General features: G+C 33.1%; 63 protein-coding genes, 1 riboswitch and 2 other annotated features (1 of these 66 running past the window's edge). Of the genes, 21 read left to right on the top strand and 42 right to left on the bottom strand.

The features are described 5' to 3' along the window. The 15 genes from H8707_RS01590 to H8707_RS01520 form a co-directional block, all read right to left on the bottom strand. A protein-coding gene (locus H8707_RS01590) for a tyrosine phenol-lyase (protein ID WP_262428398.1) crosses the window boundary here: on the bottom strand, window positions 1-1156 show its 5' portion. Its footprint begins 239 nt before the window's first position; 1156 of the gene's 1395 nt are visible here — the first part of the coding sequence; it begins with the start codon at window positions 1154-1156; its stop codon lies off the left edge, out of view. 206 nt (window positions 1157-1362) lie between these two features. Continuing rightward, entirely contained in the window at window positions 1363-1800 is a 438-nt protein-coding gene (locus tag H8707_RS01585; RefSeq protein ID WP_262428397.1) for a protease complex subunit PrcB family protein, read from the bottom strand. Window positions 1801-1909: 109 nt separating this feature from the next. Then, on the bottom strand, window positions 1910-3886 hold the full coding sequence (gene tkt, locus H8707_RS01580; RefSeq protein ID WP_262428396.1) for a transketolase: 1977 nt from the start codon (window positions 3884-3886) through the stop codon (window positions 1910-1912). A gap of 29 nt (window positions 3887-3915) precedes the next feature. After that, window positions 3916-4671 carry a WecB/TagA/CpsF family glycosyltransferase gene (locus H8707_RS01575; RefSeq protein WP_262428395.1) on the bottom strand — a complete coding sequence of 252 codons (756 nt, stop codon included), beginning with the start codon at window positions 4669-4671 and terminating at the stop codon, window positions 3916-3918. Window positions 4672-4675: 4 nt separating this feature from the next. Then, window positions 4676-6883: a polysaccharide pyruvyl transferase CsaB gene (csaB, locus tag H8707_RS01570; protein WP_262428394.1), complete on the bottom strand. Its 2208-nt coding sequence runs from the start codon at window positions 6881-6883 to the stop codon at window positions 4676-4678. A 23-nt stretch (window positions 6884-6906) separates the two neighbouring features. Continuing rightward, a complete protein-coding gene (locus tag H8707_RS01565; protein ID WP_262428428.1) occupies window positions 6907-7971 on the bottom strand; it encodes a GNAT family N-acetyltransferase in 1065 nt (354 codons plus the stop codon). 15 nt (window positions 7972-7986) lie between these two features. Continuing rightward, window positions 7987-8442, bottom strand: coding sequence for a hypothetical protein (locus tag H8707_RS01560; RefSeq protein ID WP_262428393.1), 456 nt, complete (start codon window positions 8440-8442; stop codon window positions 7987-7989). A 173-nt stretch (window positions 8443-8615) separates the two neighbouring features. After that, the gene (locus H8707_RS01555; protein ID WP_262428392.1) at window positions 8616-8966 is read right to left on the bottom strand and encodes a type II toxin-antitoxin system PemK/MazF family toxin; all 351 of its coding nucleotides are present in this window, start codon (window positions 8964-8966) and stop codon (window positions 8616-8618) included. Further along, window positions 8956-9195 (bottom strand): CopG family transcriptional regulator, encoded by a 240-nt coding sequence (locus tag H8707_RS01550; RefSeq protein WP_262428391.1) that lies wholly within the window; start codon window positions 9193-9195, stop codon window positions 8956-8958. The genes H8707_RS01555 and H8707_RS01550 overlap by 11 nt, the downstream gene beginning before the upstream one ends. Window positions 9196-9308: 113 nt before the next feature. Next, a complete protein-coding gene (locus H8707_RS01545) occupies window positions 9309-9896 on the bottom strand; it encodes a LolA family protein (protein WP_262428390.1) in 588 nt (195 codons plus the stop codon). A gap of 10 nt (window positions 9897-9906) precedes the next feature. Further along, complete coding sequence (locus tag H8707_RS01540; RefSeq protein WP_262428389.1) at window positions 9907-11115, bottom strand: NAD(P)H-hydrate dehydratase; 1209 nt, start codon at window positions 11113-11115, stop codon at window positions 9907-9909. A 320-nt stretch (window positions 11116-11435) separates the two neighbouring features. Then, entirely contained in the window at window positions 11436-11777 is a 342-nt protein-coding gene (locus H8707_RS01535; RefSeq protein WP_262428388.1) for a spore coat protein, read from the bottom strand. Between the two features lie 10 nt (window positions 11778-11787). Further along, window positions 11788-11994 carry a hypothetical protein gene (locus H8707_RS01530; RefSeq protein ID WP_262428387.1) on the bottom strand — a complete coding sequence of 69 codons (207 nt, stop codon included), beginning with the start codon at window positions 11992-11994 and terminating at the stop codon, window positions 11788-11790. A gap of 142 nt (window positions 11995-12136) precedes the next feature. Next, window positions 12137-13639 carry a 4Fe-4S dicluster domain-containing protein gene (locus H8707_RS01525; RefSeq protein ID WP_262428386.1) on the bottom strand — a complete coding sequence of 501 codons (1503 nt, stop codon included), beginning with the start codon at window positions 13637-13639 and terminating at the stop codon, window positions 12137-12139. A gap of 28 nt (window positions 13640-13667) precedes the next feature. Then, complete coding sequence (locus H8707_RS01520; RefSeq protein WP_262428385.1) at window positions 13668-13940, bottom strand: NAD(P)H-dependent oxidoreductase subunit E; 273 nt, start codon at window positions 13938-13940, stop codon at window positions 13668-13670. A 622-nt stretch (window positions 13941-14562) separates the two neighbouring features. Further along, a riboswitch (SAM riboswitch) is annotated at window positions 14563-14660 on the top strand. A gap of 62 nt (window positions 14661-14722) precedes the next feature. Here H8707_RS01520 and H8707_RS01515 point away from each other — a divergent pair. The 4 genes from H8707_RS01515 (at window position 14723) to H8707_RS01500 (ending at window position 17480) form a co-directional block, all read left to right on the top strand. Further along, on the top strand, window positions 14723-15727 hold the full coding sequence (locus tag H8707_RS01515; RefSeq protein ID WP_262428384.1) for a methionine ABC transporter ATP-binding protein: 1005 nt from the start codon (window positions 14723-14725) through the stop codon (window positions 15725-15727). Beyond that, on the top strand, window positions 15727-16368 hold the full coding sequence (locus tag H8707_RS01510; RefSeq protein WP_262428383.1) for a methionine ABC transporter permease: 642 nt from the start codon (window positions 15727-15729) through the stop codon (window positions 16366-16368). The genes H8707_RS01515 and H8707_RS01510 overlap by 1 nt, the downstream gene beginning before the upstream one ends. Window positions 16369-16386: 18 nt before the next feature. Next, window positions 16387-17187 carry a MetQ/NlpA family ABC transporter substrate-binding protein gene (locus H8707_RS01505; RefSeq protein ID WP_262428382.1) on the top strand — a complete coding sequence of 267 codons (801 nt, stop codon included), beginning with the start codon at window positions 16387-16389 and terminating at the stop codon, window positions 17185-17187. A gap of 65 nt (window positions 17188-17252) precedes the next feature. Continuing rightward, window positions 17253-17480: a hypothetical protein gene (locus tag H8707_RS01500; RefSeq protein WP_262428381.1), complete on the top strand. Its 228-nt coding sequence runs from the start codon at window positions 17253-17255 to the stop codon at window positions 17478-17480. Between the two features lie 41 nt (window positions 17481-17521). Here the strand turns inward: H8707_RS01500 and H8707_RS15195 are convergent, their stop codons facing one another. The 4 genes from H8707_RS15195 to H8707_RS01485 all read right to left on the bottom strand — a co-directional run bounded on the left by H8707_RS15195 (window position 17522) and on the right by H8707_RS01485 (window position 19874). Beyond that, a complete protein-coding gene (locus H8707_RS15195; RefSeq protein WP_394354620.1) occupies window positions 17522-17728 on the bottom strand; it encodes a DUF362 domain-containing protein in 207 nt (68 codons plus the stop codon). Window positions 17729-17796: 68 nt separating this feature from the next. Beyond that, a complete protein-coding gene (locus tag H8707_RS01495) occupies window positions 17797-18663 on the bottom strand; it encodes a DUF362 domain-containing protein (protein ID WP_262428380.1) in 867 nt (288 codons plus the stop codon). A 486-nt stretch (window positions 18664-19149) separates the two neighbouring features. After that, window positions 19150-19731: an accessory gene regulator ArgB-like protein gene (locus H8707_RS01490; protein ID WP_262428379.1), complete on the bottom strand. Its 582-nt coding sequence runs from the start codon at window positions 19729-19731 to the stop codon at window positions 19150-19152. Further along, a complete protein-coding gene (locus tag H8707_RS01485; RefSeq protein WP_262428378.1) occupies window positions 19731-19874 on the bottom strand; it encodes a cyclic lactone autoinducer peptide in 144 nt (47 codons plus the stop codon). The genes H8707_RS01490 and H8707_RS01485 overlap by 1 nt, the downstream gene beginning before the upstream one ends. Window positions 19875-20018: 144 nt before the next feature. On the opposite strand from H8707_RS01485, the gene H8707_RS01480 reads away from it, so the two are divergent. Next, the gene (locus tag H8707_RS01480) at window positions 20019-20738 is read left to right on the top strand and encodes a LytR/AlgR family response regulator transcription factor (RefSeq protein WP_262428377.1); all 720 of its coding nucleotides are present in this window, start codon (window positions 20019-20021) and stop codon (window positions 20736-20738) included. 1 nt (window position 20739) lies between these two features. Then, complete coding sequence (locus tag H8707_RS01475) at window positions 20740-22014, top strand: sensor histidine kinase (RefSeq protein ID WP_262428376.1); 1275 nt, start codon at window positions 20740-20742, stop codon at window positions 22012-22014. A gap of 66 nt (window positions 22015-22080) precedes the next feature. On the opposite strand, the gene H8707_RS01470 is transcribed toward H8707_RS01475, so the two are convergent. Next, window positions 22081-23037 carry a ribonuclease Z gene (locus tag H8707_RS01470; RefSeq protein WP_262428375.1) on the bottom strand — a complete coding sequence of 319 codons (957 nt, stop codon included), beginning with the start codon at window positions 23035-23037 and terminating at the stop codon, window positions 22081-22083. Between the two features lie 359 nt (window positions 23038-23396). On the opposite strand from H8707_RS01470, the gene H8707_RS01465 reads away from it, so the two are divergent. Together H8707_RS01465 and sfsA are read left to right on the top strand one after the other, a co-directional pair. Beyond that, window positions 23397-23822 carry an SHOCT domain-containing protein gene (locus H8707_RS01465; protein WP_262428374.1) on the top strand — a complete coding sequence of 142 codons (426 nt, stop codon included), beginning with the start codon at window positions 23397-23399 and terminating at the stop codon, window positions 23820-23822. 208 nt (window positions 23823-24030) lie between these two features. Next, complete coding sequence (gene sfsA, locus H8707_RS01460; protein WP_262428373.1) at window positions 24031-24726, top strand: DNA/RNA nuclease SfsA; 696 nt, start codon at window positions 24031-24033, stop codon at window positions 24724-24726. A 2-nt stretch (window positions 24727-24728) separates the two neighbouring features. On the opposite strand, the gene H8707_RS01455 is transcribed toward sfsA, so the two are convergent. The 3 genes from H8707_RS01455 to H8707_RS01445 form a co-directional block, all read right to left on the bottom strand. Beyond that, window positions 24729-25091: a nuclear transport factor 2 family protein gene (locus tag H8707_RS01455; protein WP_262428372.1), complete on the bottom strand. Its 363-nt coding sequence runs from the start codon at window positions 25089-25091 to the stop codon at window positions 24729-24731. 23 nt (window positions 25092-25114) lie between these two features. Further along, window positions 25115-25912, bottom strand: a complete 798-nt coding sequence (locus tag H8707_RS01450) for a class I SAM-dependent methyltransferase (protein ID WP_262428371.1) — start codon at window positions 25910-25912, stop codon at window positions 25115-25117. A 109-nt stretch (window positions 25913-26021) separates the two neighbouring features. Continuing rightward, window positions 26022-26531: a GNAT family N-acetyltransferase gene (locus tag H8707_RS01445; RefSeq protein ID WP_262428370.1), complete on the bottom strand. Its 510-nt coding sequence runs from the start codon at window positions 26529-26531 to the stop codon at window positions 26022-26024. A 164-nt stretch (window positions 26532-26695) separates the two neighbouring features. On the opposite strand from H8707_RS01445, the gene H8707_RS01440 reads away from it, so the two are divergent. After that, window positions 26696-28090, top strand: a complete 1395-nt coding sequence (locus H8707_RS01440) for a DUF3298 domain-containing protein (RefSeq protein ID WP_262428369.1) — start codon at window positions 26696-26698, stop codon at window positions 28088-28090. A gap of 45 nt (window positions 28091-28135) precedes the next feature. Here the strand turns inward: H8707_RS01440 and H8707_RS01435 are convergent, their stop codons facing one another. From H8707_RS01435 to H8707_RS01415, 5 genes are all read right to left on the bottom strand, one after another. Next, on the bottom strand, window positions 28136-28399 hold the full coding sequence (locus tag H8707_RS01435) for a DUF2007 domain-containing protein (protein ID WP_262428368.1): 264 nt from the start codon (window positions 28397-28399) through the stop codon (window positions 28136-28138). A gap of 29 nt (window positions 28400-28428) precedes the next feature. Beyond that, window positions 28429-28878: a peroxiredoxin gene (locus H8707_RS01430; protein WP_262428367.1), complete on the bottom strand. Its 450-nt coding sequence runs from the start codon at window positions 28876-28878 to the stop codon at window positions 28429-28431. A 128-nt stretch (window positions 28879-29006) separates the two neighbouring features. Further along, a complete protein-coding gene (locus tag H8707_RS01425) occupies window positions 29007-29573 on the bottom strand; it encodes a hypothetical protein (RefSeq protein WP_262428366.1) in 567 nt (188 codons plus the stop codon). A 140-nt stretch (window positions 29574-29713) separates the two neighbouring features. Further along, window positions 29714-30175: a GNAT family N-acetyltransferase gene (locus H8707_RS01420; protein WP_262428365.1), complete on the bottom strand. Its 462-nt coding sequence runs from the start codon at window positions 30173-30175 to the stop codon at window positions 29714-29716. A 25-nt stretch (window positions 30176-30200) separates the two neighbouring features. Next, window positions 30201-31088, bottom strand: a complete 888-nt coding sequence (locus H8707_RS01415; RefSeq protein WP_262428364.1) for a DUF4846 domain-containing protein — start codon at window positions 31086-31088, stop codon at window positions 30201-30203. A 374-nt stretch (window positions 31089-31462) separates the two neighbouring features. On the opposite strand from H8707_RS01415, the gene H8707_RS01410 reads away from it, so the two are divergent. The 9 genes from H8707_RS01410 (at window position 31463) to H8707_RS01370 (ending at window position 39459) form a co-directional block, all read left to right on the top strand. Further along, window positions 31463-31762 carry a hypothetical protein gene (locus H8707_RS01410; RefSeq protein WP_262428363.1) on the top strand — a complete coding sequence of 100 codons (300 nt, stop codon included), beginning with the start codon at window positions 31463-31465 and terminating at the stop codon, window positions 31760-31762. A 103-nt stretch (window positions 31763-31865) separates the two neighbouring features. Further along, window positions 31866-32852 carry a metal ABC transporter substrate-binding protein gene (locus H8707_RS01405; RefSeq protein ID WP_262428362.1) on the top strand — a complete coding sequence of 329 codons (987 nt, stop codon included), beginning with the start codon at window positions 31866-31868 and terminating at the stop codon, window positions 32850-32852. 92 nt (window positions 32853-32944) lie between these two features. Then, complete coding sequence (locus H8707_RS01400) at window positions 32945-33655, top strand: metal ABC transporter ATP-binding protein (protein WP_262428361.1); 711 nt, start codon at window positions 32945-32947, stop codon at window positions 33653-33655. Then, window positions 33648-34481, top strand: coding sequence for a metal ABC transporter permease (locus tag H8707_RS01395; RefSeq protein ID WP_262428360.1), 834 nt, complete (start codon window positions 33648-33650; stop codon window positions 34479-34481). The genes H8707_RS01400 and H8707_RS01395 overlap by 8 nt, the downstream gene beginning before the upstream one ends. Continuing rightward, entirely contained in the window at window positions 34471-35004 is a 534-nt protein-coding gene (locus H8707_RS01390; RefSeq protein ID WP_262428359.1) for a TIGR03943 family putative permease subunit, read from the top strand. The genes H8707_RS01395 and H8707_RS01390 overlap by 11 nt, the downstream gene beginning before the upstream one ends. A gap of 97 nt (window positions 35005-35101) precedes the next feature. Further along, window positions 35102-35343: a binding site (T-box leader), on the top strand. Between the two features lie 101 nt (window positions 35344-35444). Beyond that, entirely contained in the window at window positions 35445-36428 is a 984-nt protein-coding gene (locus H8707_RS01385; protein ID WP_262428358.1) for an ABC transporter substrate-binding protein, read from the top strand. A 53-nt stretch (window positions 36429-36481) separates the two neighbouring features. Beyond that, window positions 36482-36721, top strand: a binding site (T-box leader). Between the two features lie 101 nt (window positions 36722-36822). Further along, window positions 36823-37809 carry an ABC transporter substrate-binding protein gene (locus H8707_RS01380; RefSeq protein ID WP_262428357.1) on the top strand — a complete coding sequence of 329 codons (987 nt, stop codon included), beginning with the start codon at window positions 36823-36825 and terminating at the stop codon, window positions 37807-37809. A 23-nt stretch (window positions 37810-37832) separates the two neighbouring features. Further along, the gene (locus H8707_RS01375; protein WP_262428356.1) at window positions 37833-38729 is read left to right on the top strand and encodes an ABC transporter permease; all 897 of its coding nucleotides are present in this window, start codon (window positions 37833-37835) and stop codon (window positions 38727-38729) included. Then, window positions 38695-39459, top strand: coding sequence for an ABC transporter ATP-binding protein (locus H8707_RS01370; RefSeq protein ID WP_262428355.1), 765 nt, complete (start codon window positions 38695-38697; stop codon window positions 39457-39459). Before H8707_RS01375 ends, H8707_RS01370 begins: the two co-directional genes overlap by 35 nt. Window positions 39460-39461: 2 nt before the next feature. Here H8707_RS01370 and H8707_RS01365 read toward each other — a convergent pair whose 3' ends face one another. From H8707_RS01365 to H8707_RS01300, 14 genes are all read right to left on the bottom strand, one after another. Continuing rightward, window positions 39462-40541: an esterase/lipase family protein gene (locus H8707_RS01365; RefSeq protein WP_262428354.1), complete on the bottom strand. Its 1080-nt coding sequence runs from the start codon at window positions 40539-40541 to the stop codon at window positions 39462-39464. An 89-nt stretch (window positions 40542-40630) separates the two neighbouring features. Beyond that, entirely contained in the window at window positions 40631-42670 is a 2040-nt protein-coding gene (locus H8707_RS01360; RefSeq protein ID WP_262428353.1) for a urocanate hydratase, read from the bottom strand. 321 nt (window positions 42671-42991) lie between these two features. Then, complete coding sequence (locus H8707_RS01355) at window positions 42992-44680, bottom strand: sigma-54 interaction domain-containing protein (protein WP_262428352.1); 1689 nt, start codon at window positions 44678-44680, stop codon at window positions 42992-42994. Between the two features lie 105 nt (window positions 44681-44785). After that, window positions 44786-45409, bottom strand: a complete 624-nt coding sequence (locus H8707_RS01350) for an ABC-2 transporter permease (protein WP_262428351.1) — start codon at window positions 45407-45409, stop codon at window positions 44786-44788. After that, the gene (locus H8707_RS01345) at window positions 45390-46256 is read right to left on the bottom strand and encodes an ABC transporter ATP-binding protein (RefSeq protein WP_262428350.1); all 867 of its coding nucleotides are present in this window, start codon (window positions 46254-46256) and stop codon (window positions 45390-45392) included. Before H8707_RS01345 ends, H8707_RS01350 begins: the two co-directional genes overlap by 20 nt. A gap of 1 nt (window position 46257) precedes the next feature. After that, window positions 46258-46632, bottom strand: a complete 375-nt coding sequence (locus H8707_RS01340) for a GntR family transcriptional regulator (protein WP_262428349.1) — start codon at window positions 46630-46632, stop codon at window positions 46258-46260. Between the two features lie 156 nt (window positions 46633-46788). After that, on the bottom strand, window positions 46789-47406 hold the full coding sequence (gene pcp, locus H8707_RS01335; protein WP_262428348.1) for a pyroglutamyl-peptidase I: 618 nt from the start codon (window positions 47404-47406) through the stop codon (window positions 46789-46791). Between the two features lie 42 nt (window positions 47407-47448). Further along, window positions 47449-48039, bottom strand: a complete 591-nt coding sequence (locus H8707_RS01330; RefSeq protein ID WP_262428347.1) for an HD domain-containing protein — start codon at window positions 48037-48039, stop codon at window positions 47449-47451. 422 nt (window positions 48040-48461) lie between these two features. Next, window positions 48462-49403: a hypothetical protein gene (locus H8707_RS01325; RefSeq protein ID WP_262428346.1), complete on the bottom strand. Its 942-nt coding sequence runs from the start codon at window positions 49401-49403 to the stop codon at window positions 48462-48464. Window positions 49404-49592: 189 nt separating this feature from the next. Then, window positions 49593-50906 carry a 6-phospho-beta-glucosidase gene (locus tag H8707_RS01320; RefSeq protein ID WP_262428345.1) on the bottom strand — a complete coding sequence of 438 codons (1314 nt, stop codon included), beginning with the start codon at window positions 50904-50906 and terminating at the stop codon, window positions 49593-49595. Then, on the bottom strand, window positions 50896-51231 hold the full coding sequence (locus H8707_RS01315; protein WP_262428344.1) for a PTS lactose/cellobiose transporter subunit IIA: 336 nt from the start codon (window positions 51229-51231) through the stop codon (window positions 50896-50898). The genes H8707_RS01320 and H8707_RS01315 overlap by 11 nt, the downstream gene beginning before the upstream one ends. Window positions 51232-51255: 24 nt before the next feature. Then, window positions 51256-51561 carry a PTS sugar transporter subunit IIB gene (locus H8707_RS01310; RefSeq protein WP_262428343.1) on the bottom strand — a complete coding sequence of 102 codons (306 nt, stop codon included), beginning with the start codon at window positions 51559-51561 and terminating at the stop codon, window positions 51256-51258. A 49-nt stretch (window positions 51562-51610) separates the two neighbouring features. Continuing rightward, on the bottom strand, window positions 51611-52873 hold the full coding sequence (locus tag H8707_RS01305) for a PTS sugar transporter subunit IIC (protein ID WP_262428342.1): 1263 nt from the start codon (window positions 52871-52873) through the stop codon (window positions 51611-51613). Between the two features lie 159 nt (window positions 52874-53032). Beyond that, window positions 53033-55747 carry a sigma 54-interacting transcriptional regulator gene (locus tag H8707_RS01300; RefSeq protein WP_262428341.1) on the bottom strand — a complete coding sequence of 905 codons (2715 nt, stop codon included), beginning with the start codon at window positions 55745-55747 and terminating at the stop codon, window positions 53033-53035. 174 nt (window positions 55748-55921) lie between these two features. Between H8707_RS01300 and H8707_RS01295 the strand changes: the two genes are divergently transcribed. From H8707_RS01295 to H8707_RS01285, 3 genes are all read left to right on the top strand, one after another. Beyond that, window positions 55922-56809 carry a VanW family protein gene (locus tag H8707_RS01295; RefSeq protein ID WP_262428340.1) on the top strand — a complete coding sequence of 296 codons (888 nt, stop codon included), beginning with the start codon at window positions 55922-55924 and terminating at the stop codon, window positions 56807-56809. A gap of 74 nt (window positions 56810-56883) precedes the next feature. Continuing rightward, window positions 56884-57144 carry a DUF3787 domain-containing protein gene (locus tag H8707_RS01290; RefSeq protein WP_262428339.1) on the top strand — a complete coding sequence of 87 codons (261 nt, stop codon included), beginning with the start codon at window positions 56884-56886 and terminating at the stop codon, window positions 57142-57144. Between the two features lie 154 nt (window positions 57145-57298). Further along, window positions 57299-57535 carry a hypothetical protein gene (locus tag H8707_RS01285; protein WP_262428338.1) on the top strand — a complete coding sequence of 79 codons (237 nt, stop codon included), beginning with the start codon at window positions 57299-57301 and terminating at the stop codon, window positions 57533-57535. Window positions 57536-57671: the final 136 nt, after the last annotated feature.

Here is a 57671-nt window from a genome sequence, read left to right as displayed (position 1 = left end):
TTGATCTTACTCCGGAGTCAATATACAGTGAAGCAGCCAAAGATTGAGCCGGGAATTGCTCTTGGTCCAGATGCGGGCAGAACCTTCTTGCATCCAAGAATACTGCATGTCCTCCAACAGGCTCAATTATCGGTACTCCTGCTTCTAATAATCTATCCCCAAGATACCTAACTTGTTTGACTCTGTGCTCTATATATTCATATTGCATTGCTTCTCTAAATCCAATAGCTATAGCTTGCATATCACGACCTGTCATTCCGCCATATGATGGCATGCCTTCGTAAACAACAACGATTTCTTTAGCAAGACCAAATAATTTTTCGTCATTAATGGCTAAAAATCCACCTATATTTACGATGCCGTCTTTTTTACCGGACATTGTAGCACCATCAGAGTAACTAAACATTTCATGCACTATTTCTTGTATAGTTTTATCTTGATAACCCTCTTCTTGTTCTTTGATGAAATATGCATTTTCAACACAACGAGTTGCATCATAAAATACTTTTATGCCATGTTTGGCTGTAATCTCTCTGACAGCTTTCATATTTGCCATGGATACCGGTTGTCCTCCTGCTAAATTTACGGTAACCGCAAGACAAATATAAGCTATATTTTCTGCTCCTTTTTCGTCGATTAATCTCTCGAGCTTATCCAAATCAATATTTCCTTTAAATTGGATATTAAGCCCTGCATCATGTGCCTCATCTCTGATAATATCTACAAAAATACCACCATTTTTTTCTTGATGAAACCTGGTAGTTGTAAAATACATATTTCCCGCAACATATTGCCCCGGTTTGATAGCTATGCTTGATAAAATATTTTCAGCGCCACGACCTTGGTGAGTTGGTACAACATGTTTAAATCCAAATAACTCTTTGATTGTTGCCTCAAGATATAACCAGTTTCTACTACCTGCATATGCTTCATCACCAATCATCATTCCTGCCCACTGAGCGTCGCTCATAGCATTGGTGCCGGAATCGGTAAGTAAATCAATATAGCAGTCCTCTGATTTTAAATTGAATGTGTTATATCCAGCCTCCTTCATTGCAGCTTCGCGTTCTTCCCTTGAAATCATTTTCACAGGTTCTACGCTTTTGATTTTGAAAGGCTCTGCAGGGTATTTCTTTAAATCAAAATAGTTAACCATAAAAATCCTCCTTTATTTATATGAAATCAATGTGAAACTTTGTTATGTATGATTCATCATACATCATTAATCTATCTTTATTTTATATTGCCAAACAATAAACGTCAATGGGAAAACGTTATTTATATCTTTCGTGGCATATTTACATAAAGTAACCTCTAGAATGATATACTTATCATAAATATATGTTCTAGAGGTTACTAAAACTAGTCTACATACTCAATATCCAAATGTATATTCTGCGGCATTGATTTTAAATTTGTTTTTACTACGATAACCGGATATTCATATTCCTGTGACACTATTTCATTTGGACTTGGATCTATAAACTTAGCATATACCACTAAATCAAAGGTTTCATCCTCATTAGGTTCTTTGACAATCTCATCAATATCAACAAAATACCCCTTTGTTTTTTTCTCTCCTCTTGTTACGATAACAAAAATTTCATCTTTATATTTAAAAGTAAGAGCTCTTTCTTCCATAATGTATTTTGGCAATGCTTCCCTAATCTCAGCCGGCAGTTCCTCCATATCCAATGTCTTAAAACTAACGGTATCATTTTTCCCCTTCAATGCTTTTGGTACAATTAATACTCCAAGTATGATTATGATTACTATTCCGAATATCCAATATTTTTTCATATATATCCCCCCTATCTAATCTTAATAATATTTATTCATAGATAAAGGATTATATGCTAAAAGCCCCTAGATATACCAGAGGCTTTTAAATACTCATAATGATGAATTTTTATGACAATAGTTTTAAGGCTTCTTCAACTATATGGTCCACCGTAATATTGAATTTTTCAAATAACTTATTGCTGGGACCTGATGCTCCAAAGGAATCTATTGAAATTGCTTTTCCTTCTAATCCTATATATTTATGCCAGCCAAAAGAAGTGGCTGCTTCCACTGATATTCTCTTTGTAATGTCCTTAGGCAAAACTGTTGTTTTGTATTCTTCAGTCTGTTCTTCAAACAATTCCCATGAAGGCATGCTCACAACTCTAACCCCTATACCTTTTCTGCCAAGAGCTTCCCCTGCCTTATATGCAAGCTGTAATTCGGATCCGGTTCCAATTAAGATTAAATCCAATTTACCTTTTTCTTTCCTAATGATATATCCGCCTTTTAAGGCATCTTTTCCCGTTCCATCAATGGCAGGCAACACTTGCCTTGAAAGCACCAACCCAACAGGCGTATTCTTGCTTGTCATTGCTTTATACCAACCTGCTGCAGTTTCCCTATTATCCGCCGGTCTAAATACTATAAAATTAGGTTGTGCTCTAAATACAGCCAATTGCTCTATAGGTTGATGAGTTGGTCCGTCTTCTCCTACTCCTATGCTATCATGAGTTAAGATATATGTCACCGGCAAACCCATCAATGAAGACAGTCTCATAGCCCCTTTCATATAATCACTAAATACAAAGAAGGTTGAGCCATAAGGCCTTATACCTCCATGCAGATAAAGACCGTTTAATATTGCAGCCATAGCATGTTCCCTTACACCAAAATGTATATTGGAACCTAACAAATTATCCCGTGAGAAATCCTCTCTGTTATTCATATGAGTCTTGTTAGACGGTGCTAAATCCGCTGAACCGCCGAATAGATTCGGCACCTTGTCTGCCAGTCTATTGATCAATACTCCGGAAGCCTCTCTTGTGGACATGTCCTTGTCGAATGTCCAAAACTCGTCGGATTCTAAATAGTCCATAGGGATATCCAAGTTTATCCAATTTTCAAATTCATTTGCAAGTTCCGGGAATTCATTCTTGTATTCATTGTACATTTCTTCCCAACGTTCATTTTCTTTGATTCCCTTTTCTATTACTTCTTTCATATGCTCTCGTACTTCTTCCGGGACAAAGAATTCATCTTGTGATTTCCACTCTAAAAATTCTTTCAAAGAAACTATATTATCCTTTCCAAGCGGCTCACCATGGGCAGAAGATTTTCCCTGCTTTGGAGATCCATATCCTATTTCCGTCTTAATTACTATAAGAGATGGTTTATTTAAATTCTCTTTTGCTAAATTGATTTTTCCTTCAATATCAGAAATATTATTTCCATCCTCTACATATAAAACTTCCCATCCCAAAGCTTCATACCGTTTAGGAACATTTTCAGTAAATGCTAAATCTGTACTCCCTTCAATTGTTATTCTATTTGAATCATATAGTACAATCAACTTTCCCAGTCCTAAAGTGCCTGCAAGGGAAGAAGCTTCATTGCTTATTCCTTCCATTAAGCAGCCGTCACCGGATAGAACATAGGTATAATGATCCATTATATTGTAATTATCCTTGTTAAATTTTTCAGCCATATGAGCTTCAGCCATAGCCATCCCAACTGCATTTGCAATTCCCTGCCCCAATGGACCTGTAGTAACGTCAACACCTTTGGTATGACCATACTCAGGATGTCCGGGAGTGAGGCTGTCTAACTGCCTAAAGCTTTTTATATCCTCTACTGATAGTCCATATTCAAATAGGTGCAATAGAGAATATAATAGCATAGATCCATGCCCTGCGGACAGAACAAATCTATCGCGATTAACCCATTTTGGATTGTTTGGATTGTGTTTCATGTTTTTAGCCCATAAGGTATAAGCCATCGGTGCTGCACCCAAAGGTAATCCGGGATGACCTGATTTTGCCTTTTCTACTCCTTCAGCTGAAAGGATTCTTATGGTATTGATGCTCAATTGTTCAATATTCATTTTTTTCCTCCTCGTTATGTTAGTCTTTTTTATTCTATCACATTTTTAGTGAATATGACCTTTAGCATAAACTTTGGTAAAATCATTTGTCTTTTTATTCTTGAAGGTTCTTTTATTAGACGATAGAACCATTCCAATCCAAGCTTCTGATATATTTCGGGAGCTCTTTTTGAGTTCCCTGAAAGTATATCCATTACTCCCCCATTTCCGATAATAACTTTAGCTTTTATTCTGTTTCTATTTGCATGTATCCACATTTCTTGTTTAGGAAATCCCAATCCCACAAAAATTATATCCGGATTTAGGGCATTGATTTCATCTATGATCTTAAGCTCTTCCTCATGATTTTCTATTCCTAAATGACTTCCTTTAAAATATCCGTGATGAAAGCCTACTATTTTAATATTTGGATAATCCCTATTTATATTTTCAACACAAGATTTAGCTATTCCATCCTTGCCCCCTAGTAAATATAGGCTATACCCATTTTTATTGGCGATTTCTAAAAGTTTAACGGATGTATCAAAACCTGTAACCCTCTCCTTTAATGGTTTCTTTTTTATTCTGGAAGCATAAATAAGTCCAATCCCATCGGGAATTACTATGTCACCTTCATTGATTAAATCCCTTAATTCTTTATTCTCTTTTGCTGCCATTACAATTTCCGTATTTGGCGTATAAATTGTCTTGAGTTTATCGCCTTTTAGATTTTCCTCTAAAATCTTTACAATATCATCCAGCGTAGTATTTAATATTTTTACTCCAAATATCTTTATACTATCCATTATTTCACCTACCTAGCAAATCCATAGCCATATGGATATTTTGCAGAGCTTTATCCTTCAAAATATCATCTTGCCTGTCTAAAACTTCTATTAAATCTTTCTTATGATTCCATACATACTCAATATTGTATATCAACTCATCATAGTCCAGATTTTCAACATTTGACATATAGTGCATACCCAAGGAATTAAGAATTCCTTCTACCTTAGGATCATATACCAGTCCAACCATAGGGACGGATTGAGTAGCCGCATATATTAATGAATGAAGTCTCATGGCAATTATCAAATCCAACTTTTTTATTACACCCATCAGTTCTTCAACAGAATATTTATTCTCAAGTACATATGTGTTTCCTTCTTTAACCATTTTCAGTGTTTCAATCGATATATTCAAATCTCCCGGATAGTGCATAGGTATTAAAACTACATATACATCAAATGTTTTAGTTATATAATCTATGGCTTTTGATATTATTTCCACCAGATTTTCAGCACCCTTCCAGCTTCTTATGGAGATACCCACAAGGTTTTTGTCCCTTGGAATTCCTTCTATTTCAAGAATATCATTTATCCTGGATTCATTGGCAGGATCCAATGTAAAAACAGGATCCGCAGTAACATAAATATTTTTATTTTTTACCTTCATTCCTTCAAGATATTTTCTTGAATCGTCATCCCTTAATGTAATTAAATCCACCTTGTTGAGAATTGTTTTGGTCAAAACCCGATTGATTTTCCTATTTATTGGTCCTATCCCATTGGCGTAAATCATAACCGGTTTTTTATATAATTTTGCAATCTGCATTAAAGATAAATAATACAACAATGACCTTGTGCTGGTCACATCTTGAAGCAGACTTCCTCCTCCGCTTATAAATATTGAAGATTTTTTTATAGCTCGCATAGCTTCTTTAAATTTGAATCTATTTACTCCTTTTACGTGATACATAGCTTCCGTCTTTGCAGGGTCCTTTGACAATACATTTATATTTAAATCGCTATTATATTCTTGCAGATCCTTTACTATTGCCTTTAATATTGCATCATCTCCACTATTATCAAAACCATAATATCCCAGCATAAGTACGGTTTCAGACTGACTTAAGATATTTCTGTAAATCTTTAAATGCTCTTCTGCCATAGATTTATATGAGTGATTTTCCTTTACATCAGTAAATAAATTCTCCCCTAATATTCTAATTTCTTCCTTATTATTTGAAAGATATTCAATTCGATTTGCTAATTTATCCTCATCACCTACATCAATTAAATATCCATTATATCCATCTTTAATCAATTTAGTAATCCCGCCAACTTTAGTTGATATAATTGTCTTTTTCATCCTGGCGCCCTCTAGAATTACATAGGGGAAGCTTTCGCTCAATGAGGTCAATACATTGATATCTATAGCATTAAGAAAAGAATACGGATCATTAACAAAACCTAGAAAATAAATATTTTCTTCTAATTTGAGTTCTTTTACAAGGGACTTCAGCCTTTTTTCATCATTTCCTTCACCTGCTATAAGGAATATAATATCCTTCCTGTTTTCAAGCACTTTTTCAGCTGCCCTGATAAATGTCTCATGATTTTTTACCAAATCCAATCTAGCTAATATTCCAACAACAAGCTTTCCCTCATAATCTATATTATATCTTTTAAAAAACTCATCCTTTTCAACAAAGATAGGCTTATTTTCAATATCTATACCGTTATATGCTACAAATATTCTATCCCTTTTAAAACCTCTTTGAACTAACATTTCTTTGAATGAATCCGAGATTGCTATATAATAATTGAATCTTTTCAACGCAAATTTGTTTAAAGTAGTATAAACCAATCTTTTATAAAAATTATCTTTAAAGTCTAATTTATAATCACTATGTATAGTTGTTACCATAGGCTTGTTGATTTTATGTTTTAGAAACATTCCAATGAAATTTGCTCTGGCTCCATGACAATGGATTATCGAATAATTTTCTCTTTTAATCTCTTCAGTCAATCTATTGATGACCGATAAATCTGACCTGGATTTTTGCTCATATACTTCGATGTTAATTCCGGCTTTTTTAGAATCTTCATAAAAGGTATCCTCAATAAAGCAAATAACCTTAGCATCAATTAAATTGCTTAATCCCTTCAACAAGGAAATGATATGTGTTTTAGCCCCTCCAGTATCTCCTCCACTTATTAAATGAAGTACCTTCATCAAATTCTCTCCTTTCGTGAAGATTAATAAATATCTGATTCAATAGGCATTATATGCCAATTCTTTTCCTTAGTAACTATTTCTTCCAGATCCTTATCTCCTGTTAACTCCTTTACAACAAATGCAATATTTGTACGGCTTTTATAAAATCCCAAATTGATTAACATTTGCCTATAAATATTTGAGTCCCCTACCCATGCAAGGGAAAAGTCTACATTGTTTTGTTTGAAATATTCTTTAACTTTTAAATATATTGAACTTAAAACATTATCATTTATCCCAAGCATGTCAACAATATAGCCTACTCGTAACTCAGAGTCATTTTTTTCTTTGCTCGTTTGTATTTTTATTATCATATAGCCAACCAACTCTCCATCTAAATATGATACAAATGTGGTATATTTAAAGGTTGGATGGCTTTTTATTCTCCAATTTAAAAAATCCTTAGTTCTTGGTGTCATAAGTGGTAAAGAGCCTTTAAGTTTTTCCCAAAGTAAATTGAAATCATCATTAAATTCATCTATCTGTTTTATTTCATATTTAGCTTTTGGTCTTACTCTTAACTCCTTGTATAAAAACTTAGTCACAACAATGCTTGGAATTGAGATCAACTTAGCAAGAAACTTGTTTTTAAATTTGCCTTTTAAAAAATTATCCAAACTATATACCCTTATGAATATGGGAATATCATCAACAATTGTAGCTCCTAAGCGGTCGGTTAGCCCTATTAAAGCACCCAATATGGGGAATCCATATCTAAATGTTATTTTCTTCTCTATACCTTTTTCATAGGACTGTTTGGCTAAATTCGTATAGATACCCTGTCTTCTATATTCGTCGCTGACCATGGAATCTATAGAGTACCCACCGAGCAATTCTTTGCCTTCATAATTTATCGTTGATGGAAGTAAAGTAGTTTGACCTATGATTTTATTTTCCTCTTCAGCTAAACAAATAATCGCTTCCCCTGAGGGAAAATCCTTATATTGCCATTCCCAATACTCCTCGTCTCTATCGCTTTTAAAAATTTCATTGAATAGAGATATTATTTCCTTTTCATCGCCGTCTCTATATTCCCTGTATTTCACCAAGCTACGTCACTCCTATCTAATATCATACGTTCCTCTGACCATAAAAATTGCGTCCGCCGTAACATAAACACCTCTTCCATCGTCCCTAGGAACTATAATGAGATGATTTGATGGTATATTCAAATCTTTACCTATATCATTCCCAGCTGTTACGTCAGATAATCCTCCTAAATCACTTACAACGGCTTTCCCTTTTCCGCTTCTTAGAATGATTTCTGTTCCGGAATACCCTATTAAAAATTGTCCCTTTCCCAGTTCTACTACTTCTAATTCATTAGAAGAGCTTGTACTGCCATTGATATTAGCAATCTTATTATCAATATAAGTCTTAACCTGTTCAATGCTATTGTTTAAATAGCTTAATGAAATCAAAGGATCTTCATTGGACCCGGGCTCTGAAAACACAGCCGTAGCTCCTAATAAACAAACTGCAGCTCCTATTGTTATAAAAGCTTTTTTAATTTTCATATAAAAAACCTCCTTATCAATTCACAGTTCACAGTTCACAGTTCACAATTTCACAATTCACGGCTTTCTTAATTGTGCATTGTGAATTTACAATTGACTATATTATACTATATTCTGCTAAAAAAAATAAGCATTATATACAAATGCTTATTTTTAAATATGTATTGAGGTGGTTAAAGATGTATCAAGCCTATACTTATCTTTAGTGCTTCGTCTACTTGCTTCATCATTTCCTCATCAAATTTTCCTATTTTTTCTCTTAATCTTTTTTTATCGATTGTCCTGATTTGTTCAAGAAGTACCACAGAATCTTTAGGTAATCCATATTCCGGGGCAGTTATTTCCACATGTGTCGGCAGTTTCGCCTTATTGATTTGGGATGTTATCGCTGCTATTATTATAGTTGGGCTGTACTTATTTCCAATATCATTTTGGATTACAAGTACCGGCCGTACCCCTCCTTGCTCTGAACCTATCACCGGACTTAGATCAGCATAAAATATATCTCCTCTTTTAACTATCACTTTCTTCACACCCTAATGTGGATTCATACATACATAAATCATTCATATCCTCTTCCAAACCCATTTCTGCTAGGGTTAAATTTATTTGACTCATATCACAATATCCAGTTTTAAGTTCCTCACAGATTTCAAGTTTCCATTTCTCTTTAAAATAATTCAGAAATGAATTGATAATCATATCCGATTTACTATTTTTGATAACTGGCAACATTTGATCCACATCCGTCATAAATTCCCACCCCCTAATTTAATATAAATAAAAGAAAAAATAGTATATAACAATTATATATTGATTGCATAAACTGTGTCAACTTTATATAATTAAAGTTATTCATTATATACCTATTGATTTTCGATATATTCAAAATTTTTGTATTTATATATTGCCCTTGAATTATTATCTTTATCTAATATATTTAACATATATGGTTTAAAATCTTTCTTTTTCAGCCAAAGCTCTATTTCTTCAGTATATTGATTTTTTTCTTTTACGTCAACATAAAATATATAATACGACTCTCCATCCAATTTTTCTTCTTTTATCTTATGAATATTATCCAAGTTTTTAAATATCTCTCCTATTAGTAGACTTCTATTAATTCCTTCGTTGGTTTTCAAGGATATATATTCATCTATAGATGCATGTTTAATTAATATTTTATCTCCCTGATACTGTATTATAACTCCATTTGTTTCTATTGGCTCAATTATTTCTATAGTATATTTTTCTTCGCCTGCATAGTAGCTTTCCTTTATGTTATAGAAACTCTCCTTTTCATCTATAGTAGTAATCATTTCTACTTCTGTTATATATCCGTTATATTGTTCATATGATTTTTTAAACTTATTTTTTATACTTTGGGTTTTATCCCTTGTACAGGACGTCAACAAAAGAGAAATAAAAAGGATTGACAAAAAGAGCCTTTTCAAATAATCACCTCTACCTTACTATATTGTTTAAAGCTTTTGGTATAGCTTGTAAAATATCACTTGCCACAAGTCCGTATTCTCCTTTCAAGTCCTTTGCATAATCTCCTGCTAAACCATGGCTAAAAACACCCAGCCTACAACTATCAAATAACCCGATTCCCTGACAAATAAAACTGATTAGCATCCCGGAAAGTACATCTCCGCTTCCTGCAGTTGCCATCCCCGGATTGCCGGTATCATTTACATAGATATTATTTTTATCTGCAACTATAGTCTTATGCCCTTTTAGGATATTTATTACATTATATTTTTCGGCTGTATATTTAGAATAAAAAATTCGATTGTTTTGGATTTCTTTTATGCTCTTTCCCAGCAATCTAGCCAATTCTCCAGGATGAGGTGTGATAACTATTCTGCCATTTCCCTCCAATAAAACATCCGGTTCATCCGCAATTAAGTTTATACCATCCGCATCCAGTACTATAGGTCCTTTAAAAGTTCTTATTATTTCCTTAACAATATTTCTTCTCGTTTCGTCTACTCCAAATCCCGGGCCAATGCATAACCCATCTAACTCTTTAATTGCCTCATGATAATCATCAATATCAGAAACTCCTTTAATTATGGGCTCTATCAATTTAATGGACATGATATCTTCTATACTTCTATCTACAATAGAATAAACCAATCCGGAACCGCATCTCAATGCAGCGTTTGAAGTCAGATAAATTGAACCTGTCATCCCTTTTTTGCCACCTATTATACCTACTCGTCCATAAGTTCCCTTATGCGTGTCCAACTCTCTTTTTTTCAATATGTGCTTAATATCATCAGGTATATTATAATTATAATCTCCGGATCCAATAGCAAATCCAATAGCATATTCCCTTTCATGAGAAATAGACACTTCAATGGACTTTAAACCTAAATCACTTACAATATCTTCATTGCATAATAACACAACATAAGGTCTACCATTACTATCGTGTAAAATCTCAAAGTCTTTCCATCCAATTTGCCCTATACCCGTTCCGAAAACTTTACTTATGGCTTCTTTAGCCGCAAATAAACCTGCAGCTGTTTCTCCATTATGATTTTTGATCTTTAAATACTCAATTTCATTATCGGTAAATATTTTACTATAGAAACTTTCTCTTTTTGTCTCCATTATTTTTTTTATTCTATCAATTTGAACAATATCAACACCAGTACGAAGCATAAACTACTAACCCCCTATATCAATTAACAATTTCTTTTCTTAATTCTTCACTCTTAACTATCTTTTAAAAAGCGGAGATCATTCGTTACACTCAAGGATGACATAAGCAATGATCTTGGGTCAATAAAGGCAGAATAATCACTGCAGGATGTCATTCTGAACAAAAGTGAAGAATCTCTATTAATGACCCTAGCAACTCTTCACTCTTAATCCTTCACTCTTAACTATCTTATTAATTGTGAACTATCAATTAACATTATACTACAAATTTTAAATTAGTTAATTTTTTTACAAAAAAAATGTCCCATCCGGGACAATTTTTAATGCATTGGTTTAAAATTATTCATCTTGCTATTATTTGAAGAATTCATTTTAGCATTTGAGGATGTATTCATCGAACTGGATGTAGATGATACTGCTGCTGATAAAGTTGATTTTATCGTATCTACATCATTCTGATTAGCTTGGGGTGCAGGTGTATACCAACCTTTTTGCGATGCCATTTGAGAAATCTGATACTGCATCTGTTCCGCTTCATCCCTTAATTGAATCAAGGAGTTTCTAAGCTGCTGATTTGATGTCTCCATTATAGCATGTGTATACGAATTTATACTTGATTTTGTTCCTGTTAATATATCATATACCATATCTCTGTCTTCCATAATATCCCTCCTATAATGAATTTATTAAATTGGTTGCAGTAGTTTGACAATCAGTACTGGATTGTTCAAACATTTGTTTAAATTGCGGATCGGTTATTTGATTTGCATATAAGTTAAATTTAGCGCTCATTGCTATGTGTGCTCCCGCAATTTCCTTAACGCTGTTTAATTCCTGTTGTGTCACACTTTGTAAATTTATGGTATTTTTTAAAGCCATATATATGCCTCCTAATAATTATTTAATCATAATTATTGTGGCACTAATATCTTTTATTATTCTTACAATATTTCCCATTTTAAAAACCACACCAATCCATTTGTATTTAAATAAATCGAACAGTGTGGTCTAAAATATTTTATTAATGTCTTAATTCATCATCTATAATGTCATTTTCTAAAGGATTTTTATATACCGATTGATTTTTAAATTCCATAACCGACTTTTTCACCCTATCTGCAGAAGCTAATGTTCCGGGTCCTGCAATACATCCTCCTGGGCAAGCCATGCCTTCCAACAAATAATTGTTTTTCTTTCCTGCCTTTGCAAGTCTCATAAGCCTAACGCAATCATGTAAATCCGAAGCACATTCCACATTTATTTCTCTTAAAGGATCTAATAACTGAGCAGTTTTTTTAACTGCCTCAGCAACTCCGCCTGCCACAGCATAACCCCTGCCTAATGTAGATGCATCCTGAATCTCTTTATCTACTTCTATTTCGGATAACTCAATATCCTTGGCAACAAATATTCCCATTAATTCTTCAAAGGTAAGGACAAACTGCACATAATCCTTTACATCTTCCCGTAAAGCTTCCAGCTTTTTAGAAATACAAGGTCCTATAAATGTAATAATAGCATCCGGATCTTTTTTCTTAATATATTTTGCGGTTTCTACCATGGGTGATGATGAATCAGAAATATATTCATATTGTTCAGGAAACATCTTTTCAACCATCAATGCCCATGAATTACAGCAACTTGTTCCCATAAAGGGCATTTCTTCCGGAACTTTTTCAATAAACTCCTTTGCTTCATGTAAAGTTGTAATATCCGCTCCTAAACTAACTTCAACTACATCCTTGAAACCCAACTGTTTTATTCCTTCTACGATCTGAATCGGACTAGCCAAAACACCAAATTGTCCAATAAAAGATGGGGCAATTATCGCGTACATATTTTCCTTGTTTTTTAATCCCTTTACAACCTGATAAATTTGAGATTTATCAGCAATTGCTCCATATGGACACTGTATTACGCAACGTCCGCAAGATACACATTTTTCCTCATTTATTTTAGCTCTTCCTAAATAGTCGCTTTCTATTGCATTTACACCGCAAACAAATGCACAAGGTCTGTGAAATTCAACTATTGCACTATATGGACAAGCCTCTTTACACTTGCCGCATTTAATACATTTTTCCTTATCTATAATCGCTCTATCTTTTCCAATAGAAACAGCATTTACTGGGCATACATTGGTACAAGGATGCGCCAGACATTTTCTACAATTATCAGTAACTTGAAACGCTCTAGTAGGGCAAGCTTCACAAGCGAATGTAATTACATTAACTAATGGTAGATTTATTTTTATTTCATTTACATTAATTTCATCAATCCCATCAGTTACTCTGGTAAATTCATTCATATGTCTTGCATCAAGCCCCATAGTTAATCTTAATCTCTCTTCAATAATTGCTCTTTCTCTAAAAATACTTTCTCTATATGTAGCTATCTCACCTGGTATTAAATCATATGAAGCTTTCTCAAGCTCATTAAGGTCTGCATCTTCATAAGCCATTTTAGCAATCAAAGCAAAGACTTTTCTTCTTATATTTACAAGATCAACGTAGCTTTCTTTCATTGGCTCTTATTCCTCCCAAATTAAAGGATTAATCCTTTATCTTTTTATCCATAATCTTTTCCATAACGATCTGACCGGTGGCATTGAAAATAATATCGCCATCTAACATAACTACGGGCGAAATACCAGTACCCATCTTTTTGCAATAACCCATACATGTAACAGGCTCAATTTCCAATTTTTCGTCATTATATTTCTCATCATTACTTTCAAGAATACCCTTTAAATCCTCAATTTGGTCCAGTAAATTCATTGCTCCCAATAAAGTGCAATTTGAACCCATGCATACTTTAATTTTCATGAAACTCCTCCTATTAATCTTTTATACTAAATATCTTTCACAATTAATTATATAACAATATTGTTAAATTATCTACATACAAATGACGGTTTACAATTTATTTAATTATAACACTTTTTACTTAAATGAACAAAGGCAATACACAAATCAATTCACAATCGACCCTTGGGTCGTCCTGCTGTGTACCCTTTGTAATCTAAGGGCGAGACGGGCAGGATTAACTTAACTACCGAAGGATCTCTGGTTTTAAGATATGAAGAGTTAAGAACTAAGAGTGAAAAACAGGAAAGATAGGTAATCGGTAATAAGTAATAGGTAATAGGTAAAACATAGGGCAAAGTGATAAGCAACAGTGAAAATACAGTTGATAAAAGGCAGTATAATCACTGCTGGTGTCATCCTTGAGTGCAACGAGGGATCTACGATTTTAGGGTCAAGCCATGGGGTCTTAAAAGATAATTATAGGTGACATTATCAAAATATAACCACAATATTCTAAAATTTTAGTTGACAAAGCAAATGATAAGATATAGAATAAAATTTAAATTGAAAAGTTTCTATCGAAAACTTAAGGAAATTCTCATTATAAAGTTTAATTTTCCTATTCGTTAGAAAATCATAACTCTTATCCAGAGAGGTGGAGGGATTGGCCCGATGAAGCCCAGCAACCTGTGAAATTACAAGGTGCTAATTCCAACGGTATTTACCGAGAGATGAGAGAGGAACGGCCGCCTCTTTTATCAAGAGGTTTTTTTAATGTAAAAAACAAATGAGGTGTAATAATGATACAAATTGAAAATCTCACGAAAAACTTTATAGTAGGAGAAGATACCTTAACTGCAGTCAAAGAAGTCAATCTTAAAATAGAAAAAGGGGAGATTTTTGGTATTATCGGTTTAAGCGGTGCCGGTAAATCTACCCTTATAAGATGTGTCAATAGACTAGAAGAACCTTCAAGCGGAAAGATTGTTATAGATGGAATTGATATAACGGGATTGGGCAAGGAGGATTTAAGGAAACAAAGGAAGGAAATTGGCATGATCTTTCAGCATTTCAATCTTCTTTCTCAAAAAACAGTATATGAAAATATTGCTTTCCCATTACAATTAGAAAGACAAAGTAGTGAACAAATTGAAAATAGAGTAAACGAACTATTATCTTACGTTGAATTGACAGATAAAAAATATGCCTATCCAAGCCAACTTAGCGGCGGACAAAAACAAAGGGTGGCAATTGCCAGAGCCATAGCTAATAAGCCAAAATTGTTATTAAGTGATGAAGGTACTTCTGCACTTGATCCAAAAACAACTAAGTCCATACTTTCTCTACTAAATAAAATTAGGAAGGAACTTGGACTTACCATTGTAATGATAACACATCAAATGGAAGTAGTTAAGGAAATATGCGATAGAGTTGCAATCATGGAAAATGGAAGAATTATAGAAGTAAATACCGTTGAAAATTTGTTTAAATCACCACAAACTAAGACTGCTAAAAATTTTGTAAATGCTATACCTGAAAATATAGACGATGAGTTTATAAATCCTGATGATTTTCAAGGAAAAATTATTAGACTAAGTTATCTTGGAAATAGTGCAAAAAAACCTATAATTTCAGAAGTTATGAAAAATTTCGATATAAATATAAATATACTTTCCGGAAATATCAACAAGCTGCAAGCAACAAATGTTGGATATCTGATGCTGGAATTCATTGGTGAAGATGATGAAATAAATCGTGCACTTTCATATCTTAAAAATGAAAATGTACATGTGGAGGTGATATAATGGCTGATTTATTTGTACAACCTTTAATGGAAACCCTATATATGGTATTATTCTCTACTATTTTCTCGGTACTGTTAGGATTCCCTTTAGGGGTACTCCTAGTAGTAACTGAAAAGGGCAATATATGGGAACAACCGCTACTTAATAAAATTCTCAATGGAATAATTAATGCATTAAGATCATTTCCATTTTTAATTCTTATGATTTTATTGTTTCCATTGTCCAAACTCATAGTTGGTACAAGAATAGGGACTACTGCTACTATAATTCCATTATCCATAGCAGCTGCTCCTTTCGTTGCCAGAGTTATGGAAAGTAGCTTTAAAGAAGTAGATAAAGGTGTAATTGAATTAAGCCTATCCATGGGTGCCAGTATTCCACAAATTATTTTCAAGGTATTGATACCCGAAGCCATGCCCTCTATTATATTGGGAATAACCCTTACTATAATCAATCTAATCGGATATTCCGCTATGGCAGGAGCTCTTGGCGGCGGTGGCCTGGGAGATTTGGCAATACGTTTTGGATATTATGGTTTTAAAACAGATGTTATGATTTATTCAGTTTTAATTATTGTTTTTTTGGTACAATCAATACAATTTTTAGGAAATAAACTATCAACCAGTATTAACAAAAAATAAATTATTGGAGGAATATAAATGAAAAAAATATTTTCAATTTTAATAATATCTATTTTATCTTTATCCTTATTAGCAGGCTACAGTGAAAAGTCAGAAAAAGATAATGAAATAATCATTGGAGTGTCCCCTGAACCCCATGAAAAACTAATTTCATTGGTAATTGATGATTTGAAAAAAGAAGGTATAGAGGTTAAGACAGTTACCTTTACAGATTATGTCCAGCCAAATATTGCTTTAAACGATGGAGAATTGGATGCAAATTTCTTTCAGCATCTTCCTTATTTAGAAGATTTTGTTGCTAAGCAAAACGTAAAATTGATATCTTTGGGAAGTGTACATGTTGAACCTATGGCATTGTATTCAAATAAATATAATTCTTTGGACGAAATACCCAATAATGCTGAGATCGTAGTTCCAAATGATAGTGTTAACGGGGGCAGGGCATTGATTTTATTGGAGCACAACGGATTAATTAAATTAAAAGAAGGTGCCGGACTAAGTGCTACGGAAAAAGATATAGTTGAAAACCCTAAAAACATAAAAATAACAGCTTTGGAAGCTGCAGGGCTTCCAAGAGTACTAGATGATGTTGATGGCGCTGTAATCAATGGGAATTATGCTTTGGAAGCAGGATTGAACCCGGTTAATGACGGATTAATAATAGAGGATAAAGACTCACCTTATGCTAATATTGTAGCTGTAAGAGAGGGTGAAGAAAATCAAGAAAAGTTTCAAAAATTGTTAAAAGCTTTGCAGTCAGATAAAGTTAGAAAATTCATCGAGGAAAACTATGATGGTGGAGTAGTACCGGCATTTTAATTGTGAATTGTGAATTGTGAATTGTGAATTGTGAATTTGGATATACTAGTTTCGGAGGTGTTTATATGAAAAAAAGGCCTAAAAATTATGACATTACCTTCGAAGATTTTAATGAAGATTCAAATCCAAATTTGGATGAATTAGATGATATAGATTATGTTGGTATTACAGATTACATTTATGAAAATGAAAATCCATATCCCGATGATCCTTTTAATAAGGGATTAGATGCCTTGATTCATTCATCCAATATCATTTTACAAAATCCTAAAGATCCAGAATTATATGATTAAATAATAATCATTGAAATGAAATAAGGATGGAAAGCCCATCCTTATTTTTGTCCAAATATCAACCTATGTATAGGGTGTTCTTTTATATCTATAGCCTTTTTAGGACATAATTCATGACAGCAAAAACATCTTATGCAATTCTTTGTATTAATCTTAGGTTTACTATTTTGCATAGTAATTACTTTAGCAGGGCAATTTTCCATGCATATTTTACAAGATATACATTTCCCTTTATTCACCACAGGCATAGGTCTTAAATAATTGTTAACGAAGTCCTCTACAAATCTCGGAACCCTACCTCCTATAAAGTTAATATTTATAGAGTTAGGTAGTTTAAATGGTTTGACGCCATCACACCTATATTTAAAGGAATTTTTTCTATATCACTAATTTTAAGTAAATTTCTTTTCAAGGATTCGGTTATAGTTGGTACCAACTTATAGTCTATACCAGCAACTTTTACAGCAAAATAATCCAACAAATAAGGGTTTTCAGATGCCATAATCAGTCCTACTTTTCGTATATCTCCCGAAGAAGGTCCGTTGCCTTCCATACATTCAATTGCATCTATAATAAAGAAAACGGGATTTATATATTCACATATATCCAACAACATATTTGCAAAATTATTTGAGTCATTCATCTTAAGATGATAATCCGCTTTAGTTACACCGGGGATAACTCCGAACAGATTCTTGACCGCTCCTGTATAAGTCATCATCCCATGGGTTTTAAGCTTTGCACAGGAAACTACATAATCCACTTCATCGAAAGCTTTTACAATTTTCATATGCTTTACAAATTCTGCATTTTCATTATAAATATCCTTTGAATCTACATCATAGTTTAACTCACAGCCTGTTCTCTCTTGTACTCCAATCAAACCTGATGTTTCATATATTCCTTTTAGTATTCTCTTTGTTAACGGACCACCGGGGCTATCCCCTACTATTACCTGACAATCCAGATCTTGAAGATATCTTACTACGCCTTCTACTATATATGGATGTGTCGTAACTCCATCCTCTGGTTTGTTTTTCTTTAGCAGATTGGTTTTTACCAGAACTCTGCTGCCCTTTTCAATCTTCTTAATCCCTTCGATGCCATCTAGACACTTTTTAACCGAATTTAGCACTTCATTATAATCATATTCTATACATTTTACAATACTGACCATATCCATTTAATTTCCTCTCATAATAAATATTACTATAGATTATAATAGCATAAAAAAAGAGAAAGAGCTCATTCGTTATAAACAAATAGGCTGCATCTTTTTTTGATGCAGCCTATTTGTTGTCAGCTTCTTTACTAGCAACATAAATTGGTATATAAATTCATAATACAAATAAGAAATTACAGTCAAAGCAAAATATCAAGTCATTAAAATTATATAGTAATGCAATGTAATGAGATAATATCTCACTTCCCCTAGAATATTGATATTTACTCATTTACTAATCTTATCATAATTATACACTTAAAGTACATCACCGATAGAATTTTCTTGACTAATATGCGCAATTTGCTAGTATTAGTGCAAAAACACCATAATTGGCATACCAACATCATAAAAATGTTTTCTACTTTAATAACTTACAATTTATTATATATCCCTATACCCCTTTTTATTTCTTTTCTCTAGTGATCCGCTTTCGACATATTATACTTATTTTATGACATTTAGCTTATTTCTCACCCTACCAAGAATGACCATAATGCTTATAGTCACAATTGACAATGCCATAGGTAAGGTTATGTTAAAATATCCTCCGTATAATAATATTGAAATTCCAATCAGTTCAATTGCCAAAATCATTCTTGCCACTTTCTTATATCGTATCACTTGTGAATTAGATAAAGGTTTATTTCCATCCTCTACAGGCACTAGAGCAAATATGGTTATCCCACTTAACAACGACATACCTATAACCATAGAATTTGTCCAAGAAGCAGTCTTTACAGCCAAAAGCACTGATAGAATCATAAGTATAGATAGGAAATAACACCTTGTCGGTGTTTTAGCATGATATCCTCCTGCATAGGTTCTCAAAGGAATATAAAATATCATAAACACTAAACTTTCTTTGACCATTTTGAAAAATAAACCGATTAAAATGAAAGTTATAAAGTTTATAATCATTATTATGCCTAGGTGCAAACCATATGCATAAATCTCTCGATCTTCACGCGGAACAAATCCGTTTTTCATAAGGTAATTCGTTATCTTATCTGCAAATGCTCCTATCATTAATGCTTAGATAATTTTTCTGCTCCCTGCGGCAGTTTAGGTTGATGAATTAGGAAAGCACATGTTGTATTTACATTTGATGAAGTAACTATAAACGCAAAGCTGGCAACTAAACTACTGATATATAATAATATCTTTTTCATTGTCTTCCCTCCTTTCATATTCTTTTGGCAATTTAATAATAGCATTTTTATATTATTCGTGCCGGATATTGTAGAAATTTATATATATTTTTGTAGAAATTTAAAATTATTGGTATAATGTTAATAATTAAAGGAGGGATGGACATGCTAAAAATTGCTATTTGTGATGATGTGGTAGAAGTTACCTCTCAGCTTGATAAAATGCTTATTGAACTTGGTAAAAAGCATTCAGTCCTTGTTGAAATTGATGTTTTTTTCTCTGGAGTAGAACTGCTAAATCATATAATGGATGAAAATTCCTTTGATTTAATATTTCTTGACATTGAGATGGAGGATATGGATGGTATTCAATTAGGCTTAAAAATCAGAAATGATATGATGGATGATAGCACACAGATAGCATATATTTCAGGAAAACAAAGCTATGCTATGGATCTTTTTCAAATAAGGCCGATAGATTTCTTAATTAAGCCTTTGCATTTAGAACATGTTGAGGAATTATTTCTTACTGCTCTTAGGATTATTAACTCGAAAAATAGCTATTTTCAGTATAAAAAAGGACATACTTACAACAAAATAGAGTCAAAGGATATAATATACTTTGAAAGTGATGATAGAAAGATAAATATAATTACAAAAGATAGCAGGGATTCTTTTTATGGTTCTATGGATTATGTGTATGATAAAGTCAAAAATCTAGGTTTCCTTTATATCCACAAGTCCTATTTAGTAAATAACCTTTATATAAGGTCCTATTTGTACGATAGAGTAATTATGTCTAATAATATAGAACTTCCAATAAGCCAATCCAGAAGAAAATCCATGAGAGAAAAGCTTATTAGATTGGTTGGTGGAGGAGAATAATATGGATTTAAACAATTATATCATTTATCTGTCATCGGAATTGATATATGTATATACAATATATAAGCTTATGCATGTATTTTTTAAAGATATAGCCTCAAACAATAAAATAGAGATATTATCTTATTTTTCTTATTATTTCATTATAAGCGCCTTATATTTAATAGTAAATATACCTATCATTACACTTGTAAGTAATATTATATTACTGGCTCTTATTTCATTTAATTATGAAGCTACATATAAAAATAGATTTATAGCAGTATTTTTAATATATTTAATTTTAATGATTTCAGAAACTATTGTTTCTTTATTAACAGGTTATCTGGTCATATCCGTATTTGGCAAAAACCCAGGATATTCATTTTCACTGGGATATATTTTCTCAAAACTTATTGGATTTTTTGCAGCTTTGTTTATTGAAAACTATAGCAATATTAAAAAGGGTTTCGAACTTTCCACAAGCTATTGGTTGTCCATTTTAATTATATCTTTAAGCTCCCTATATATAGTGGTTGCTCTTGTAGACTCACAAATACATACTGTCAAAGCAAGCATAATCATTTCTCTCTTATTTCTGATTATCGTTCTCTTATTTTACCTATATGATGCGCTGAAATCCTCTGCTGAAATGAAGATTGAAAAATCCATATTGGAGCAGGAAAAAAGATACTATGATAATCAATTTTGGCTTATGAAATCTTCTGTAGAAAAAACTGCTTCTCTAAAACACGATATAGCTAACCACATAGGAGCTATCGGCTCCCTTATAAGAGAAAATGAGATCTCCAGAGCTCTAAACTATATAAACCAGCTTGAAAAATACGCCCCCTTTAACAGTAAAATTGTGGAGTCCGGAAATCTTGTGATAGACAGTATATTAAATTATAAGCTTGACTATGTAAAGTCCATAGGCGTAAATACCCATCTTGATATTAAAGTTCCTTCCGATTTGGAGTTGGAATCTTTTGACATGGTTGTTATCCTTGGAAATCTTCTCGATAATTCTGTAGAAGCTTTGAAAAAATTAAAGGAAAACAGAACTATTTGGGTATCTATAAAGTATGACCGTGGGGTACTTATAATCCAAATCCAAAATAATTTTGATGGAAAGATATCTGTAGGCGCCAAAGGTTTAATAACCACTAAAGATGATAAGGATAATCACGGGCTTGGGCTCAAAAATATAGAGTCCACTCTTGAAAAATATAATGGACTCCTTGAGTATAGCTATACGGATAATCTGTTTAAAGCAGAAGTATTGATGTATCTTTAGTTATATTTTCCATTCGCCATGGGTTATTCCCACCTATTGCTAATTTACCTCTTCTATTTATAGATATCATTGATACCTGATTGTCTTTTCTAAACCATCGTAACCTATTATTGTATTTTCAAATATCTTTTTTGCGTCTTCCTTATATTCCTCGGGATTTTCAATAGAAGTGCTAAAATGTGTTAACAATAATTCCTTGACTTCTCCTTTTGATGCTAATTTGGAAGCCTCAGAAAAAGTCATATGAAAGTTTTTCATCGCCTTATCCAAATCCTCATCACTTCCATAAGTGCCCTCACATACAAATAAATCGCTGCCTTTTATAAATTCAGGAATTGCATCTACAGGTCTGGAATCCGTAATATATGATAGCTTAATGCCCCTTCGCTCTTCTCCCAAAACCATATTTGGTTCATATAATTCTCCATTATAGAACACATTTTCCCCTTTTTGAAGTCTTTTCCAAATATCTTGGGGCACATTGTTCAAAGATGCTTTCTCGATAAGAAATTTGGGTGCCCTTGAAAAATAAAAACTGTAGCCTACACAAGGAGATGAATGCTCAAGCTCTATTGTGTCTATAATCATATCATTCTTCCCGTTCCCTTGAAACTCATTTAACTTAAGAAGTTTAGAATCCAATATAAATCCCAATGAAGTCTCAGAATTTTCTATAATATATATATCATAAGGAAGATAAGTTGTTATAAGGATTCCTTTTAGCACAGCCTTCAGCCCATGAGGACCTATTATAATAATAGGCTCAGTTCTGTCACTATTCCCAATAGTGGAAAGCAATCCCGGTAACCCAAAGATATGGTCCCCATGAAAATGTGTAATACATATGATATCAATGGATTTAAACCCGGTATTCATCTTCCTCATAGCAACCTGTGTGCCTTCTCCGCAATCAATCAATATCTTTCGGCCCTGATAACTTAACAAAAGTGAGGATAGATGCCTATTTGGCATAGGCATTCCACCGCCACTACCTAACAATATTAAATCTAACAATTTAATCATCCCTTTTGTTCATTAAAATACTCACTCTTACGTTCACTAATATATGTTGATTCTAAATAATAATACCAATGCAAGTTTAGTTCTATTCCAGATTAAATTAAAATTTTTAAATCATAGCTTTTAAAGCATATTTTTCTCCATTTATCAAAGTCAATATAAAAATAAAAAGTCATTGGTAATCATAATTTTTTCCCGCCTATTAATATTTAACCATGTAAATAAGATTATATTATATTAGCGCTTTTATTTCACTATATAAAAGCAATTTCTTAAAAAATTACCTTTTTATTCTATAGTTATTATGATTTATTAACACATAATAAAAATGGAGGCAAAAATAAAATTAAGGGAGTGATCTTATGATTTTGAAAAAGAGAATAATACTATTGGCACTATCTTTAGTTTTATCTATACCTGCTGTTTCCTTTGCAAATAATGATTTTGATAGGATTCAAATTTTAAAAAACGATAACGGTAATTTAAAAATGGAAGAGATTCCCGAAGAAACAAAGCTTAAAGTAAAAGAGCTAAAAGAAAAACTAAAAACGGGTGAAATAACAAAAGAGCAATTTCATGAAGAAATGAAAAAATTGTTTCCAAATAAAACCCAATGTAATGAAGAAGTTCCTAAAAAGGAATTGCCGGAAGAAACCAAGGCAAAACTTAGGGAATTAAAAACTAAATTGTTAAATGGGGAGATTACAGAGGAACAGTTTCAGGAAGAAGTTGACAAAGTATTGCCTAAAAGAGCAATCCCTAAGAGTATAAAACCTAAGGAAGACTAGTCCCTCCAAATGTATATGTTCCGGTGAAAGTAGCTGCATCTAGCTACCTTCACTATTTTTTTATAAAAATCATATATATATCCAAACAATAACACAAATATTGAAAATACAGTAAAGAACACTTAATCAGCATTTCCTCTTAAATTTGCCATAGATGTCTCTTAATGTTACAATTAAATAAGTTTCTTAAAATTATAAGGTGATGGTTATGCAATACGAAAAAATAGTTGAAGGAATATTTTTAAATAGACCAAATAGATTTATTTCTCATGTATTGATAAATGGAAAAAAAGAAACAGTACATGTTAAAAATACGGGTAGGTGCCGAGAACTCCTTATCCCAGGAGTAAAAGTAATATTAGAGGATTGTTCTTCAAACCCTAATAGGAAGACAAAATATTCATTAATTTCTGTATGGAAAAATGATATGTTAATTAATATGGACTCTCAGGTTCCTAATTTTGTAGTATACAATGCACTTCGCGAAAATAGTATAGATGGGCTTACAAATTTAACTTATATAAAGAGAGAAGTAAGTTTTAATAATTCCAGATTTGATATATATTTTGAAGATGAGGTTAAGAAAGGTTTTATAGAAGTAAAAGGGGTTACTCTAGAAAATGACGGAATATCCATGTTCCCGGATGCCCCGACTGAAAGGGGTACAAAACATGCACTTGAAATGATTGAGGCTGTAAAACAAGGATATAGGGGAATTATATTTTTTCTAATACAAATGAAAGGTCCAAAGGTTTTTAGGCTCAATTGGAAAATGGATAATAAATTTTCAGAAGCTGTAAGGTTAGCTAGTGAAAAAGGTGTGGAGATACTGGCTTACGATTCTATAATAGATAAAAACTCTATATCAATAGGCTCACCTATTGATATAGAGTTGGACAAGTAGTCCTACACTACAGCTTCTCTCCACTGTGGTCTGTCAGTAACGTCTCCCCAATATTCATCCAAACAAATTATTTTACCATTTTCAACTTCAAAAAAAGATGTTGCATATGCACACACATCACTATCTAAGGACTGTGCCAATGCTACACTAATAATCACATTTTGGGACTGTTCAATCCGCTTAATTGATATGTTCCAATTCCCAGGGTATTTGCTGTTTACCAAAATAAACTCCTCGACATTAAAAGATTCATTTGTATTATGCCAACGAATTATTGCATTTTCGTCAAAACATAATTTCACTTTATCCCAATTCTGACTTGCCATTTCATCCCACAAACATACCACAAGCTCTCTTCCGGTCATAAAAAACACTCCTTTGTAAAAATTTACTTTTCTCCTACAAACAACAAATGATTGCTTGCTCCTAAAAATTCAGGTCTTTCACAACAATAAAAGTGGAAATTTAACCATTGAATATAGCTTTCTTCATCCATACTATTGATTTTATCTGCAAAGAGTTCACTTAAACCGTCAGCTGCTACTTCCGATATTATTTTAACATTTGCATTTCTCAATAGTCCTCTGCAATCGTCTATCGTATGAAAAACAAAAGGAAAATCTTCGACCTTAAAACTATTGTGATCATATAAATCACTCAATAAAAAATCGGGAGTATACAAAAATGTTTCAGTAGTGATGACCATATCATTTGAAATAAATGCAAAGAACATCTTGCCATTAGCCTTACACACTCGCTTTGCCTCTTTTATGCATTGCATCCTATCTTCAATTTTTGTTAAATGATACAATGGTCCAAAACATAGTACAATATCATATGTATTATCTTCAATCATAGATAAATCTAAAGCATTGCCCTGAAATACTTGGATAGGCATGTCCAAACTCACTCTATCTCTAATCTCCTTAACATGTTTTTCTACCAGCTCGACTGCAGTAACTTCATAACCATGTTTTGCAAAATATATGCTATATTTTCCTGTTCCGGCTCCTAAATCTAGAATTCTCATTCCTGATCTTAGATGCTTTTCTATTTGCCTTATTGTCGTTAGAAATTCAATTTGTGTTGATTTAGTAGATAGTCTTGTCCCTTCATCAAAAATATCATAAAGAGCAGATACTCTTTCAGTTTCATTTTCTAATTTACGTAAATCTTCTATTTTCACAGTCATCGCCCCTAAGATTATTTTTTGCTATGCTTCTTGTAATCTATCACAATAGCTAAGTTTCAAAAATATATTTATTTTACTATATCATATTTTACTCCAATTTCGCTCAAATAACTTTTTCCATGACTTTAATTTTCCAATTTCTTTCCGGATGAATTGTGCTATTTACCTCCTTTACTGCTTCAAATCCCATTTTAGTCCAAAACTCAAAAGCTTTTTTATTTTGTTCCAGCACCCCTAATCTTAGTCTCTTATAGCCTTTTAATTTCATATCTCTTGCGAATCTATCTATGAAAGCTCTTCCATATCCCTGCCTATGATAGTCCCCATGAATCATTAATAATCCTATATACACTGTATCTTTATCCGGATAGCCTTCTAAATAGTCTACTACTCCAATATTAAGTCCGCCTTTTTTTATCAATTTATAATTTTTGTTTTCTAATTTCAAACCTGGCGGTATCTCGTTTTTATCTTCAATGATAGTTTCCAATGAAGGTTTTTCACCTGATGAGACTTTAAAATATTCTGCATTAGTAACATATATATCCAAAACTTCCTCAAGTAAGCCCTTACTTACTGTAGTTAATGTAACTTCGACAAAATCTGTATTCATGCTTCATTTAATCCTCCAATAATTTTATCAAACTTCTATAATATTAACTATATCATTATGTTGATATTTATCAATAATTTATTAACTATGTAACCCTTTTGTCACCCCAAATACTTCTACCGGTGGTAAAGTATAATTAAAAAGATGCGAAAGGGGTTTTTATGATGAAAAAATATTTAGTATTTATTTTGGCCATAGTAATGGCTGTAGCTGCTGTGATCCCATCATATGCGGATGATGGCTTCGCAGTAAAACAAAGTGTCGTAAAACTTGACGAAGGTTTATGCAATATCAATGTTGCAGTTCCATATTTTGAAGGCTTTAAGGGAGCTGATGAAATCAACACAAAAATAAGAAACTTAGTAATCGATTATATTGGAGATGCCCGAACTACAGGGATAGAATTAGAGAAAATAAAGGAAGAAGCCATAAAGAATGGAGAAACCTTCAATGAAACCTTCAATGCAAGATCCACTTTGGATATTTACTATGATTATTCGCTAAATGGAGATATTCTTTCAGTACAGTTGTACATCGACACCTATTCAGGCGGCGCCCATGGAATGAACTTTATAAATTCCATTACTGCAAATATATCAACTGGTGAAATATATGGCTTTAAAGACTTGTTTAAGGATTCAAAAGCCGGAACAAAACTTGTAAATGAGCTGATTATTTCATCTATAAAAGAAGATCCAGAAACTTACGTGGATAGTACCTCACAAACCATTCTGGAAAAAAATGGCGAGTTCGACTATTATTTAAACGGTAACAAACTTGTGATTTATTTTGGCTTATATGAAATAGCTGCTTACGCCTCAGGAATTCCACAATTTGAAATTGAATTGGATCAAATCAAGGATTTACTAAAAGATAATATATATAATTCAATTAAAGATGGAGCAGAAAGGGGTTATATCAATTATAACGGAAATGATATAAAAGGTGGGCACAAGGTACTTGAGAAAGACATGCCTCTTATTCCTTTAAGAGATATGGCTGAAGCAATGGGATATAAAATTAGCTGGAATAGAAATGATGGAGCAATTATTGACGGCAAAGGTGCTATTAAAGATGATTCTCAATTTATAATAGATGGAATTACCTATGTTCCATTTCAATTTTTTAGGGATACACTGGACGAAAATATATATTTAGGATATTTAAGTGATGGCAGCTTTGCAGTAAGGGCTTTTGACAAGGATGGATATGAAAACAATTTTGATAGACTTATTAAAGATTTCCGATTTCCATCGTCAGAAAAAGAAGCTGTGGAAATGTATGCAGATGCAGTAACATCTAGAAATGGAGCAGTTCAATACGGTCTATTGTCTGATAAATTAAGAAAAGAAAAATATTCAACACTATATGAATTAAACTTTGTAACCGGTACTTCAAGCCCTTGGGTGGATTCCTATAAAATATCTAAAACCGGGGATTATAGCTATAGAATTGATTTTACATTAAAAACAAGCGTACCTGATGATGTATCCACTTCTACTTTTGATATAAAAGCGGAACAAGTAAATGAATCTTGGAGGATTACATCAATTAAATAACAACAAAGCCTTATTGCTGATTCCCAACAATAAGGCTTTTATTTGCTATTCTTCAAATGTCATTTGATCCAGTAAATCTTTAGCTTGTTCATATGTTGATTTTTCCACTAAAATCTCAGTCCCATAAATTGTCGTTTCCCCGCCAATGATTTTCATATGCCCACCGGGACCATATTCTTTTACAATATATGGAATATTATTATCATCCAAAATGCTCTTTATTATATCTAATTCATAATTGTTATTGATTGATTTCAATGGCATTAGTTCAATGTCATTTGGATTACTATTCTTTTTCTTAGATACCATAATAATCACCTCTTTTAATAGAGCACAATTTAATCTATACTACTTACAAAATCCAATACTTGCCTAGCATGACCCTTTGCCTTTACATTTCTAAATTCTTTAATAAGGTTGCCTTCACGGTCAAATACGAATGTTGATCTCTCAACGCCCAAATGCTCCTTACCATATAATTTCTTCATTTTCATTACATTAAACAAATTGTGTACCTCTTTTGTTTCGTCGCTAAGAAGCAAAAATGGAATATCGAATTTATCCTTAAATTTAGCATGAGATTTTAAGCTGTCCCTGCTTACCCCTATAACAACTGTATTATATTCTTCAAATTCATCTAAAAGTTCCACGAATTCTAACGCCTCAGCCGTACATCCTGAAGTATTATCCTTGGGATAAAAGTACAGTACAACATTTTTACCTCTAAAATCCTTTAATGAAATATCTTTACCATCTGTCTCTTTTAATACAAAATCAAATTCTTGCATATTTCCCTCCAAAACTTATTTGTTTCATATATACCCAAAGAGTTGGATCAAAATTAAAACATTTATATTCCAATCTATTTTCGTAGGGCATCTTCTAAAGGCATACATAGATTAACGAGTTTGCATCTCTATAGTAGAATCGCGAAATACTCTACAAAGCCATGTTCCAAATCAACAACTACAGTATATTTCCCATCTTTATCCCCATAACTTTCATGTTTCCCCTCTTCATAAAGGCTGGGATATAAATCAGGAATTTTGATTATTTCAACACTCTCCCCCACATATTTATTTACAAATTCATTGGCTAGATTTAAGGTTTCAGCCTGAGTCAATTCATTTTCTTCTAAATTATATCCATGATTCTTTAAATGATATCGAATAAGCTTCCCTTCATTATTAAACGATGATTCAATCTTAATTAACACTTCTTCATCATTCTTCATAATCCTTGTATATAAGAAAGTATTTTCGGTGTCTAATTTTCTAAAAGTATATATTTCATCTTTGTTGAAAATACCTCGGGGAACATAATCGTCTAAAATATCATTTAGAACTTTTACTTCTTCCTTATATTTTTCTCTATCTGCTAAAATAAGATCATCCAGTTTTTTAAAAGAAGCTAAAACTTCCTGTCCTTCTTCCCAAATTTTCTCATACGAATCCTTAGTCTCAGGATAATACTGAAAATCCAAATCAAATATAGCTTCTATATATTTCCCATAATTGTAATTAAGAATATAGTTCGTATCATGTTGAAGCCATTATAATTAACATTATTAATAAAAGACTAGTACATATTTTTTTCATTTATCTTCCTCCCTCTATTTTTTATTTATAACGATAACTCCATAATTTCACTTCTTGTTTCCATTCCTTCATTTCTGTAAAAATTAATTGCACCTTCGTTAAAGCTCCAAACCATCAATTCCAATTTATCTATGCCTCTTTCTTTAAGCTTATCCTTTATATCAATAAACAATTCTCGACCGATACCTTGTTTCCTATAGTTCTGTTTTACAAACAAGGCTTCCATAAATCCACTTTTTTTATCTTTCATGACGGGATGGTTACTGATAGATTTTAATACAGTAACACAGAATCCAATCAATTCATTATCCTTCTCATACACAGTAGCTAAAGTATCTTTGTCCGTTAATGAAAATTGAAAGTATTCACAACTTAGAGGGTTGACAGCCTTATAAACATCAGGTCTATTTATCACATGAATATCTTGTATTTCCCGGTACATAACTTTGAGTTGTTCAAAATCAGTCTCAATAATCTCCCTTATCATAATCTTCCCTTCTTTCTACTTGGTATCATTTAAATCTTTTCAAATCATCCCAATCAAAAGTCCATTCCGGGGTTTTAAGTTTATCTCCATCTTTTAATCTATACCAAGGGCTTATCTCTTTATCACCCAGATTTACCAAAAGCTGTGTTTGCTGAGCAGGCATATAGGATTGGGCTAGCATAAAAAGTCTTTCTCCAATTTCATTTTCTGCCATATCTACAACAATTATAGCGTGCCCCGGACTTCCTCCGACTATAAACACATCTCCTATTTCCATATCATCTATTTCTACACTCTCCAATTCTCTATCCAAAGACAATGTCCCTGAATAAGCAAATACCATATCCATGAACTTCCTAAAGGATTCATATGTATTTGTCGGATCAGCTCTTTTATAATAGCTTACAGTGTTCCCATCAACCTTTATCCTATATCCTTCCATCCATTTACTATATTCAGCTTTAAATCCAGAAACAAAGTTGAAATGTATCTTATCATAAAACCCTTGAGAATATAAATATTCAGCCCTCAACAGCATAACCGCATCTGCACACTGATGCAAATCCCTATCTCCTATATCAATATCAAATACGCTGTCATATACGTTGCTTTTGTTTTTCTCTCTTCCATCATAATAAAGTACTTTTTCCCCATATGGCTTCAATTTCTGATTCCTCAAAAATTCACCAAAGCTATTTTCAAGAGTCTCTATTCTTTTGTATCCTTTTGGAGCCAAATATCTTTCTTCTATTGTCACCCCTTCAGGATTGATAAGTTCTTCGTCAGAGGTTTCAGGTTCTTGTACTATCAATTCATTAGGCTTATCCTCCTGGTTGGGAATATCATTATTTAATTCTTGTTTACATCCTGTTAGTAAAAATATAACTAAAGTTATAATATATATTATTTTCATTGTATTCTCCTTAGTATAAGCATAAAAACGTATTACCTCACATTTCCCTTTTTAATATTGTATCGCATTAAAAACCCATATACAATAAGAAAAGCTTCTAATTATGCATTTAAGGTAGCTTCTCTTGAAACTCATTGACGAAAAATTCTTTATTACTTCAATTAAAGTAGAATTTTCCTATTCGTTATAAGAAAAGCTTCTAATTATGCATTTAAGGTAGCTTCTCTTGAAACTCATTAAAGTCAAAACATTTCCCTATTTACACGACCATTTTCAGTTTATCTTGACACCGCATGAACTTATATAGTAAACTGAACATGTAATTAATGTACTTAAATCGATCTGTTTGAATTTATTTAAAAGGAGGGACTACTGTGAAAAAAGAATTTAAGCGTCATTTAATTTTTTTAGTATGCTTATGCTTTATCCTTGTGTCCCTCTTTTCCTTAATATATATCGCAGAAGAAGCGGATCATGACTGTACAGGTGAATTCTGTCCTATTTGTGCCTGTATTCATATCGTGAAACAAACCTTAAAGCAGCTCTCATCAGGGATTGTAGCTTCTTTCGCTATTATCTCCTCACTTATTGTGGCTTTGGCGGCGTTAATTGCAGCATTGCCCATTTTGCCATGCTCAACTCCTATAAATCAAAAAATCCGAATGAATAATTAAACCCTCCATCCAACAAGGGCGTATTATGTCCATTTTTAAGGCTGCATAACAATGTCCTTGTATTTTTGTGCCCAAAAATCAGAATTACGGAGGTTATAATAACATGAAAAAAATATTTATTCTTTGCTTGACGCTTATATTGACCCTTTCCTGCCTGACCGGTTGCAATTCATCGAATACGCAGGATGAAAACTCAGACATGGATAAATTATCTATTGTCACAACAATTTTTCCGCAATACGATTTTGCGCGTCAAATCGCAGACGATAAAGCAGACGTAACAATGCTGCTAAAACCTGGTGCGGAGAGTCACTCTTATGAACCCACTCCCCAAGACATCAAATCCATCCAAAATTGTGACCTGTTTATTTATATCGGCGGTGAAAATGATGTATGGGTAGACGATATTCTGAATTCTATGGGAGATAAGAAGCCGGACACCTTACGACTGGTGGATTGTATTACTACCGTAACAGAGGAAATCGTGGAGGGAATGGAGCATGAACATGAAGATGAGCATGAAGATGAACACGAACATGAAGATGAACACGAACATGAAGAAGAAATTGACGAACATGTATGGACTTCGCCCAAAAATGCCATTGAAATCGTGAATAAAATTACTTCTTTAATGATCGAGAAAGATAAGGGAAATGCCGACATATATGAAAAAAACAGTGCAAACTATATTAAACAGTTGAATGATTTGGATATTTCCTTCCGTGAGGTTGTAGAGAGTGCAAAGCGCAAAACTATTGTATTCGGTGACCGTTTCCCGTTCAGATATTTTGCTGATGAGTATGATCTTAGCTATTATGCTGCGTTTACAGGCTGTTCGACAGAAACTGAAGCCAGTGCTGCTACAGTGGCATTTCTAGTGGATAAGATTAAAAAAGAACAATTACCCGTTGTATTCACAATAGAGCTTTCAGATGGAAAAATTGCAGATTCCATTTGTGAAGCAACAGGAGCGGAGAAAATGACACTGTATTCCTGTCACAATATTACCAAAGATCAAATGGATGCAGGAGTCACATACCTATCTATGATGTCCGAAAATGTGGAAAGTCTCCGTACCGCCTTAAACTAACAGGGTCAGCAGCGGTAGTAAATATATCACTGCTGCTAATCTTATTTAACTTTATTTTTAATTCTATTTGAAAGAGAGGTAACATTTGTATTATGAATTTGATTACATGCAAAAATATTTCCTTTACATATGATGGATTCCCCGCTGTGAAAGATCTCAATTTTTCTGTAGAACAGGGTGATTATCTCTGTGTTGTAGGAGAAAATGGAGCCGGAAAAAGCACATTGATTAAAGGTTTGCTGCGGCTCAAAAAACCATCAAGCGGTACTATCAGTATAGAAAACGGACTTATGGCTAACGAAATCGGCTATCTTCCTCAGCAGACTATAGTACAAAAGGATTTCCCTGCAAGCGTCTATGAAGTTGTTCTCTCCGGATGCTTAAATAGATTGGGTATCAAACCATTTTATACAAAAAAAGAAAAAACTCTTGTCGAGGAAAACTTACTGCGAATGGATATTATAGATCTGAGAGATCGTTGCTATCGCGAGCTATCCGGCGGCCAACAGCAACGGGTATTATTGGCTCGTGCCTTATGTTCCACCCAAAAACTGATTTTATTAGATGAACCCGCGGCAGGACTAGATCCGATGGTTACACAGGAATTATACGAGTTGATACGAAAGATTAACCAAGATATGGAGATTACCGTTATTATGGTTTCCCATGACATCCATTCGGCAGTACAATATGCAAAGCATATTCTTCATCTCTATCACACTCAGCTTTTCTTCGGAACAACAGCGGATTATAAAAATAGTGAAATAGGCCGTAGGTTTATGGGAGGTGGTTTTCGTGCTTGATTTGCTCAAAGAGATGTTTTCTTATCCCTTTATGGTAAGGGCAATTTTTGTAGGTACAATAGTAGCTCTTTGTTCGTCGCTGCTGGGTGTAAGTCTTGTACTTAAAAGGTATTCCATGATTGGAGATGGACTTTCCCATGTAGGTTTTGGCGCTTTGGCGTTGGCTACAGCGCTGAATATGTCTCCACTTACGGTTTCAATTCCTATCGTCGTGTTGGCGGCATTTCTATTACTCAGAATCAGTGAAAGCAGCAAAATCAAAGGCGATGCTGCGATTGCCCTGATTTCTACAGGGGCTCTAGCCGTAGGAGTGATGATTATTTCTATGACAACAGGCATGAATACAGATGTATGCAACTATCTGTTCGGCAGCATCCTCAGCATGTCACAAAGTGATGTCAATTTGAGTGTTATTCTATCAGTTGTTGTACTTCTCCTATTCGTCTTATTCTACAACCGCATCTTTGCCGTTACTTTTGACGAATCTTTTGCGAAGGCGACAGGAACCAACGCCGAACTTTATAATATGCTGATTGCCCTCCTAACTGCATTGATCATAGTGCTGGGTATGCGGATGATGGGAGCTTTGCTGATTACCAGCTTGATCGTATTCCCAGCACTAACTTCCATGCGGTTATGCAAAAGATTTAAGACTGTCATCGTAAATTCGGCAATCATCTCAGTTATATGTCTATGGATTGGATTGACAATATCCTATGTCTATGCAACACCTACAGGAGCCAGTATCGTCTTATGCAATATAATTGTGTTCTTCCTTTATTGGCTGATCAAAACGGTGAAAGGAGTAACTATCCATGATAAATAAATACAAAATGATGTGCACTATTCTTTTTCTTTGTATGCTTTTATCCGCTTGTGGCAGCGGAGTCGGTAAAGCTGATTTTGAAGAACCCTCATCCAGTGAAACCACTGAAATTCAAATGCCTGTAGCTTCCGATTCATTAGAAGAAGATGATAAATCATCAGACTCAGATATTTTAGAAATCGGTGAAAAGATGTTCTTAACTCAGATCAATGATATATATTTTAACTTTGATGACTATAAAGATAAAACGATTGTTGTAGAGGGAATATATGCACTTTTCTACTCATGGGACGGTAATGAAACAACTCCTGTCGTTTATCGCAATGGCCCGGGTTGCTGCGGAAATGATGGATGGGGCGGATTCCTCTTAAAATACGACGGAAACTTTCCCAATGAAAATGACTGGATAAGAGTAACTGGTACGCCAGAATTGGTCACGGAAGAATATTATACAGATTTATATCTAAATGTCAGTTCCATAGAAGTGAAAACCGAACGGGGCGCAGAGTTTGTGGCACAATGATTAACTACAATATTATCATAGAATAACTACATTATTTTATTTTTTTAAAAAAGGTATTGACTTTTTGGGATAAAGCCTTTAGAATGTTATTTATTACATAAAAGCGTTGAAGGAGAGAAACGTATCCTAGATTATTTTTAGAGAGTTGGGACAAAGGTGAAACCCAACAATAACAAGATACGATATATACACTCCTAAGCTGATTCGTTAAACGAATTTTTCAAGTAGACGAATCCGAAAGCCCATCGTTACAAGGGATAGGACTGTTAGGTCTGATTGAGCGATGACATATGTCATAATTAGGGTGGTACCGCGGATTTATAATCTTTCGTCCCTATGAGTATAGCTATAGCTATATTGATAGGAGCGAAAGATTTTTTTATGACATAACATATAAATTGGACCTAACAATTTAATTAAAATTGTTAGGAGGATTTTAAATGAAAAAAGGTAAAGTAAAGAGTTTAATTGCAGTAGTTATGGTAGGTGTATTGATGTTATCAGGTTGTACAAATAGCGGAAGCAAAGCATCTTCAAAGGCACAAAAATATACGATAGGAATCAGTCAGCTCTCTGAACACCCTGCTCTTGATGATGCCAGATTAGGGTTCATAGACGGATTAAAAGAATTGGGAGTAGACGCGGAAATTATATATCAAAATGCTCAGGGAGAGATTCCAAATACATTGAGTATTGCGCAAAAGTTTGTAAAAGATGAAGTGGATTTAATATATGCAATTGCAACACCGGCTGCACAAAGTGCAAAACAAGCTACAGATGATATTCCTATAATCTTTAGTGCGGTTACAGACCCGGTCGAATCGGAATTAGTAGATTCAATGAAACATCCGGGAGGAAATGTAACAGGAACATCGGATCTAGCACCCACTAAATCCCAATTACAAATGTTCAAACAAATAGACCCAAATATTAAAAAAATAGGCATTTTGTACAATACGGGAGAAAACAATTCTGAAGTTCAGATAGATGAGGTTAAAAGCTTAGCACCGGATGAGGGATTAGAAGTCATAACGGTTGGTATATCAACTATAAATGAAATTCCTCAAGCAGTGGATTCTATAATTAAAAAAGTGGATGCCATATATACCATCACAGACAATATGGTAGCATCTGCAATCAATGTAGTAGCGCAAAAGGCTGTTGAAAATAATCTTATAACAGTTGGAGCTGAAGATTCTCATGTTAAAGGCGGAATACTGATAACTGATGGTATTAGCTACTATGAGCTGGGAAAGCAATCTGCTAAAATGGCTCAAGAAATTTTAGTAAATAATAAAGCTCCCGGAGAACTGCCGTCAGAAACATCAGCCAATACAAAAAAAGTATTTAATGAAAATACTCTTAAATCTCTAAAGCTAGATGAAAATGATGAAGTCTTTAAAACTTCAGAAAAAATAAAATAATTTGAAAATCTATTGACAAATTGTTCATAACAGCATAGAATAGTATCAATTCAAAAAAAGCTTTGACGGAGAGAAAGATATCCTATCTTATTTCTAGAGAGTTGGAAAAGGTGGAAGCCAACAGTAAGATGATATGCAATATTCACTCCTAAGCTGATTCGTTAAACGAATTTTTCAAGTAGACGAATCCGAAAGCCCATCGTTACAAGGGATAGGACTGTTAGGTCTGATTGAGCGATGACATATGTCATAATTAGGGTGGTACCGCGGATTTATAATCTTTCGTCCCTATGAGTATAGCTATAGCTATATTGATAGGAGCGAAAGATTTTTTTATGACATAACATATAAATTGGACCTAACAATTTAATTAAAATTGTTAGGAGGATTTTAAATGAAAAAAGGTAAAGTAAAGAGTTTAATTGCAGTAGTTATGGTAGGTGTATTGATGTTATCAGGTTGTACAAATAGCGGAAGCAAAGCATCTTCAAAGGCACAAAAATATACGATAGGAATCAGTCAGCTCTCTGAACACCCTGCTCTTGATGATGCCAGATTAGGGTTCATAGACGGATTAAAAGAATTGGGAGTAGACGCGGAAATTATATATCAAAACGCTCAGGGAGAGATTCCAAATACATTGAGTATTGCACAAAAGTTTGTAAAAGATGAGGTGGATTTAATATATGCAATTGCAACACCGGCTGCACAAAGTGCAAAACAAGCTACAGATGATATTCCTGTATTGTTCAGCGCAGTAACCGATCCTGTTAAATCCGGAATAGTTCAAGATTGGAATAACGTTGGCGGAAATGTAACGGGAACATCGGATCTAGCTCCCACTAAATCTCAATTACAAATGTTCGAACAAATAGACCCAAATATTAAAAAAATAGGCATTTTATACAATACGGGAGAAAATAATTCAGAAGTTCAGATAGATGAGGTTAAAAGCTTAGCACCGGATGAGGGATTAGAAATCACAACGGTTGGAGTTACAAATACCAATGAAATACCTCAAGCTCTGGATTCCTTATTAAAAAAGGTTGATGCGGTATATATATTAAGCGATAATTTAGTCGCTTCATCAGTTGAATTGGTCTCGAAAAAACTTGTAGAAAATAAAATGATATCCGTTTCTGCTGAGGAAACTCAGGTACGGGGCGGAATTCTTATAACAAATGGACTTAGCTATTATGAATTAGGAAAACAAACCGCCCAAATGGCTAAAGAGATTCTTATAGATAAAAAAGATGTACCGACTATTCCAGTGGGAATAGCTGAAAAAACAATAAATACTGTTAACATAAAAACATTGAAAGATTTGGGATTGAACGAGAATTTGGAAATATTTAAAAATGCTGAAAAAGTTGGCAATTAACGAGTAAGGAAAGGATGTAAACTATGAATTCATTAATATTAACATCAATTGAACAGGGACTGGTGTTTGCAATTTTGTCAATGGGGGTATTCTTAACATATAAGATACTGGATATATCTGATCTATCCGTTGAGGGAACATTCCCCTTCGGCGCCTTTATATTTGCTAAATTTATTTCATTGGGGGTTAATCCTATTATAAGTTCATTGTTAGCTTTTTGCTTTGGGACTCTGGCAGGACTTATCACCTCTACTCTATTTATAAAACTGAAAATAAAGCCTTTACTGGCAGGTATTCTTACTATGACAATGTTATATTCCATAAATCTAAGAATTAATAACAAAGCAAATATACCGTTATTCAATTTTAAATCAATATTTGACTATGGTCCCGCTATACTTGTGTTATTAATAATAGTTCTATTGATTAAGATATTATTAGACGGATTTTTAAAAACTGAAATGGGCTATTTGTTGATAGCAACCGGAGATAATGAAGCACTGATAAAATCTTTAGGTCAAAATAGCAATAAGTATAAAACTATTGGGCTCATGCTGGCAAATGGCCTAGTTGCATTAAGCGGCGCATTGATGGCTCAAATTCAAGGCTTTGCCGATATAACCATGGGCAGCTCCATTATTGTAATGGCTTTAGCTTCCATAATTATCGGAGATACCTTTATGAAAAATTCGGATACATTAAAAAATACTACTCGAGCAATAGTAGGTGCTATCATATATAAAATCATAGGCGGCGTTGCTATTGATTTAGGATTGGCTCCAACTGATTTAAGAGCTATAAGCGCTATAATAGTAATCTTATTTATAGCTTATAACAATCTTGCAGTGGATGTAATGGGACTTAAAAAAAGGAGAGTGAAAGAACATGCTAAAAATAAAGAACCTATCAAAGAGTTTTAATGCTGAAACCGAAAATGAAATAAATTTATTTAATAATTTCAACTTAACAATAGAAAAAAATAAATGTACGGCTATCATAGGACCAAATGGCTGTGGTAAAAGCACTCTCCTCAACATGATTTGCGGAAGCATCGCAGCTGATAGAGGACAGATATACTTAAATAACAATGATATATCCAAATTAAAGGAAGAACAAAGATCAAATAATATAGGTAGAGTTTTTCAAGATCCCTCTATGGGCGTATCCCCTAGCTTGACTATCCTTGAAAATATGGCTTTAGCTGATAAAAAAGGTGAGAAATTTGCTCTTAAAAGGCTTATAAAAAGAAATAATATAGATAAATATAAAGATCTCTTAATGACTTTAGACTTGGGGCTTGAAGACAAACTTGATACAAAGGTTAAATTCCTATCGGGGGGACAAAGGCAGTCCTTGTCCTTAATAATGGCTGCCATGAAACATCCTGATCTATTGTTGTTAGATGAGCATACAGCAGCTCTTGACCCTAAAACATCAAATGTAATAATGAAAAAAACCAAAGAATTGATAAAAAAATACTCCATGACCACCATTATGATCTCTCACAATATGAAAGATGCTCTTGAATATTCCGATAGAGTCATTATGCTGGATAAGGGAGAAATAGTCTTAGATAAACCAAGCAGGGAAGTAAGTGAAAAGGAATTGATGGGTATTTACATTGCTAAACTGAATGAGTTTGTAGCATAAACTCATTCAGTTACCATAACCCAATATTTATCCGAAGATATTTTTACAACTTGAACATTTTTAGATTTTATATCAATTCCTGCTTTCGCTATATTATCCGTAAAGATATTATATGCCTTTTCTGCTTTGCTAATTTTAGTTTCTTTGACAATGGGTTTTTCTAAAATAGCCGATAGATAATCAGCTGATTTATATAATATATCCGTATGATTGCCTTCTATTACAATACTATCGGCATTTAGACATCCTAAAGTGCTGTCAGTAATTACAGTTCCATCACCCCTATTAGTTACATATGTCTTAATCGGCTTTCCGTCTGTCCATTTAGTCTTTCCACTGTCATTTATATCCACCAGAAATTTTTTATTGGTCTTAATTCCTGTTCCGCTTACAATAAAATATTTATTATAGGCATTATTAGTTTCATCTTCTAACCTATTCAAAAAGGAATTATTGATTGTCATTTCTTCGATTGGTATACCTCTTTTTGTACCGTCTTTGTTATAAAATAAATAACTTTCATATTTATAACTTGGAAGCAAATCTTTTGCTACCGGAAAGGCTTCCCTTAGTGTCTCTATATAATTTTCTTTTTGAAATATATTAAGGTACATTATAAAGCCAATTTTTAACGCATTATATAACGGATTATCCTCTACCTTTTGATATGGCAATTTTCCTCCGCTCCAAAAATAATATGCATTCACTGCTCCCAAATTTGGAGTACCTATCATAATTAATTTATCTACAGAATCCGGACTGAAATAATTGATATATGCCCTTCCCAGCAATCCTCCCAAACTATGCCCAATCAATATTACCTTATTCATGCCTGTTTTATACTTGATTATTTCTATATCCTGATAGAGATACTTATTCACCGCATCCAATACGGACATCTTCCAATCATAATATGAGACAAATAGATTTAACCCTTCTATATACCCCATTGAATTCAATATTTCTATAAATGGTTTATAAATTTTTTCTGCTAGTCCAAAGGAAAATTCCCCTGTACCTTTTATTACATCATCACCTAATGAACCAAAGAGCCCCGGTATAAAAACTATAGGATAATTCATATTGATACCTCCTTAGTTTTTATACTATGCAAAAACATTAAAGGCAGTTCTAAAATTAATAGAACTGCCTTTGTATGAAAACTCAGTTTTTACTTATGCGGATGTTTACTATATTCTTTTTCCACCAATTCCTTTACCAATCCTTCATCCGCTACATATGGAAGGGTAATATGATCTGTTTCCTTAAACATTTCATTGTATTCGGCCGCGGTTGAAATAGAGTTTTCATTCCTTGCCCATGCACGCCTAGCGACTCCGCCCATAACGTCCCATGGCATTGCATTCTTTAAAATATTGTCTACTCTTTCACTCCCGTCAAGTACCATACCAAATCCGCCATTGATAGCTTTCCCTATACCTACTCCGCCACCGTTATGAAGCGCTACTAAGCTCATTCCTCTTGCTACATTACCTGCAAAACATTGAGTAGCCATATCAGCCATCACATTACTTCCGTCATAAATATTGGATGTCTCCCTGAATGGTGAGTCCGTACCTGCTGTATCGTGATGGTCTCTTCCAATCATTATAGGACCTACCTCTTTGTTTCTAACCATTTCATTGAACTTTAGTGCAATTTCTGTTCTGCCCTTTGCATCTTGATAAAGAATTCTTGCCTGAGTTCCTACTACAAGTTGATTCTTCTCAGCGTCTCTTATCCAGTTATAATTATCTCTATCCTGGCCTCTCCTATTTGGATCAATACAATCCATAGCAGCTTTATCTGTCTTTAGCAAATCTTCCTCTTTACCGCTTAGACATACCCATCTAAATGGTCCGTATCCATAATCAAATAGCATTGGTCCCATTATATCTTCAACATAGGATGGAAATATAAATCCTTCTGATTCATCTACGCCATTTTTTGCAATGTCCTTTGCACCTGCATCAAATACCGACTTCATGAAAGAGTTGCCGTAGTCAAAGAAATAAGTTCCTTTATCAACTAGTTTCTTGATCAATTCAAAGTGATATTTAAGACTTCTATCTACTTCCTTTATAAATTGCTCTTTATCCTCATATAACATCTTTGTTCTCTCATCAAAAGTTAACCCTTGCGGACAATATCCTCCATCATATTCAGCATGGCATGAGGTTTGGTCAGATAATAGCTCAATATGGATATTATTATTTACTGCATATTCCAATAAGTCCACTATATTTCCATAATAAGCTAATGCAGTGGATTTTTTTGCTTTCATAGCTTCATTAGCCACTTTAAATAGCTCATCTAAATCCTCATAGTAATAGTCTATCCAGCCTTGTTCAAGTCTGGTATTGATTCTGGATATGTCAACTTCAGCTATTATGCCAACTGCACCGGCTATTTTTGCAGCTTTACCTTGAGCACCACTCATACCTCCTAATCCGGAGCTTACAAACATATGCCCAGTTAAATCTTCATCATGAGGTATTCCTAATTTTAGCCTGCCTGCATTTAAAATGGTGTTGAATGTGCCATGGACTATTCCCTGAGGTCCGATATACATCCAGCCCCCTGCAGTCATTTGTCCATAGTTTGCAACTCCCATAGCTTGAGCTTTTATCCATTGTTCTTGATTGTCATACATTCCTACCATTAAGGCGTTTGTAATTATAACCCTGGGGCTTTGCTTAGTAGATCTGAATAATCCAAGGGGATGTCCCGATTCTACTACCAATGTTTGTTCATCCGTCAATTCTTCCAGATATTTTTTCACAAGTCTATACTGCATCCAATTTTGAAATACTTGACCTGTTTCTCCATAAGTAACCAATTCATATGGGTATAGTCCTACATCAAAGGATAGATTGTTGTCTATCATAACTTGAAAAGCTTTTCCTTCAATACATTTCCCTTTGTACTCGTCTATTGGTCTGCCATAGATTGTTTCATCCGGTCTGAATCTATAACCATAGATTCTACCTCTAGTCAACAACTCTTCTAAAAATTCAGGTGCCAATGTTTCATGTAATTCTTCCGGAACATATCTTAAGGCATTTTTAAGAGCTATTTCTGTTTCTCTTTGTGATAATGTAAATTCTCTTTTTGGAGCTCTTCTGATTCTTTGGTCAAACTTAGGGTAATTAGGTAGATAATTATCAAGTTTAATTTCCATAGCAGCACCTATTTTATCATTGCTTAACATAAAAACCCTCCTATTATAAATTTTATATTGTTAATGGAAAATTCATGACAATTCACAGCTTACAATCACAATTAAAAAAATCTATGCTCGTTAACATGATATACATTTTTAAGCTGTGAATAGTAACAGGAATACTATAAATTTATATGATTATATTATTAATGCAATATTCATGCCAACACCATGTAGTCCAGAAGTATGCATTTTAGAACATTAAAAAATAAATCCTATTTTTATCTGCTTTAATGTGTATGAAAATCATACACATTTTATCAAATTACCTGCAAATCTAGCCTTTTTCTTTGTTTGTTTTTCACACACTTAGCTTCTATTTAAATCTAATTTTTTCATCCTATAAATCAAACTTTGTCTTGTTACACCTAATTCTTTTGCTGTTCTTGTGACATTCCAATTGTTATTATCCAAAGAATTTAATATCAAACTTTTTTCAAATTCATTTATTTTTTCTTCCAAGGAATATTCAGATATATTATCTAATTTATTTTCTTTGAAAATTGAATTCATAACTTCCAATAGATATCCGGGAATATTTTCACGTCTTAAATAAGTATCTCCTACTTCTGTCCTCACCATTATATTTTCAATAAAATGCTCTAATTCTCTTATATTCCCCGGCCAAATGTATTCCTTCATAAAATCTTTTAGATCCTCTTTCATTTTAGATACATTTTTATTCATATTTAAGTTGTTTCTTGATATATAAAATTTGGATAAATCAAATATATCATTATCCCTTTCTCTAAGAGGTGGAATCACGAGATTATATCCTGCGATTCTATAATATAAATCCTGCCTCAATTTCCCCTCTTCTATTAACAGGTAAGGATCTTCATTCATAGCGCTGATCACCCTACATCTAATGGGATACATCTCCTTGCCTCCAACTCTTCTAACGCACTTTTCCTGCAATACCCTAAGAAGTTTAGTTTGCATATTTATAGGCATGGAATTTAGTTCGTCTAAAAACAATGTCCCTTCCCCTGCTTCTTCAAATAGACCTGATGAATCTATAGCTCCGGTAAATGCGCCCTTTACCGTACCAAATAATATACTTTCCAGTAAATTTTCAGGTATTGCGGAGCAATTTATACCAATAAAGGGCTCTCTATTTCTTTTCCCATAATTGTGTATGCTTTGAGCAAATACCTCTTTGCCGGTGCCAGTTTCTCCAACTATCAATATATTGTTATTTAACCAAGAAATTGACTGAGCTTCATGTATCAGTTTTTTTATCCTTGTACTGGAACCGATAATATCGGAGAAAGTAAATCTGGTTCCATTGAATTTAATATCGGAGTCATCTTTAATTTTACTGCCAAATTGTCTTTTCAAATCAACAATTTCTGATAACAAGGACTGAAGCTTAGTTTCATTTTTACTAATTGAATATACTCCTATTATTTCACCGTCTTTTTCAATTGGATAAGTACTATAGGATTTATATATAGGTTTCCCATTGTTATAAGCGTGCGCTTTATATCTATTTATAATTGGAATCCTACTGGATTGAACTCCCATATGTTCAGATTTATTTTTATCACCATAGCCGTAAGCATCCCATATATATTCGCCTATCATGTCTTTTGATTCCATCTCTTCTAATTCTTCCATAGCTGGATTGTATATGACGACCCTACCATCCTTATCACTTACTAGGACACCATCATATAATCTTTCAATTATTTCTTCTAAAATATATGACTTGGTATTATCATCGTTATAATCCCCTATCAAATCAAAGATTAGAATAATTTTTTCCTGATTTCCCAACAATATACTGGATAGATTATAACTGTCATTATATAGCATAACCTTTAAATTTTTATTTAAGATTATATCCTCTATGTCTATGTCAATATCTTTTATATTCTTAATATCAATCAGTTTGCCCATATCACGACTTTTCCACAAAACATTGCCGGTTCTGTCAATTATAATTACTTTGGATTTAAAGTTTGTAATTATATTACCAATTGATTTAACGTCCATTATACTAACCTCCATCTTTAAAATAACAATTATAGTCGCCCACCCTTCTCATCTTAAATTATACCATAAAAGAAAAAAAAACGTGCAATGTATGCACGCCATTATCTATAAATCCTTTTTCTTATAAATATTGTATGAAATAGTACTTGAAATATATAAGGCTAACACTACTAATAAGGGCGATAACTTCAATATTGTCATAAGTTGATTTTCACTTGGCATAGAAATCCCCGACTTACTGATAACATATCCGATTATCATAGGTATAATTATTGCTCCCATCATCATTAGCCTGCTTTTTTCTACCCCGAATTTGAATATTAAGGGAATGATTATACAGATAAATGCCATTGATAGAACAAAAATAGCATAAGACGCTACTAAATATTCTTGGATACTCATCTTTGCTTTTAACAGGATTACTATATATCCTATACCTGTTGACAAGACTAAACCTGCCAAAGATAATAAAACTGCAAGGATATATTTGCTATATACTATAGTCTTTCTACTTATAGGCATTGATAATGCAAATTTATCCCACTTTGCCATATCATCATATGACATTGAGGTTATGCTCATCATGGTTAACAGAAAAACAATCATTCCGACTAAAATGCTCGGATCTCCTGATTGATATGCAAATAAGAAATATAATACTATCATAGCTATTATGGTGCCAAAGCTTTTCTTCAAATTTATTAAATCTTTAATCAACAGACCCTTCATTGATATCCCCCCTAATATGATATAGCATTATGTCCTCTAGATTAGCCGGATCTATTATAAAATCCCTATATATGCTGTTTTGTTTATTATTGATTAATACTTCATATCCAAATTTATTTTTCCTATGACCTAAAATGTCCTTCCTATCTATCTTGTTAAATTCATTTATTCCACATTTTATAATCCCATAATTATCATTTATTTCATCATTTGACTCTGTAAACACTAAATTGCCCTTATGAATGAATGTTATATAATCTGCAATCTTATCTAAATCGCTGGTAACATGAGTTGAAAATAATATTGACTTCTCATCATCCTGAATAAAATCCATAAATATATCCAATATCTCGCTTCTTACCACAGGATCAAGCCCTCCTGTAGGTTCATCTAAAATAAGTAGTTTTGGATTATGAGATAAAGCTGCTGCAATTGAAAGCTTCATCTTCATTCCCTTTGAATAATCTTTTAGAATCTTATTCTGAGGTAAATTGAATATATTTAGATAATCAAAAAACTTTTTATTGTCCCATTTATCGTAGATGTTTCCCATAAAGGTAGATATATCTTTGGGTTTTAAATTATCATGGAAAGAGCTTTCATCCAGCACTACTCCAATGTCTTGTTTGATTTTCATTTCATGTTTTATATTATCTAAGCCAAATATCGTTATCTTGCCGCTATCTTTTTTAATTAGATTTAATAATAGTTTTATGGTAGTTGTCTTGCCGGCTCCATTTTCCCCTATAAGTCCCATAATACTGCCCTTTGGTAAATTGAAGCTGATTTTATTCAAACTAAAGCCTGAATAGTGTTTAGTAAGGTTTTCTGCCTTTAAGATATCCATCTTATTCCTCCCCATATAAAGTCTCTAAAATATCCATTAGTTCATCTAAAGTTAAACCGCTGCTCTTAGCTATATCTACACTTTTTTGCAAATATTCCTCTGCCATCCTAAGATGTTCCTCCCTAATGAATTCTAAATTTTTACTTGCTACAAAGCTTCCTCTGCCTGTCACAGTTTCAATAAATCCATCTCTTTCAAGCTCCTCATATGCACGTTTAGTGGTAATAACGCTGATCCTAAGTTCTTTTGCAAGAAGCCGCATAGATGGAAGTGCTTCTCCTTCCTTGAGCTCACCTGTGATTATCAAGTTTTTTATCTGGGAAGCAATTTGTTCATAAATTGGATTTTTGTTTGAATTGCTTATTATTATATCCATAAATTCACCTTAAAATTAAAATATTGTATATATACGCCATATACAATATATTAGGTTGATTTATTTATGTCAATAAATTTTTTTAAATTTATATGACAATTCTATCCAATTACAAACAATTCACAATAGAAACCTTCTTTGCAAATAAATAGAGCATTAATTAGGCTCTTGAAATTTAATAGATGCTTCTATTGCAAGTTTTAGACCTTTTGTAATATTTTCAACGCTCATACTGGGTGTATTTCTTTTTGAAACAGCCTGTTCCGGTAAGAATGGTACATGTATGAATCCGCCTTTTATACGAGTGTATTTGTTGTTAATAAGATATAATAGTCCATACATAAGGTGATTGCATACATATGTCCCTGCAGTATTTGAGATACCAGCAGGTATGCCGCTATCTTTAATGTTTTTCACTATAGCTTTAATGGGAAGGGATGAAAAATAAGCATTGTCTCCATCCTCATATATTTTTCTGTCTATTGGTTGATTGCCTTCATTATCTGCAATTCCGGCATCATCTATATTTATGGCTACTCTTTCAACAGTTATATCGAATCTGCCCCCAGCTTGTCCAACACATATTACAATATCGGGATTCTCCACTTCAATTATCTTATTTAATTCTTCTATGGACTTTCCAAATACTGTGGGAATTTCCTTTTTAATTATCAATGCCCCTTGAATCGTATCTTCCAATCCCCTTATTGCTTCATACGCAGGATTAATATCTTCTCCGCCAAATGGTGAAAAACCTGTTACTAACACTTTCATCAGAAGACCTCCTATGCTTTTTATTCTTTATTTCCCCAATCCTTAATGATTGATAAGTCCCCTATTATAAGCATCTTCCAGCATATACTCGACAAACTCCCACAATTCATTTGAAGCTTCCTTAACCGGCGAAATTCTTTTATATATATCTTCTTTAGCCACGTTATATTTTTTCCATGTTCCGCCATTATTATTGTAATTACTTAACATAGGCTGTAATCTATCCATGCTTGCGGCAAATTTAGATTCAGGTGTTTTTTGCTCTTCAAACTCATCCCATAAAGCTCTTAATTCTTTGCCTTTATCTTCTTCCAACATTCCGTATAATTTATCTGCTGCTTTCACTTCTCTATCCCTTTTATCCATATTGCCCACTATGTCATAACAAAATGTATCACCTGCATACAGTTCCACCAAATCATGGGTTAAAAGCATTTTGATTACCTTACATGTATCAATATTTTCATTAGCATATTCAGATAGGATCATTGCCATCACCGATATATGCCAAGAATGTTGAGCATCATCTTCTTGTCTGTCTTCGCCTATTACGCTGGTCCTTCTAAATATGGATTTCATTTTGTCCAATTCAACAATAAATTCTAAATCTTTTTTTAATCTTTGACTTACCAAAAAAATCATCTCCCGTATTAATCATTATATATATTATAACATAAATGTAATCCTTCGATTAATTCACAGTTCACAATTCACAATCGACCCTTGGGTCGTCCTGCCGTGTACCCTTTGCAGTCTAAGGGTGAGTCGAGCAGTATAAGCATTGCTTACGAAGAATCTCCGTTTTTTAAAGATAGTAAAGATAGTGAAGAGTAATTATTTTTTAATTTCACTTTAATTAACACCTAAATATGTCCTCTTGAATATATATATATTGTGCCATAAATTTAAATTATTAGTTCTTCATCTATAATTATAGATGAAAACTAAACAGCCAAAAAGTTTAGACCTGTATAATACTCTATAACACCCCTTAAAAAGACAGGTTAGACCCCCGCTAACCTGTCTTTTCTAAATATAATCTAATATATATGCTTTTAAGATATCGCCATACTTATAAGTTCTAACTCCCATTTATCATTTTTAAAACTTGCCTCATATTTTGGGAAAACTGCTCCTAAATTTCCAAACCATGAAACTCCTGTTATAGTCGCTTTATTGTCTTTATATTCTTCTAATTCAATCCAAAGCAATGTCCCATCTTTTGACTTAATTAATTCTTTCTGATCGTCCATTTCAAATTTTGCACTATCATCTTTTACATCTTCAATATCATATACATTAGCTGACAGGCTTTTAAGTCTTTCTAATACAGCTTCCTTAGCTGTATCACTTAATCCCTCTAAGGTATCTAGATTTACAGCTAAAAATGAATCCCCACCATTTTCCTCTAAAAATGCAGCCTCCATAACATCTACATATAAGTCTATTCTTTTTCTTTCTTCCTCTGATATTTCAGATCTATCTATCTCTTTGCCGGTTTTAATTATAAATCCGTATTCACACTCATTGTCCCCCCACGAAGCAATCATTTTAAAACCCCTGATATCCTTCTTGTCTTCAACATAAAGTGAGCTTAAATAACTAGCCATATGAGTATTTATCTCGAATGAAGCCTTTCCGTCCTTTAATTCAACAGGAATATTAATTATCATCTCATCGCCATATATTTGACTTCCGGTGTCATCCAATAAAATGTCATATATCTCAAGCTGTTCGGGAGGATTGTTTTTGAATTCAATTTCAGTAGTTTCACCAATTTCAATAGATGGTATATCTATACCCTTTTTTAGTATCGTTTTAAAGATATCTTCTTTATCATAAACACTTCCATTCCATTTATTTTTTTCAACTGCATATTGTATTTGCTTCCCCCCAATATTTATTGATACCTCAGGAGGTTCATTCGTCGCCCCTTGAGACTTACATCCCGTCAGTGAAATTATAATAGCCATGAATATAATAATTGATTTTTTCATTTAATCATTCCCCTTTCGAATATGAGATTAAACATATACTGCAATTAGTTAATCTAATAATATCATAAATTCAAAATATATTATCATCTCGTGGCTTATTGTAATTAAATTGTAAATATTGGTGATTAGAATTATACCCTCATCAATCGTAAAAGCCTGCTGAAATTTCATTCAACAGGCTTTCGATTTTCACTTATACTGAGGCAAGTACTCTTTATTTTCTTTTATGATATCATTTAAGATCTTTTTAGCTACAGTCACTGAAGGAATTAATGGATGTACACTCAAGGCTTGGAGAGCTGTATCATAATCCCCTGTTACAGCTGCTTCTATTGTCAATTCTTCATAAGCTTTAACAACTTGTATCAACCCTTTTATTCTAGTGGGGATACTGCCTATATTTATTGGCTTAATATCCTTAAATCCCACAATGCTATTTGCTTCTATAACTACATTATCAGGCAAGTCGGAAATAGCTCCATTGTTTTTGACGTTAACTATTTGAATGTCCTTTTTATCATTATATATGGAATTAATCAGCGAACAAGCAGCATCTGAATAATGTGCTCCTCCCCTTTCAGCTAGTTGTGGGGGCTTTATATCCAAATCAGGTTTTTTATATAAATCAAATAACTCGTGCTCGATTTTTTTAACTACCTCTCCTCTTGTTCCTTCCAGCTTAGCTGATTCTTGTTCTTCTTTAAGCATTTCATCTGTTAAATAATAATATCTAAGATATGAGCATGGAAACATTCCCAATGATCTTATAAAATCAGGATCCCAATCAAGATCCGGAATATTTTTCATAGTACTTGATTTTCCTGCGGCTACTTCTTCTATAAAATTGTCCGTTATATCTTTACCATCAAGATAAATTTTTCTTCCCCATAAAAGATGGTTAATCCCTACAAAATCTATATACACTCTATCGGGCGTTACTCCAAGCATATCCGCACTATCATTAACCATTCCGATGGGTACATTGCATAGACCTGCTACTTTTACATTGCTGTGTTTAACTACTGCTTCTGTTACAATTCCGGATGGGTTTGTAAAATTAATCAACCACGCATTTGGGGATAACTCCTCTATATCTTTACATATATCCAATATAACAGGTATAGTTCTTTGAGCCTTCGCAAAACCACCTGCTCCTGTAGTTTCCTGCCCAATAGAACCATATCTCAATGGTATCTTTTCATCTCTTATTCTTGCGTCCAATTGACCTACTCTAAATTGAGTGGTTACAAAATCAGCATCCTTTATAGCTTCTCTTCTATCCAAAGTCAAGTGTATATCGATATCTAAACCTGCCTTTTTTACCATTCGTTTAGCCAGATTTCCTACTATATCAAGCTTTTCTTTCCCTTCTTCTATATCAACAAGATAAATTTCCTTTACGGGTAACTCTTCATATCTGTTTATAAAGCCTTCTATAAGTTCCGGCGTATAGCTTGACCCTCCACCTATAGTGGCTATCTTTAGTCCTTTTTTAGTCGTCATTTTCCACCGCCTCCTTATACTTTTTATTTTCCCTATATATCTCTATCATTTCCTCAATCAGATCCTTCGCCAATATAGCAGTCATTAAATGATCTTCCGCATGCATTAGAAGTAATGATAGTTCTAGTTTTTCCCCGGATGCCTCTTTCTGTATCATGCTGTTTTGTATATTATGTGTCTCATAGAGCTCATTTTGGGCATCTTTTATAAGAGCATCTGCTTTCTCAAACTCTCCCTTCTTCGCCATTGCCAGTGCTTCAAAACACAATGATTTCGCGTCTCCTGCATGACTAATTATTGTAAATACCACTTCTTCTAAGCTCATATATCATGCCTCCAATATCTCGTCCTATTTGAGTAAATTCAATGCTAAATCTAAAGTTTTTTCGCCATCCACCAGTCCATATACTTGTGGTGGAATATTTGCATATTTTTTGCCTTTACCTTCAATTATTTTTTTAACCCACTCTTCTTTGTATCTCACTTGAGGTCCTAACAAAAAGACATCATATTTAGCAACATACTTATCTAAATCCTCCACCGGTTCTGCATCAATTACTATATCGCCAATGCCCCTCTGTTTAGCACATTCCTCCATTTTTGTTACCAATAAACTTGTTGACATCCCCGCTGCACACATTAATAATATTTTCATATTAATTATCATTCCTTTCGTTGTAATAAAGACACAAAGAAGCTGTAATTTATGCTTCAATTGTTGAATATTTTTCCGTTTCTTCTTTTGATTCATTTAATAATTGTTGCTTTTCTGCATTCTTGAAGAATGGATAATAGATACAAGTTGCTATAACTATTGATAGAGCTGACCAAATAGCTGCACGCCAATCTCCTCCTGTTGCAAGAAACGGTCCTATAATCGGCGGCATTGTCCATGGAACCATTGCCACAGGTCTACCTATTATATTAAAATTCATCAATAAATAGGATAAGGCCGTTAGAACTAATGGTACAACTGTGAATGGTATAAGTATTAATGGATTCAAAACTATTGGAAATCCAAATATAACCGGTTCATTGATTTCAAAACAAGCTGACGGGAAAGCTACTTTGCCTAAAGACTTATAAAGTTTACTCTTGGATCTAAGCATTAATAATACCAAACACAAGGAAGCCCCTGTACCACCAACGTTAACAAATAAAGAATAGAATCCTGAGGCTGTAATGTATGGTATGGGTTCATGAGCCATAAATGCTGCAGTATTTACAGTTAAAAATTGTAGAAATATAGGATCTGCCACTCCTTCAAGTGCCATATCTCCGTGAATACCTGCTGACCAAAGCAAAGTAACCAACAGACTGTATATTAGTATTCCTGGCAATGTATTAAGCGCAAATACCAAAGGGCTAAATATTTTGGTTATAAATGATGTTATATCAAATCCTATGACAACTCTAATCATCCACAAAATAATCATAACTGCTAATGCAGGAGTTAATGCAACAAATGAATTTCCAACTGCTGGAGGCACTCCTTTGGGAAGCTTGATGACCATCTTCCTTTTTACAAATATCCTTAATATCTCGACAGCTAATATTGAAACAATTATTGCGGTAAATAAACCTTCTGCCCCAAAATTGCTAGTATCTAATTGATAATCCTCTGTTACCTGAGTTACCAAGAAAGCTGTAAGCGAAATTACCGACCCTGTAATGGGATCAAGGTCATATCCTTTAGCCAAATGATATCCGATTCCTATAGAGGCTAAAATCCCCAATATTCCGAATGAACTGTTTACAACCACATTCAACTTATCTCCGAAACCGCCTATAAAGTCTTCCCACCATGTAAATGGTAAATTACCAATAATAAGAAAAATACTCCCTACTATGATAAATGGGATGGTCAATGCAAGCCCATTACGTACTGCCACAAGATGTCTTTGATTGCCTACCTTAACTAATGGAGGCATCAACTTTTTTTGAAAAAAGTCCATAAACTTATCCATGATACATCCTCCTTAAAATATTTAAATTTTTATCATAATTTTATAAAGCAATTTTCATGCCATATTTTATGAACCTAAGAGTAATGGCGATTATAGAAGAATCCGTTTCACATATTTTATGTGTATTGCTAAAAATTTCGATTGATACACTTATGTGTATTATAATTGATACACAATTTTCATTATATTTACATACTCCTCATCTAAAAATGTTATATTAAATAAGCTTTCTATAGGTATAACAGCATTTTTTATAATTTTAAATTCATTTATATGATGTTTTATCATAGCCTCTTTATTTTTCGTATGAATTGTTTCATTTTCATTTAATACACGTTCCACAGCACAACCTATATGCAGTATAAGCCCCAGAACAACATTTTCGGTAATTGGCACACCTGAATTAAAAAGACGTATATAAAATTTTTTAAAACCTTCAATATACATATAAGCGTCAATATCAATTGTTTTATCTACCACATCTTTCATATTATTTATAACTTTTAAAATTTCGAAACTATTTTCTAAAAGAGTTAACTTGTCCTCATTAAAGGTATCAGCTATAGAAAAATATATCATATCTTCTTCCTTAGGATCTAAAGGTCCAATAACGGCTAAAATATTTTTCTTTTGTTTAATTTTCTGAATATTATTTTTAAAAATCACATTGTCCGATACTTCTACAGGAATTATATCTATGTCATAACCGGAAGCATTTATTTTTTGTTCTAATATATTTTTTAATTTTATTGCAGTCCCCTTTCCTGTGATACAGGCTGTCAATATCACATCATTTTTTAATTTATTGCTAAATTTAATACTATCTCTATATATTCTTCCAGTAAATGGACTTAACTTGATGCAGGAATCATACACTTCTTCCAGCGATGAATTTAATAAAGCCTTTCTAGTGGCCTCAAGCACTATAGGTGTAGAAACCATTTCAACTGTTCTTACAGGTATTTTTGTTTTTTCGTATATCATATCACCAAAAAACACCAAAGACCCCATATCCACCAGAAAAATAATACCTTTCCCTTCATTTATTTCTTTAACAACACCCATGATGTTTTCCAATGCCTTTTCCGGTTTCTCATCCAAAGTCATGTTGTAACCAACTGCATGTTTTTCTTCCAGCAAGCGGTTGGCCACATCTGCTATAGAAGTAGCTGCTGACTCTCCATGCATGGCAACAAGCACTGCAACTCTACCTTCACTATCATCTTCTTTTTGATCCATATATAAAAACATGGCTATAAATCCAATTTCATCATCAGGTAAATTGATATCTAAATTAGCTTTTAAGTCATTTTTAAGTCCAATAGCTACATCATACTCCAGTTTATGATGTTTCCTTATATCCTCCAATTGATTATTTTCAATTTTCTTTCCACTATTAATTCTTTCTATTGAACTTGCTAAATGCATTGAAAGTGCATGAAATATCTTGGAATTAAATTCTCTATGTAATCTTTCTTCAGCTTCTTTTAGAAATTTTTCAACTATATCAACTATTCTTTTATCTACAACCTTATATAAAGCTTCTAGATTTTTATTTTCTGTATTGAGGATGTATCGCTTTAAATAAGTATCTACATCAAGACTCATCACAATATCGATATCGTTTTCACTCAGCCCTTTAGATTTTAATGTATTTCTTTTTTCTTCCAGTGCCTCATAAAAATTGTAGATTTTCATATCACCATTATTATATAAAGAATTTGTTTGATCAACTGTAAAACTTATTACACTCTTATTCTTAATAAGTTTATCAATTTCATCTTTATTTTCTTTATATTTAAGAGCCCCTCGCAATACATATCCGGGCAAGTCTTCACTATGTACACAAATTTTATTATCCTTATCAGTTTTACTTTGGAGAAATGCCTTTGCACAGCAAAGCTTTATGTCGCTTTTAAGCTGTCCAATATTATTAGGACAATCATAAAGCAAAAGCGCCTTCATGGAATTTGCGGTTACAGATATATCCTTTTTAATACATGCCGCCTCAGATTTAAAAAACCTCTCAATCAGCTGATATCTTTCTTCTATTGTTCTGTCTTTTAACGGGGGAAATTGTATTATCATAGGTATTCTTCTAATAAATGTCCTCAAAAGCGTTGAATTTATATTTTCTGTGGTAGCACAAATTATCAATAATTTAGAATGATAATCAGCATTAGGTTCTCCGAGCTTTCTGTATATTCCCTTGTCAATAAGGTAAAAAAGCATTTCTTGCCCTTCCGGAGGAAGCCTATGTATCTCATCCAAAAATAGCACTCCTTTATTTGCCTTTCCCACTACCCCGATTTTCTCTTCTTCTGCTCCTGTATATGCTCCTTTTTTTACACCAAAAAGCTGAGCCATAAGTAATTGGGGATTATTTGCATAGTCTGCACAATTAAATGCTGCAAAAGGTGCATCTTTGCCTATTTTCCCTATTTCTTTGGCATATTTATACATAATTTCTGCAAACATTGATTTTCCTGTGCCTGTTTCTCCATATAGCAAGGTATGCAATCCATTCGGAGGATATATGATTGCTGCCTTGGCTTGTTGAACGGCATTTTTTAGACTCTGATTCTCTCCGATAATCTTACTGAATATATCTTTATCATCTTTTATTACATTATCCTTCTCTTCTTCTATGAGGAAATTTAAATTATTTACCTTATAAAGTACAGGCTTTCCCTTTAACTTTTCTATTCTGCCATCCTTAAATAATTTGTTTAGATCACTTGATACATTCGTTCTCTGAAGTCCTAATATATCTGCTATCTCACTTGCAGATAGTCCTCTTATTTCTCCTGTTTCCTTATATTCCTTCATACAGATTTTTGATACAATTTCATAAACTTTTTCAATTCTCTTCACCTTTATCACCTCATCCTTAGGTTTGCAATCGGCAATTCACATCTTGATTATACCTCATATTCCTAAATAAAGTTAATTATTTTAGCTGTATTCTGTAATGTATTTTCATTAATTTTGAATATAATATCTTCAGTTGATTAAAACTATACATATTATAATTTTTGGAGGATATATATGAAAAAGGACAAATTCTATATCTTTATATTATCAATAATAATTCTTTTTCCCCAAAATATATTTGCAATAGAAAAAATAGAATCAAACATATTGTTAAATGAAACGATAGAAAATTATGATATCCCTGAAGTCTCCGGTGAGGTCGACAATCTTCCTTGGAGAAATGATGAAGATTTTTTAAAAGCAAAAGAAAAATACGATACTCCCATTCTAATGGCAGGATTTTGCGCTGTTTTAAAAAATCCTCTACCAGGCGAGGAATATAATGTATCATTAGCCGCCAAAGGTATTAAAGGTAAAGTTATAAAACCATCAAATATATTTTCGCAGAATAATTCCATTGGTCCCTATACAGAAAAACGTGGATTTAGAGAAGGCGCTTCATATATAGGAGACAAAATTATAATGACTGAAGGAGGCGGAGTTTGTAAAATCGCCACCACTCTTTATAATCTAGTGGCTTTATCTAATCTTGAGATTGTAGAAAGACACAATCACTCTATGCCTGTAAACTATGTGCCCTATGGGCAAGATGCTACAGTAGCTTTTGGTGTTAAGGATTTTAGATTTAAAAATACTACAGATGGAAATATCTTAGTCTGGTCTCAGTTAATAGAAAATCGGCTATACATGGCGTTTTACGGAATCCAAAAGCCTCCAAGAGTCACTTGGAATCACGAAATTAGGGATATCGTAGAGCCTTCAATTAAATATGTAAAAAATGAAAATCTTAAAAAAGGCGAAATGAAAACCGTTATAGAAGGATTGAAAGGTGCAAATGTGAAATCAAGTATAACCGTCGAATACGAAGATGGCACTGTAGAAATGAAAAGCATGGGAATAAGCCGCTATTTACCTTTACCTAAACTGATTGAAGCAAATTAATAATTTTATTTGTTAATTTATGCTTGAATTTTTTTAATCACTTTGGGTAGATATATATAAAGGATGGTGATATCATGAAAGAAAAAAAGATTGATGTAAATGGTTTGAACCGCATAATAGAGGACGAACCTCGTAATCCTTCTAAATTAGAAGAACCTGTTAAGAGACCTAACGAAGGAAGCTATAGAATGCATAAGGATTCAAAGATGGAAGATACTGCAACCGATGTATATTATAAAACCGAATGTAAAATACCCGATTCAAAAGTGGCAATACCAACGGAGGATGCTGTAATTGAAGCTAAAGAATGGGTAGATGATGAAAACAGGAAATAGCCTTTAGGGCTATTTTTTTACTTTAAAATGCACCGTTAGCCTAACGTTTCATTTATCGTTTAACTTTTAAACGATAAATTTAATTAGGATATGTAATAATTCTCACTCCTTTTCATCATACTAACTGTATCATCTTTGAAAGGAATGGTTGTCCATGGAAAATAAAAAAACTATGGAAGAAGTTATTAAGCAGGCAAAAAAAATTGAGGAAAATAACTTTTCAAATATGGAATATACTTCAAGTATAAGTATGCTGATCAATTCCAATGATTTGGCTCAGCCGAAGGATAAGAAACTATCAGAGAAGTTCAGAAAACTCAATAGACAATTAGAGGATATAAATAAACTTACATCGGATTTATTAGATGATTTGACCAGCAGACATAATTGATAATATGTATAAAAATCGGCAGTGTAAATAATTTTGTGTATTCTCATTCTTTAATTAATAATTGGTAAAAGAATACAAAGTAATATAATATTAAAACCGACTCTTTCAAAGGTCGTTTGATTAAGTATATTGTACC

This window comes from Paratissierella segnis (assembly GCF_014385195.1).
Classification (GTDB): Bacteria; Bacillota; Clostridia; order Tissierellales; family Tissierellaceae; genus Paratissierella; species Paratissierella segnis.
Note: the sequence above shows the minus strand (reverse complement) of the source record. Positions and strands in the feature narration are given on the sequence as shown.

Coding starts and splice junctions, on each gene's coding strand:
- H8707_RS01355 (WP_262428352.1), bottom strand. CDS start 44,680: ATGGACGTTAAATCAATTGGTAATATAATTACAAACTTTAAATCCAAA.
- H8707_RS01475 (WP_262428376.1), top strand. CDS start 20,740: ATGGATTTAAACAATTATATCATTTATCTGTCATCGGAATTGATATAT.
- H8707_RS01520 (WP_262428385.1), bottom strand. CDS start 13,940: ATGAAAATTAAAGTATGCATGGGTTCAAATTGCACTTTATTGGGAGCA.
- H8707_RS01505 (WP_262428382.1), top strand. CDS start 16,387: ATGAAAAAAATATTTTCAATTTTAATAATATCTATTTTATCTTTATCC.
- H8707_RS01530 (WP_262428387.1), bottom strand. CDS start 11,994: ATGGCTTTAAAAAATACCATAAATTTACAAAGTGTGACACAACAGGAA.
- H8707_RS01430 (WP_262428367.1), bottom strand. CDS start 28,878: ATGCAAGAATTTGATTTTGTATTAAAAGAGACAGATGGTAAAGATATT.
- H8707_RS01315 (WP_262428344.1), bottom strand. CDS start 51,231: ATGAGCTTAGAAGAAGTGGTATTTACAATAATTAGTCATGCAGGAGAC.
- H8707_RS01325 (WP_262428346.1), bottom strand. CDS start 49,403: ATGAAAAAATCAATTATTATATTCATGGCTATTATAATTTCACTGACG.
- H8707_RS01420 (WP_262428365.1), bottom strand. CDS start 30,175: ATGATAAGGGAGATTATTGAGACTGATTTTGAACAACTCAAAGTTATG.
- csaB (WP_262428394.1), bottom strand. CDS start 6,883: ATGAAGGTACTTCATTTAATAAGTGGAGGAGATACTGGAGGGGCTAAA.
- H8707_RS01525 (WP_262428386.1), bottom strand. CDS start 13,639: ATGAAAGAAAGCTACGTTGATCTTGTAAATATAAGAAGAAAAGTCTTT.
- H8707_RS01350 (WP_262428351.1), bottom strand. CDS start 45,409: ATGAAGGGTCTGTTGATTAAAGATTTAATAAATTTGAAGAAAAGCTTT.
- H8707_RS01320 (WP_262428345.1), bottom strand. CDS start 50,906: ATGACGACTAAAAAAGGACTAAAGATAGCCACTATAGGTGGAGGGTCA.
- H8707_RS01535 (WP_262428388.1), bottom strand. CDS start 11,777: ATGGAAGACAGAGATATGGTATATGATATATTAACAGGAACAAAATCA.
- H8707_RS01445 (WP_262428370.1), bottom strand. CDS start 26,531: ATGAATACAGATTTTGTCGAAGTTACATTAACTACAGTAAGTAAGGGC.
- H8707_RS01575 (WP_262428395.1), bottom strand. CDS start 4,671: ATGGATAGTATAAAGATATTTGGAGTAAAAATATTAAATACTACGCTG.
- H8707_RS01415 (WP_262428364.1), bottom strand. CDS start 31,088: ATGAAAATAATATATATTATAACTTTAGTTATATTTTTACTAACAGGA.
- H8707_RS01310 (WP_262428343.1), bottom strand. CDS start 51,561: ATGAAAATATTATTAATGTGTGCAGCGGGGATGTCAACAAGTTTATTG.
- H8707_RS01400 (WP_262428361.1), top strand. CDS start 32,945: ATGAATTTGATTACATGCAAAAATATTTCCTTTACATATGATGGATTC.
- H8707_RS01370 (WP_262428355.1), top strand. CDS start 38,695: ATGCTAAAAATAAAGAACCTATCAAAGAGTTTTAATGCTGAAACCGAA.
- H8707_RS01585 (WP_262428397.1), bottom strand. CDS start 1,800: ATGAAAAAATATTGGATATTCGGAATAGTAATCATAATCATACTTGGA.
- H8707_RS01340 (WP_262428349.1), bottom strand. CDS start 46,632: ATGGATATAATAATAAGCAATTCAAACAAAAATCCAATTTATGAACAA.
- H8707_RS01405 (WP_262428362.1), top strand. CDS start 31,866: ATGAAAAAAATATTTATTCTTTGCTTGACGCTTATATTGACCCTTTCC.
- H8707_RS01290 (WP_262428339.1), top strand. CDS start 56,884: ATGAAAGAAAAAAAGATTGATGTAAATGGTTTGAACCGCATAATAGAG.
- H8707_RS01435 (WP_262428368.1), bottom strand. CDS start 28,399: ATGGTATCTAAGAAAAAGAATAGTAATCCAAATGACATTGAACTAATG.
- H8707_RS01385 (WP_262428358.1), top strand. CDS start 35,445: ATGAAAAAAGGTAAAGTAAAGAGTTTAATTGCAGTAGTTATGGTAGGT.
- H8707_RS01470 (WP_262428375.1), bottom strand. CDS start 23,037: ATGATTAAATTGTTAGATTTAATATTGTTAGGTAGTGGCGGTGGAATG.
- H8707_RS01485 (WP_262428378.1), bottom strand. CDS start 19,874: ATGAAAAAGATATTATTATATATCAGTAGTTTAGTTGCCAGCTTTGCG.
- H8707_RS01440 (WP_262428369.1), top strand. CDS start 26,696: ATGAAAAAATATTTAGTATTTATTTTGGCCATAGTAATGGCTGTAGCT.
- H8707_RS01500 (WP_262428381.1), top strand. CDS start 17,253: ATGAAAAAAAGGCCTAAAAATTATGACATTACCTTCGAAGATTTTAAT.
- pcp (WP_262428348.1), bottom strand. CDS start 47,406: ATGAAAGTGTTAGTAACAGGTTTTTCACCATTTGGCGGAGAAGATATT.
- H8707_RS01480 (WP_262428377.1), top strand. CDS start 20,019: ATGCTAAAAATTGCTATTTGTGATGATGTGGTAGAAGTTACCTCTCAG.
- H8707_RS01305 (WP_262428342.1), bottom strand. CDS start 52,873: ATGGATAAGTTTATGGACTTTTTTCAAAAAAAGTTGATGCCTCCATTA.
- tkt (WP_262428396.1), bottom strand. CDS start 3,886: ATGAATATTGAACAATTGAGCATCAATACCATAAGAATCCTTTCAGCT.
- H8707_RS01550 (WP_262428391.1), bottom strand. CDS start 9,195: ATGACGGATGTGGATCAAATGTTGCCAGTTATCAAAAATAGTAAATCG.
- H8707_RS01295 (WP_262428340.1), top strand. CDS start 55,922: ATGAAAAAGGACAAATTCTATATCTTTATATTATCAATAATAATTCTT.
- H8707_RS01375 (WP_262428356.1), top strand. CDS start 37,833: ATGAATTCATTAATATTAACATCAATTGAACAGGGACTGGTGTTTGCA.
- H8707_RS01465 (WP_262428374.1), top strand. CDS start 23,397: ATGATTTTGAAAAAGAGAATAATACTATTGGCACTATCTTTAGTTTTA.
- H8707_RS01515 (WP_262428384.1), top strand. CDS start 14,723: ATGATACAAATTGAAAATCTCACGAAAAACTTTATAGTAGGAGAAGAT.
- H8707_RS01380 (WP_262428357.1), top strand. CDS start 36,823: ATGAAAAAAGGTAAAGTAAAGAGTTTAATTGCAGTAGTTATGGTAGGT.
- H8707_RS01390 (WP_262428359.1), top strand. CDS start 34,471: ATGATAAATAAATACAAAATGATGTGCACTATTCTTTTTCTTTGTATG.
- H8707_RS01540 (WP_262428389.1), bottom strand. CDS start 11,115: ATGCTTCGTACTGGTGTTGATATTGTTCAAATTGATAGAATAAAAAAA.
- H8707_RS01365 (WP_262428354.1), bottom strand. CDS start 40,541: ATGAATTATCCTATAGTTTTTATACCGGGGCTCTTTGGTTCATTAGGT.
- H8707_RS15195 (WP_394354620.1), bottom strand. CDS start 17,728: ATGCCTGTGGTGAATAAAGGGAAATGTATATCTTGTAAAATATGCATG.
- H8707_RS01360 (WP_262428353.1), bottom strand. CDS start 42,670: ATGTTAAGCAATGATAAAATAGGTGCTGCTATGGAAATTAAACTTGAT.
- sfsA (WP_262428373.1), top strand. CDS start 24,031: ATGCAATACGAAAAAATAGTTGAAGGAATATTTTTAAATAGACCAAAT.
- H8707_RS01560 (WP_262428393.1), bottom strand. CDS start 8,442: ATGAAAATTAAAAAAGCTTTTATAACAATAGGAGCTGCAGTTTGTTTA.
- H8707_RS01285 (WP_262428338.1), top strand. CDS start 57,299: ATGGAAAATAAAAAAACTATGGAAGAAGTTATTAAGCAGGCAAAAAAA.
- H8707_RS01490 (WP_262428379.1), bottom strand. CDS start 19,731: ATGATAGGAGCATTTGCAGATAAGATAACGAATTACCTTATGAAAAAC.
- H8707_RS01510 (WP_262428383.1), top strand. CDS start 15,727: ATGGCTGATTTATTTGTACAACCTTTAATGGAAACCCTATATATGGTA.
- H8707_RS01455 (WP_262428372.1), bottom strand. CDS start 25,091: ATGACCGGAAGAGAGCTTGTGGTATGTTTGTGGGATGAAATGGCAAGT.
- H8707_RS01345 (WP_262428350.1), bottom strand. CDS start 46,256: ATGGATATCTTAAAGGCAGAAAACCTTACTAAACACTATTCAGGCTTT.
- H8707_RS01495 (WP_262428380.1), bottom strand. CDS start 18,663: ATGGATATGGTCAGTATTGTAAAATGTATAGAATATGATTATAATGAA.